Origin of the sequence: Haliea salexigens DSM 19537, assembly GCF_000423125.1 — a bacterium.
Classification (GTDB): domain Bacteria; phylum Pseudomonadota; class Gammaproteobacteria; order Pseudomonadales; family Halieaceae; genus Haliea; species Haliea salexigens.
The window spans coordinates 1-56,516 of the sequence record NZ_AUHJ01000004.1 but is presented as its reverse complement, the minus strand read 5'-3'; the positions used below and the strand labels follow the sequence as shown (position 1 = coordinate 56,516).

Sequence of the window (56,516 nt, the reverse complement as noted above, 5' to 3'; positions counted from 1 at the left end):
GGTGTGGTCAGGGCGAAGGCTGCTGAATTCACCGTGCGCAGCACATCCGCGGCCAACGCGGGCTCGTTCTTCACGGCTTCCGTGATCTCATCAATGTCATCAAGCTCCCCGGTAACCTGCAGGAACATGGCATGTGGCTCGGGTATGGCCTCAACCAGGGTGTGGAATACGCTGGGCTCTTCTGCATCGCGGGCACTGTCGCGACGCATAAGCGTGAAGGACTGCAGGGCGGCGGGTGGGGCGCTGGCGGGGGGCGCTGCATCCACCGGGGCGACGTCCAGGGACTCGGTGTTGGCACCAAATGACTGGATCGCCGTGCGCACCCTGAGTGGGCCATCCGGTTTGGCCGCTGGCTGCATGTCGGGGCCGGCAGGCGGTCTCCGTCGCCACAGGAGCAGCCCTAAAACACACGCGCCTGCTATCGCGAGGAGAATGGTCGTCAACGTCGTCATGGAGGGATTCCGGCTGGTGGCTTATGTGTCACGCACCTTCACAAGGCACGAATTCTTTGAAGCCACATAGTAGCAAAAGGCAACAAATGTGTTACAAAAATATGCGGATTGAGCCGGATTCATCTACGCTGCCGTAAGCGCGTACACGCCCTTCCCCTGTGTGCGCCAGGTGCCCACCCAACGGAGTATCTGCACATGCATAGCCCTCTTCTCGTTCGTTTGCCCACCCAGGAGGAAGTCGATACCTTCTGGGATGACGGTGTTGTATGCCTGCGCGGGGCGCTGGACCCCGATGCGGTGCTGGCCATGGCACCCGCCGTGGAGCGGCTGTTGCAGGAATCGGTGGGTGAGACCATGCATGACATGTCTGCACTGGGTGCCGGCCTGGCGGCAGCGGGGGGCACCGTATTGACCGGGGGTGTCGCCGGCAAAGGGCGCTTTGTGTCTGGCACGGATCACTGGCGCGTTGACGCAGATTGCCGCGCCTTCGCCCTCGACCCGGGTCTCGGCGCGCTGGCCGGAACGTTGCTGCGCAGCCAGCAGGTCTATCTGTGGGAAGACAGTATTCTGGTCAAGGAGCCGGATACCGTCGAGCAGACGGCCTGGCATCAGGATATGGGCTACTTTCATGCCCGCGGTGAGCAGGTCTGCACGACCTGGATACCCCTGGACAGGGCAGATGCCGAAACCGGCGCAATGAGTTTTGTGCGCGGCTCGCATCGCGACGGCGCGCTCTACCGGCCCAACTGGTTTGTCTCACAGCAGAGCATGGAGGGCACCGAAGGCCTGGAGGTCCCTGATATTCCGGCCCTGGCGGCTGCACAGCGCGTTGAAGTGTTGCAGTACGCGCTTGGCCCCGGCGACCTCACCGTTCACCACGCCCGTACCCTGCACGCCGCCGGCGGTAACCTGAGCCAGCATCAGCGACGTCGGGCCATCAGCATTCGCTATTGCGGGGAGGATGTACGCTACCACTTTCGCCCCGGCGCGCCGCGCAAACCGCACCATGAACAGGTGCAGGAAGATGACCCGCTGGGTGGCCCTGACTGTCCCCGTGTGTGGGGTTAGCCCCTCAGGCCTCGCGGCTGGCTTGCCCCCCGCGAAACGCCAGGTGGGTCTGCAGTTGCAGGCTGACCGGCAGCGTTGCGCCTGCCGGTACCTCGATGTGCCCCGGAGCCAGACAGGGGACGCGCTGCCCGTCGGGTAACAGCAGCTCGTAGAGGTAGTGGGCGCCGCGAAAGGACCGTCGTGCAACGCGCAATCGTGTGGTGCTGCCCGCGTCGTAGGTAATGTCTCCGGGGCGCACCAGCAACTGACAGCGAGCGTCGGTCTCGCCAGGCTTCCCGGCGCCCGTGAAAGGCTCTGTGACCTCGCCGGCCCGGTTGATAGTCGCCGTGATGATTGCACCCTCGCCAATGAATGCGGCAACGAAAGGGTTGAGCGGATGGTGATAAAGATCGTAGGGTGAGGCGGTCTGCACGATCCGGCCCTGATTGAGCAGGGTAATCTGATCCGCCATGGCAAACGCCTCGTGCTGGTCGTGCGTCACCAGCAAAGCGGTAATGGCGCTACGCTTGAGCAGCTCGCGAACGTCAGCGGCGAGTGCCGTGCGCAACTCGGCATCCAGGTTGGAGAATGGCTCGTCCAGCAGCAGGATTTCCGGCTCCGGTGCCAGTGCACGGGCCAGGGCGACGCGCTGTTGTTGCCCACCGGACAGTTCGTGCGGCCAGGCATCGCCATGCTCGCTCAGTGCAACCAGTTGCAGCAGGCTTTCAACCCGGTCACGACGTGCTCTACTGGACAAGGCGGACAGGCCGAACGCGATGTTGCCACGCACGTTGAGGTGTGGAAACAGGGCAAAATCCTGAAACACCATGCCGACTTTACGCTGCTCCGGTGGTGTGCGCCGCTGCGGCGTGCTCAAGGTCTCGCCGCACAGTGCAATGCTGCCTGCGGTGAGCGGCTCGAAGCCGGCGATCGCGCGCAGCAGCGTTGTCTTGCCACAACCTGAAGGGCCGAGCAGACAGCCGATGTCTCCCGACTCCAGCGTCACTGAGGCATTTTCGACCGCCGTGGTCGCACCGTAGCGCACGCTGACCTGTTGCAGCTCAAGTTGCTGGCTCATGCCTCTGTGGGCTCCGTTGACATGCTGCGGGTGAGAAGAATAACAGGCAGCAGCCCGATCAGCACGATGGCAAGAGCTGGCAGTGCCGCTTCGGCCAGACGTTCGTCTGAAGCCAGTTCGTGGGCCCGCACGGCCAGCGTGTTGAAGTTGAAAGGGCGCAGGATAAGGGTTGTCGGCAGCTCCTTGAGTACGTCCACAAAAACCAGCAACAGGGCACTGAGCAGGCTGGTGCGCAACATGGGAAGGTGTATGCGACGCAGCACGCCCAGTGGTGTTTGTCCGAGTGAGCGTGCGGATTCATCGATGGCCGGCCGGATGCGGGTGAGGCCGGCCTCCACCGACTGCAGCGACACCGCGAGGAAGCGCACAACGTAGGCAAACACCAGTGCCCCGAGAGTGCCGCTGATGAGCAGTCCAGAGGAAACCCCCAGGGTTCGCTGTAGCCAGCCGTCCAGCGTATTGTCCATCCAGGCGAACGGGATCATCACGCCGACGGCAATCACGGTGCCGGGCACCGCGTAACCCATGCTCGCAAGGCGCGTGACGCCAGTTTCCAGACGGCCGGGGTAGGCGCGTTTGCCGTATCCCAGCAAGAGGGCCAGCAGCAGACAACCCAGAGAGGCGAGTGCGGCAAGAAGAAAGCTGTTGCCCAGCAGTGCGAGGAAAGCGGTACTGAACACGCTGCTGTAGTGCTGCGCGGCCCACACCCCAAGTTGCGCGGCGGGCAGCAGAAAACCAGCTGTGAGAATAAGCAGCGCGGTTGTCGAAGCTGCTGCCGCGCGCCATCCGCGCAGTTGCATGCGTGACGGGGGCCGGGCGCTGTGCATTTTATGGAAACGCAGGCGGGCCCTGGAGTGTCTTTCCAGCGCGAAAAGTACCAGCACAAAGATCAGCAGGAAGGCGGCCAGCTGCGCGGCGGTGTGCAGCTCTCCCAGGCCATACCAGGTGCGGAAGATGCCAGTGGTGAAGGCACTCACACCGAAGTACGCCACGGTGCCATAGTCTGCCAGGGTTTCCATCAGCGCCAGGCTTACGCCCGCGGCGAGCGCCGGCCGGGCGAGCGGCAAGGTCACGCGGAACAGCGTTTGCCATGCGGACCTGCCAAGGCTGCGGCTCGCTTCCACCAGCGCGGGTGATTGTTCCAGCAGGGCGATACGCGCCAGCAGGTAGACGTAGGGGTAGAGGACCAGAGATAACATGCAGATTGCGCCACCGAGCGAGCGTATCGGCGGAAACCAGTAGTCACCGTATTGCCAGCCAAAGGCTTCGCGCAGGGCGCTCTGCACCGGGCCTGCAAAGTCGAGCAGTCCGGTGTACGTGTAGGCAATGATGTAGGCAGGCATGGCCAGGGGCAGGAGCAATGCCCAGGAGAACACACGCCGCCCGGGGAATTCGCAGAGTGCCGTGAGCCACGCGCTACTCGCGCCCAACAGCAGCGTGCCAGCGCCGACGCCGAGCATCAGCAGCAGCGAATTGACGATGTAGTCGAGCAGCACGGTATCCAGTAGGTGCGTCCATGCCGTGCTGTAGGGCCCCAGCAGGCTGGCGGCAATCACCGCAACCGGCATCGCGACCAGGCCGGCGCTCAAGACCATGGCAATACGCCATAGCATTGCAGCGGTCACGACCGTGGGCTTCGTGGTGGCGACTACTTCCAACCTGCGCGATCCATCGCTTTCACGGCTTCCGCGTTGAGGCGTCCGAGCTCACTCACATTCAGCGCATCGGCCTTGAAGGACCCCCACGATTGCAACAGCGCCGAGGGCTCTACGTCTTCACGTACAGGAAACTCGTTGTTGACCTGGGCATACCAACGCTGGCTTTCCTCACGCAGCATGAATTCCATGAGTTGGCGTGCCGCTTCCGGTTTGCTTGCCGCCCGGGTGACGCCGGCACCGCTGATATTGATGTGCGTGCCGCGGCCTGCCTGGTTGGGCCAGAACAGGGTGACCTGCTCGGCGGCTTCGCGCTCCTCGAGGTTATCGGATTGCAGCATTCCCCCCAGGTAGTAGCTGTTGACCAGGGCGACATCGCATTGCCCGGCGGCCACCGCCTTGATCTGGTCGCGGTCGCCGCCCTGGGGCGTGCGCGCGAAGTTCGCAACAAACCCGTCGAGCCAGGTTGCTGTAGCTGCGGGGCCATCGGTGGCAAGCATGCCTGCGACCAGAGACTGGTTATAAATGTTGCCCGACGAGCGAACGCAGATGCGACCGCGCCAGACAGGGTCGGCCAGCGATGTATAGTCGCTGAGGTCCGCGGCATCCACGCGTTCAGCGGCGTATACCAGTACCCGGGCCCGCACTGACAGACCATACCAGTAGTTCTCGTCGCTGCGCAGGTGGGCGGGGGCGCCGGCCTGCAGTGCCGGGGATGTTACGGGTTGCAGCAGGTTCTCCGCCTGCGCGCGGTAAAGATTGCCGGCGTCGCTGGTCAGGAACAGGTCGGCGGGTGAGTTGTCGCCTTCGTTTTCAAGACGGGCCAGCAGCGCATCGCCGTTCCCGGTCACCAGGTTGACGGGAATTCCGGTTTCTGCCGTGAACTTCTCCAGCAGGGGTTGGATAAGCGCCTCCTGGCGGGCCGAGTACACGTTCACCGCATCCGGTGCGCCGCAGGCAGTGAGCCCGCTCAGTGCCAGCAGGGTGAGCAGCAGGGTGGCCCGGCGGATGCGGGTGTGGAGACGTACCATGGGAACCTCGCGAGTGGAATAATGTGAAAACGCTAATTATTCGCATTAAGTGCGGACAAGGCAAGTCTGCGTGCTGGCGCATTTGGTGCGTCGGCCCGGTTGGCTATAGCGACGCTGGTGTCGAGGCCTGCGCCGCAGCTCAACGCGCCTCTGGTGGGAATCGGAAAGGTGAGACCGTATAATCCCGCCCCTACATTGTTTCGTTCCGGAAGCCCCATGACTGTTCGCACACGTATCGCGCCTTCACCCACGGGTGACCCGCATGTCGGCACGGCGTACATCGCGCTGTTCAATTACTGCTTTGCGCGCGCGCACGGCGGGGAATTCATCCTGCGCATTGAAGACACGGACCAGGCCAGAAGCACCGCGGCTTCCGAACAGGCGATTCTGGATTCCCTGCGTTGGCTTGGCCTGGAGTGGGATGAAGGGCCCGACGTGGGCGGTGACTGTGGCCCCTACCGACAGAGCGAACGTATGGCGCTGTACGGCGAGTATGCTCTGCAACTGGTGCGTGAGGGTAAGGCGTTCCTGTGCTATCGCACGCCGGAGGAGCTGGATGCGCTGCGCGAGGCTCGACGGGCTGCGGGCAACAGTACGGCATTGAAACCGGCGGATCTTGTATTGCCGGAAGCGGAAGTGGCGCAGCGCGAGGCGGCCGGTATGCCCTATGTGGTGCGTATGCATGTGCCCGATGAAGACGGGGCCTGTGTCGTGCACGACCTGTTGCGGGGGGATATCGAACTCGACTGGAGCATGGTTGATGCCCAGATTCTGCTGAAGTCGGACGGCATGCCCACCTATCATCTGGCCAATGTTGTCGATGATCACCTGATGGGTATTACCCACGTGCTGCGCGGCGAGGAGTGGATCAATTCCGCCCCCAAACACAAGCTCCTCTATCAATACTTTGGCTGGGACATGCCAGTGCTCTGCCATTTGCCTCTACTGCGGAACCCGGATAAATCGAAGCTCAGCAAGCGCAAGAATCCCACCAGTATCCTCTACTACCAGCGCATGGGTTTTCTGCCGGAAGCCCTGTTGAACTATCTCGGGCGGATGGGCTGGTCGATGCCTGACGAGCGGGAAAAATTCTCGCTGGCAGACATGCAGGAACACTTTGACATCACGCGGGTATCCCTGGGCGGGCCCATTTTTGACCAGGAAAAGCTGCGCTGGTTGAATGGTCTGTGGATTCGTGAGGACCTGAGCGAGGCAGAGCTGGCCACGCGGCTGATCACATGGGCCTACAACGCGGAAAACCTGCGCAAGGTGCTGCCCCACGCCCAGAAGCGCATGGAAACCCTCAGTGATTTCGCCCCGCTCGCCGCCTTTCTGGTGTCCGGTACGCTGCCGATCAGCGAGGACTCCTTCGCCGGCATCAAAATGGAGCGTGAGGCGCTGGTCGCCAATCTGCAGTTCGCCCTGTGGCGCCTGGAGGCACTGAGTGACTGGGAACGCGACGCGGTCTGGAACGCGCTTAAAGCGCTGGCGGACGCACAGGGAGTGAAGATAAAGGATTTCCTGGCACCGATGTTCGTGGCGATTGCCGGTTCCAGTGCGTCATTCTCGGTGGTCGATTCCATGGCGTTGCTGGGCCCGGACATGAGCCGGGCGCGCCTGCGTCACGCCATTGAGGTGTTGGGCGGCGTGTCGAAGAAAGCGGCGAAGCGGCTTGAAAAAGCCTATGCCGAGCTGCAGCCCTCGGGCCACTGAAACGCCATGGCGCTCCCCGACGATACGCGTTTTCGTTTTCTCATTGTGGGGGCCGGGCGCTCGGGCACCAGCCTGCTCACCGCACTCCTTGACCAGCATTCGCAGTTGGAAGTGGGTTTTGAGGTCGGCAGCATTGCGTACTTGCGTGGCCGCGAACTGGATGACGAGCCACAGCGGCTGTTCGCGCAACGCACCGGGGCTTTTGTCGATTGTTGCCTGCAGGCCGCAGCGGACAGCGACGCGGCACTGTGGGGTAACAAGGTGACAACGGAGCAGCTGGCCGGGCTCAACAAGCATAACCTCTACCATGTGCCGGCACTGGATATTCTCGACGCATTCTTCAACGAGACGCTGGCAGGGCTGAAAGTCATCTATCTGTTGCGCGACGGTCGCGCCTGCGTCCAGTCGAAACTGTCGCGCACCGCGCAGAGCCTGGAGCAAGCCTGCGAGAGCTGGCGCTATGCGGTCGAGGTATACACGTTTCTGCAGACCCGCCCAAACACACTTTTTCTGCGTTTTGAGGAACTGGTGGCAGATCCACAGGCAGAGCTGGCGCGTGTACTCGATTTTCTCGGCCTCACTTTTGAGTCATCGATCGTTTCTGAGCACAGCACCATGCACCCCGGCATGCCGCCGGCCTATCGGCGTGCGGGTATCGATGCGGCACGTGGTCGCGACATCAACGTCAGCCATCCCTGCGTGCCTCTCATTGAGGACGCCCTGCAACGTGCGGGTTACGCCTAGCGCACAGCCTGTGCCCCTGCGCCTGAATACGTCTACACTCAACAGCGTGGAAGCTTACGGAGGTCGCGGGCGTGGCCATCAGCACATTTGATTTGTTCAAGGTAGGCATCGGCCCCTCCAGCTCACACACGGTTGGCCCGATGCATGCGGCAAAGCGTTTCGTCGACACACTGCAGAAGCAGGGCGCCCTGCAGCGCTGCGGGCGCATCACGGCCGAACTCTACGGCTCACTGGGTGCAACCGGAGCCGGCCACGGATCGCCCAAAGCGGTGATCCTCGGCCTCGCGGGGGAAGCGCCGGATACCGTTGTTGTGGAAGATATTCCCCAGCGTATTGCGGCGGTGCGCGAACATGGCGTACTGCAGTTGCTCGGTGAGCACGAGATACCCTTCAGTTACCGCGACGACTTGATCATGCACCGCAGCGAAACATTGCCACAGCACGCCAACGGCATGCGGTTTCGCGCGTTTGACCAGCAAGGCCATTGCTTCCAGGAGGCCGTGTATTACTCGGTGGGCGGCGGTTTTGTGGTGGACGAGGCGGCCGCCGAGGGGGGCGAACTGATTGTCGACGACCCGACCGCAGTGCCGTTCCCCTTCAGTACGGGGGAGGAGTTGCTGCGCCGCTGCGACGAAAGCGGTCTCTCCATCAGCAGCCTGATGTTGGAAAACGAAAAAGCGTGGCGTTCGCGGGAGGACATCCATGACGGTTTGCTACAGCTGTGGCGAGTGATGGATGCATCGATCACCCGCGGCTGCGAGGCCGAAGGCATTCTTCCCGGCGGACTCAAGGTCAAACGGCGCGCCGCGCAGCTCTACCGCCAGCTCAAGGGTCGCCAGGGGGGACTGGGAGACGACTCCCTCAACACCATGGACTGGGTCACCCTGTATGCGTTGGCGGTGAATGAGGAAAATGCGGTGGGCGGGCGCATTGTGACCGCACCAACCAACGGTGCGGCGGGCATCATTCCCGCGGTTCTCAAGTATTACCTCACACGTTGCCAGGGTGCAGTGGAAGAGGACGCAGTACGTTTTTTACTCACGGCTGCGGCGATTGGCACCCTGTACAAGATCAACGCGTCCATTTCCGGTGCGGAAGTCGGTTGCCAGGGGGAGGTGGGCTCGGCCTGTTCGATGGCTGCAGGCGCGCTGGCGGACGCCCTGGGTGGCACCCCGGAGCAGGTGGAGAACGCCGCCGAGATCGCCATGGAGCACAATCTGGGACTGACCTGCGACCCTATAGGAGGCCTGGTGCAGGTGCCCTGCATAGAGCGCAATGCGATGGGTGCGATCAAGGCCATCAGCGCGGCGCGCATGGCTTTGCGGGGCAGCGGAGAACACTACGTGTCACTCGATCAGGTGATCAAGACGATGCGCGATACCGGCCGCGATATGCAGGACAAGTACAAGGAAACGGCACGCGGCGGGCTGGCAGTCAACGTGTTGGAGGTTCCGGTCAACTTTGTCGACTGCTAGAGACACTTTCACCCCCGCCACTGCTTGACAGGGTTATCCCGCCTCTCTAGAATTCGCGTCCTCAGAGTTTACGGGGCTATAGCTCAGCTGGGAGAGCGCTTGCATGGCATGCAAGAGGTCGACGGTTCGATCCCGTCTAGCTCCACCAAACAAACCCTCTGCACCGTGCTGGCGCAGAGGGTTTTTTTTGCTTTAGAGAGTGGCGCCATTGATGCTGGCGTTGAGCAGCACAGTGCTGTCGCCGTCGGCAGTCGATTTCAGCAGCATGCCATTGCCCACCCCGAACCACTCCTCATTGGTCTGCGTGCCCGCGCTTCCGGTTTCACGTGTTTGAAAACGGCAGGCCTGGAACTGGCCAGCAGGCACGGTGACAGGTTCGATACCGACAAAAGTTGTGCGCCGGTCCACGGTGTTGCTCTCGTTGATGGTGAAGCCGCGCACGCGCGTGCGCAGGTTGACCGTGTAGCGTTGCTCGTATGACTGGCCTGCACTGAGGTCGTAGCGCTCCAGCTGCTGTGGGGCAAAGACCACCCGGCTGTCGGACGATTCAGGCGTGAACGATTCGACCTCAACACCGTATTCGAGCACCCGGAACTGGCTGCTCTGGGGCTGGAAGTAGGCCTCGGCTTTTGAGGTAGAGGGAGCGGCACCCCTGGCCCGGGTGTTGGTGGTCGCCTTCAGGGTGCTTTTGCCTTCGAAGGTCGCACCACCGGTAATCACCTGGTCGTAGTCGAAAGGCACCACGGCACCGCTGGCGTCCGTGCTGCGGTAGCTGGCGACAACGGTGGTGTTGACCGCCATCAGTGTGCTGTTGAAGCAGCGGCGGGCATCACCACTGCCACCGGCGCTGCGGATAAACACCGGCTCCAGGTAAAACACTTCATTGGGTCGGGCGAGGAAACCCAGGAGGTCGTCATTGCCGGCGAATCCGGAGGTAAACAGCCTGCAATCCTTGGTGCTGCCACCGCAGAGGCCACGCTGGCGTTTTTTCCAGCCGGCGAATTCGTAACCCGCTGCAGGGCGGGCAATGAAGGTTTCGTCGAAGAAGATGTCGTTGACGTTGATTGCCGGACACGCGGCGTTGGCGGCGCAAGCATAGTTGCCGGAGGCGGTCGTGATGGAGCCGCCGGCTGGACTGGAAAGCTGCACCTTGCAGCCGGCCAGCGTCATAGAGGACAGGAGTAGGGCAATACCAATAATCTTGTACATGGCGGGGTTGACGCTCTCGGGGTAAGGTAACAGAGCGTAACAGTGTAGTCTGGCGCGTGCGTGCCACGAATCACGGCGCACAGGAAGTGTGCGCCAGTTCACAGTGGTCGGGCCTGCTAGAACAGGTAGTAGGCGAAGACGTAGATCATCAGTAGCAGCACGATCCACAGCGCGGTGGTGCCGATTTCCCAGGAACGCCCCAGAGGGCCTGTGTGGCCCATGGTGTGGCGCGCCGATGCGGTGAGCAGATCAACACCGTGCTGGAGCCGGCGTCGCGCGGCCACCACTGGCGGCTTCCCGATCCGCGCCACGAATTGCACAAGCACCGGCATGCCCCGACGCCAGAGCCAGTCCACGTCGAGCGAAATGGTGAGTGTGCGTTTCATCCACGGCAACAGCAGGAAGAACGCGAGCCCGGAGAACAGCAGCAGCTGCAGGTAGAACAACACCTTGCCTGGCTTGTAGGGATGGTAGTCCACGGCATAGGGCAGCAGCGGATAAAGCAACTGCGGGTAGACGCCGATCAGAATACAGAGGAACGCGAAGAACAGCATGGCGATACGCATGTTCCAGGGGGCATCGTCGGGGCGCAGGCCCGAATCCTTCTGGAAGAAAACGAACCAGGGAAACTTGATCCCGGCATGCAGGAATACGCCAGCCGAGGCGGCCGCCAGCAGGAAGTACACCGTTACCAGTCCTTCATCCACTGCGGCCTGGGAAATCAGGGTTTTGGTGGTGAAGCCAGAGGTAAGCGGAAAGCTTGAGATCGCGAGGGCGCCAATCACACCGCACCACATGGTCACCGGCATGGTGCGAAACAGGCCGCCAACATCGGTGCACAAGTGCTTGCCCGTGCGCATCACCACAACGCCCGCACTCATGAACAGCAGTGCCTTGTAGATGATGTGGGCGAACGCGTGAGCCGAAGCGCCGTTGATTGCCGTTTCTGTGCCTATGCCCACAGCGACGACCATGAACCCCACCTGGTTGACGATGGAGAACGCCAGAATGCGGCGAATATCATTTTCCAGCAGCGCGTAGAAAATGCCGTAAAACACCATGAACAGGCCGATACCTACCAGTATCGATTCGCCGGGGAACAGCAGTATCAAGGCCAGAATCGCGGTCTTGGTGGTAAAGGCCGAGAGGAATACGGAACCGGTCGGGCTGGCCGTCGGGTAGGCATCTGACAGCCACGACGATAGCGGTGGCGCTGCCGCATTGATCAATATGCCTATGAGGATCATCCAGGTGCTGAAGTCCTCAGCGGCCAGAGGGCGAATGTCCAGCGAGCCGGTGGTGACCAACAAGCCTTCAATGCCTACCTTCAGGATGACGCCACCCAGCAGGTGCATGATGGCATAGCGCACGCCGGCGGCGCGGGCATTTTCTGTGCCCCCACACCACACCACGACGGTGGAGAACAGCGCCATGATTTCCCAGAATACAAACAGCGTCAGCAGGTCGCCGGCAAAGGATACGCCCACCGCGCCCGCCGCGTAGAGCTGTGCCGCGACCAGTTCCGTGCGCCGCGCGTGATTGAACGCGAACACGGCGCCGGTGGCGGACATGATGGCAAATATAGTTGCGAACAGGCGTCGTACCGGGCCGCCTTCCACCAGTTCCAGCGGGTAGCCCAGGAACTCTCCGCGCAGGACGACGCCGTCGGGGACCTGCCAGATCAAGTACAGGCAGATCAGCGGTGCGACGATGACCACCACCGCGCGCAACTGGCGCGAGCTGATCAGTGCCGTGAGCAGGGCTCCGCCAATGAGCGCAAGGGCGGGGGGAAGCATCTCAAACATCGTAGTAGTCTTCCGGCCGTTTCAGCAGCTTGCCGATGAATTTCGCGCCGAACACCATCAGCACACAGCTGAGGAAGCCAAACAGGGCACCAAAGCCGAACCAGCTGTCTACACCGAAATAGCCCTTGATGGGAATCAGCAACTGCAGGAGCACAGTCATAGCCAGCACGCTGTAGCCGATAATCCACAACCAGCGAATGGTGGTGGGGCGGGTCAGCCAGTGATTGTCGGGTTGCGTCATAACGGCAGGCTCTCCACCAACTGACTCTCGAGGTCCAGCAGTGGCTGGTTGAAGAAGAAAAACACAATGGTGAGCGTGGCCGTTACCGACAGCGCCAGCAAAATTGCTTTCGGCGCCTCGCCATGGTTCATATCCACGCCGTCTGCTGGCGGTGCCAGCCAGGCAAAATAGATGATGGGCAGGAAATACATGGCGTTGAGTACCGTGCTGCCGATAATCGTGAAAATGGCGATGTAGTTTTCCGCCTGGAAGGCTCCTGCCAATATAAACCACTTGGACACGAAGCCCGCGGTTGGTGGTACGCCAATCATGCTCAGCGCGCCGATAGTGAACGCGGCCATGGTGATGGGCATACGGCGACCGATGCCGGCGAGCTGCCACAGCTCGGTCTTGTGCGCTGCGGTGTAGATTGCCCCGGCAGCGAAAAACAGCGTGATCTTGCCGAAGGCGTGCGCCGCAATATGTACCGCGGCGCCCACCTCTGCCAGCGGCTTGAGAATCACCGTAGCCATGATCACATAGGAGAGTTGGCCGATGGTCGAGTAGGCCAGCATACGTTTCAGGTTGGTCTGGTAGAGCGCGATGATACTCGCCGTGATGATGGTGAACGCAGCCGCGAACTGCAGCCACTGGGCACTGGGCTCGTTGAACAGGAAATCAACGCCGAAGATGTAAATGATGATCTTGGTGATGCTGAACACGCCCGCCTTGACCACCGCTACCGCGTGCAGCAGGGCACTGACTGGTGTGGGTGCCACCATGGCCGCGGGCAGCCAGCGGTGTACGGGCATGACCGCGGCCTTGCCGATGCCGAATACAAACAGCCCCAGCAGCAGCCCGACTGCGGGCCCTGCAAGCTTGCCCTCGATAATACCGCCCAGGGTGAAGGTGGTGGTGCCCGTTGCAACCCAGGTCCAGATGATGGCGGGCAAGAGCAAGCCGATGGAAGTGGCGAGCAACACGCCGAGGTAGACCCGCGCCGAGGCGATGGTTTTGGCGTCGCCCTTGTGTGCCACCAGTGGATAGGTGGAGAGCGTGAGCAGTTCGTAGAACAGGAACAGGGTGAACAGGTTGTCGGCCAGGGCAATCCCCATGGCGGCGGCAATGGCAAGCGCAAAACAGATGTAGAAGCGGGTCTGGTGCTTTTCGTTGTTGCCGCGCATGTAGCCAATCGAGTAGATGGTGTTGATGATCCACAGGAAAGAGGCAATACAGGCAAACATCATCCCCAGCGGTTCCAGTGAAAGCGCCAGTACCAGGCCGGGAAGTGGCTCGGAGAGCAGGAAGCGCGGACGTGCACCGTCGCTAACCTCGGGGAACCAGGAGAATACCAGCACGGCGAGTGTCACCGCGGTCAGCAGGCTGATCGCTTCCCGCAGGTTGGGCCAGCGCCCGGTAAAGGCAATGCCGATGGCACCCAACAAGGGCAATGCCAGGATGATTGGCAGAGTTGATGTGGCCATCATCACAGCAGCCCCCCGAGCAGTGTGCCGGTGCCACTTTCAGCCAGTGCGATCGGCAGTTGTGGTGCGAGACCGAAGTAGATGTTGGCGAGCGCGGCAAACCAGATCAGGGCACGCAGTGGCAAGGGCACCTCCATCGCCGAAACATCACCGTCGGGCGGGGTGCCGTAATAGGCTGTTTCCACAAATTTCCACAGGTAAACAACCGCGAGCAGCGAGCTGATAACGATGGCGATGACCAAGGGTATGCCCCATCCGGGAACACTCATCACGGCCACAACCAAATACCATTTGCTGACAAAGCCCGCGGTGCCGGGTACGCCAATCAGGCTGAGCCCGGCAATCACGAAGGCGCCCATCGTCCAGGGCATGCGTCGACCGATACCGGCGAGGTTGCTGATGCGGGTGCTGCGGGAGGTCAGAACAAAGGCGGAGACGCAGAGAAACAGCGTACCTTTCGCCAGTGCATGGTTGAACATGTGCAATTGCGCGGCCATCAGCCCAGCCTGAGTGGCCAGTCCGGCGGCGAGCGCGATGTAGCCGATCTGCGCTACCGACGAAAATGCCAACAGCTTCTTGATATTGCCCTGATAGATAGCGATGGCCGACGCCAGCAGGATGCCGGACAACGCCAGGGGCACGATAAAGACGCTGAACAGGTCGGAATGTCCGAGCAGATTGCCATGGAACACACCGTAGTTGAAGCGCAGCAAGACGTAGATCGATACCTTGGTGGAACAGGCGGCGATGAAAACGGTTACGGCGTTCGGTGCGTAGGTGTAGGCGCGGGGCAGCCATATGTGCAGCGGGAATATCGCCGCCTTCAGCGCGAGGCCGATAGTGATGAAGCCGGCGGCTATGATCACCGGACGTGTTTCAATCACCTCGCCAAGACGCAGCGCCATGTCCTCAAAATTGAGGGTGCCCGTCATCATGTAGATGAAGCCGACCCCGATCAGGTAGAACGTCGCCCCGATCGTGCCGATGATGAGGTACTTGAAGACCGCCGACAGCGCCCGGCGGTCGCGCCCGGCAGCGATCAGTATATACGTTGCCAGGGACGAGATTTCCATGAAGACGAAGACGTTGAATGCGTCGCCAGCCACGGCAATACCACACAGCCCAGCCAGTGCGATAAGCCAGGCGCCATAGAACATGGGCGCGCGGCGGTTGTCGATGTCGCGGCGCAGGGAAAGACGTCCCCCCGCCAGGCCCAGGCTCGATGCTCCGGTGACCAGCAACAGCATGAGCGCGCTCAGTCCGTCGATGTTCAGGCTGATACCGAAGGGGGGTTGCCAGCCGCCGACGGCATACTCCGGTACGCCACCGGCGAGCACCGCCTGCGTCAGCAGAATGGCGAGGCCGAACGATGCCAGGCTGGCGACCAGTGCGGCGAGCCAGGCGAGGAAGCCGTTGCGCAGGAGAATGACCAGCGGCGCGGTGAGAAGCGGCAGTGCAACCTGCAGTGCCGGGAGATGATCCGCCAGATTCATGACTCGCGGTCCATCGCCAGTATTTCGTTGTCTTCTACCGTGCCGTACTCTTCATAGAGCCGCACGACAATGGCGAGACCCAGCGCCGTGGTGGAGATGCCGACGACGATAGCTGTGAGAATCAGCACCTGGGGCAGCGGGTTGGAGAAAATCTGCCCGGAGACGCCCGCCTGGATAATGGGCGCGGTACCGCCGTCTACCCGGCTCATGGTAATGAAAAACAGGAACACGGCTGACTGGAAAATGGCCAGCGCCATGATCTTCTTCACCAGGTTCTGTTTGCTGATCAGGGCGTACAGGCCGATCATCAGGAGCACGGCAAAAACCCAGTAATTGAAAAGACCAAGAAGCTTCATGCAGGATCAGTCCCGGGCAGCGAAGGCGTGGAAAATGGAGAGCAGCACGCCGGTGACGGTCAGGCCCACGCCCAGCTCGATCACAATAATACCGATATGCTGGCCGGTAACCGGATTGTCCGCGAGCACGGAATACTCCAGGAACTGGCCACCCATGAGAATTCCGGCGAGCCCGACAGAGCCGTAAAGCAGCGCGCCTCCCGCACTCATCCAGAGCAGCACCCGGGGCGGAATGACGGACAGGGCAAGCCCCTCACCCCGTACCAGGGAGTAGAGAATAATGCCGGCAACGAAGATGGCACCCGCCTGAAACCCCCCTCCCGGGCTGTATTCGCCATGGAACTGGATAAACAGCGCGAACAGCAGAATGAAGGGAATGAGCAAGCGCGCCATGACCTTGGGGATCAAGTGACCGCTGAGACCTTCTTCAACCCGGCTGTCGAGGCGGGAAAATGGCTTTCCACGTCCACCGCCAAGCAGGAACATCACGCCAATACCGGCGGTCAACACCACGAACACCTCACCCAGCGTGTCATAGCCGCGAAAACTGCTGAGCACGGCTGTGACGATGTTGGGTATGTCGATCAGCTCCGGTGTCTTCTCGATGTACCACTGGGCCACATGCTGTTGCGCAGGCGCATTCGGGTCACCTAATGTGGGTTGGCCGAAGGAGGCGTAAATCATCAGCAGGGTGGTCGCCGCGATGACCGCAACGGACAGCTTGCGCAGCGAGCGCCCCCTGGCTTCCGTCGGCGGTGTGAGCTTCAGGCCGGCCAGCAAGAGTACGGTGGCAACCCCGGCGCCCACGGCAGCCTCGGTCAGCGCAACGTCTGCGGCGTCAAGCAGGAAGAAGTTCAGAGCCATCAGCAGGCTGAAGATGCCGCTCAACATTACCGCCGAGAACAGGTCCTCAGAGCGCACAATGGCGACCGCCGTGATGACCAGCAGGGACAGCAGGAATATGCCAATCAGCAGCGTCGTCACGCGGGAGTCTCCGGGTCTGTTGATGTTTTCTCCACGCCCTCGGGCCGGAGCCCGGACAGCAACGCGGCGTTGGCCAGCGCGTAGGTGGCGGTGGGGGAGGTCACCAGCAAAAACAGCATGACGGCGGCCAGTTTCACTGCAATCAGGGACAAGCCGGCATAGATCATCAGGCCACCGAGCACCAGCACCGGGCCCAGGGAGTCGGTCAGGCTGGCCCCGTGAATGCGGGTGTAGAAGTCGGGCATGCGCAGCGCGCCAATGCCGCCGGCAAGCACGAACACGCTGCCTGCCACCACCAGCAGGCCGGCGATCAGGTCGAGAATCTCATTCATTCGATAGTGTTCTCCGCGGGCGCTTCTGACGTGCTCTGCGACCGCTGGCGTCGACGGCTTTCCTGCACAAACCAGAGTACAGCCATAACCCCGATGAAGTTGATCAGTGCGTAGGCCAGTGCGAGATCCAGGAAATCAGTGCGGCCCATGATGAACGCCATGACGGCAATGAGCAGCACGGTCTTGGTGCCGAACATGTTGACCGCCAGCACACGGTCATAGACGCTTGGACCCAGCAGGGCGCGGGTCAAGGCTAACGCCATGGTCACCAGAATGCCGATAGCAGCAACCAGCAACATCAGTCAGGGTCCACGGCGGCGACGCGGCGGCTCATGGCGCCACCGCGCAGGTCTTCAGCGGCGGCGCGTGTCAGGCAGTGAGTGGTGATGCGGGTGTCGTCGATGTTGATGGTGAGAGTCCCCGGGGTCAGTGTGATTGAATTGCCCAGCAGTGTGAGGGCGAACTTGCTGGAAGCGGCAGCGTCGATGTCCACGATGGTGGGGGACAGCGCCGACTTCGGACCCAGCACAAGGCGCAGGACCTGTATATTGGTGACCACCATTTCCCAGAGCAACCAGAGCCAGTAGCGGGGCACCCGGTACAGCAGCGCGAAACGGTGTTCCTGCTGATCGGGCAGTGCCATGCGGTGGGTAAGCCAGGCGACCAGTGCACAGGAGGCAATGCCCAGCTGCAGCACGGGTGTTTTGTATAACCCCCCCCACAACAACCAGACTGCGAACAGGGCGATAATTGCGAGCAGGTACCGCATCAGGGGCATATTCAGAGTGGCTCTTCAGGACTTGGGCCGAATCATACCTTAACGCTGCGCGGAATTGCCACAGCCCGCTTTCGCGCGATGAGGATCGCATGGCGCGCCGGTGTTTCATGCTAGACTGCCGGGAAAGTTTGCGCTGGATATCATCCTATGAAAGTACCGCCTCGCCTGCAGCCCCTGGTAGAGGACGGCCTGATCGACGAGGTTCTGTTTCCGCTGATGAGCGGGAAAGAGGCCGACATATTCGTGGTTCGTAGCGGCACCAGCACACGCTGTGCAAAGGTGTACAAAGAGGCGTACAAGCGCAGCTTCAAAAAGGCAGCCGCCTACACTGAAGGGCGCAAGGTGCGCAACACCCGGCGTGCCCGCGCGATGGAGAAAGGCTCGCGCTACGGGCGCAAACAGCAGGAAGAGACCTGGCAGAACGCGGAAGTGGATGCGCTCTATCGCCTCGACCGCGCCGATGTGCGAGTGCCCGAGCCCTACGGGTGTTATGACGGCGTCCTCCTCATGGAACTCGTGACCGACGAGACAGGTGATGTGGCGCCGCGCCTCGCGGATGTGCTCATGTCCGAGGAACAGGCCCTCGAGGATCACGCCCAGGTGCTGCGTTATATCGTGCGTATGCTCTGTGCAGGGCTGGTGCACGGCGACCTCTCCGAATTTAATATCCTGGTTGATCCGGATGGGCCGGTCATCATTGATCTGCCACAGGCAGTCGACGCATCCGCGAACAACAACGCGCGTGCCATGCTGCTGCGCGACGTGGAGCGCGTTACCGACTACTACGGGTTGTTTGCGCCCGAGGTGTTGGAAACACGCTACGGCGAGGAAATCTGGCAGTTGTTCGAGGACGGCGAGCTGACGCCGGAGCATGCCCTGACTGGCCTCTTTGCGGAAGCCGCGGACCCCGCCGATGTTGACAGCGTGATGCTCGAAATTCGCGCCGTTTTGCGTGAAGAGGAAGAGCGTCGCGAGCGCATGCGCGACGCAGAGGACGACTGATACGTGGCACCGAGCGGCCCCCAGGCATTTCCGGACCGGATCTACGGTCTGTTGGTTGAGGACGAAGATGCCCGCGTGTGCCGCGACATCCCCGATTCTGCCTGTAAGGAGCAGCCGCGAGCTTTCCTGCTGCAATGGCTGGCGCAAACACTCACCAAAATAGGCGATACCCTCACCAGCAGTCGATTGGTACTGGCCTGGATGCTTGCCGCGTTGGGCGCACCGCCTTTTTTCGTCGCGTTGCTGGTGCCCGTTCGCGAGTCACTGTCCCTGCTGCCACAGCTGTTTGTCGCCCAGTGGGTGCGCGAGCATGCGCTGCGCAAGTTCTTCTGGGTGTGGGGCAGTGTCGCGCAGGGGATGGCACTGCTGGGCATGATGGTCGCCGTATTGCTGCTGGAGGGTGCGTCACTGGGTTGGGCTATTGTGGTTCTGCTGGCCTGCTTCAGTTTAGCCCGGGGTGTGTGCTCGATAGCCGCCAAGGACGTGCTGGGAAAAACGGTGTCCAAGGCGCGCCGGGGCCGGCTGACGGGGCTGGCAGCCGCTGCCGCGGGTGCGGTCGCGCTGCTTGTTGCACTGGCGCTGTTGTTTTTCCCGGACTACATCGAAAGTCAGGGCCATGCCGGAGCCGCACTGTTCGCCGGCATTCTGGCGGCCGCAGCCTGCCTGTGGTTTCTCGCTGCAGCCGTGTATGCCGGGGTGCCGGAGCTGCCAGGTGCCACCTCAGGTGGTGGCAACGCCTTCGCCGAGGCGCTGCGCAGCCTCACCCTGTTGTACACGGACGCGCAGTTGCGTCGTTTTGTGGTCGCCCGGGCGTTACTTGTCAGCACCGCATTCGCCATACCCTATCTCGTGGTACTGGTGCAGCGAGCGGCGGAGACGCAAATGCTCAGCTTTGCGGCCTTGCTGGTGGCGGAGGGCGCGGCGGGGTTGCTGTCTGCCGCGTTCTGGGGACGTTGGTCGGATAGCGGTGCCCACCACGTCATGGCGGCGGCTGCCGCCCTGGCAACTCTGGCGGTCGCCGTGGCCGTCATGTTGCAGGTGGTGAACCCGGTAATACTGGGCCACGGCCTGACGGGCGCGGTACTGGTTTTCACTGCCGCCGTTGCGCATCAGGGCGCAAGGGTAGGGCGTAAGACCTACCTCGTGGACATGGCCTCGGGCGAGAACCGGGCGCAGTACACCGCAGTCAGTAACACCGCCATGGGGGTACTGTTGTTTGCAGGTGCCGGCCTTGGCGTTATTGAAGCAGCCTACGGTATTGTGGCGGTTCTCGCCCTGCTGATGGTGGGGGGGATACTGGCCACCTACCGATGCCTGAGGTTACCCTCTGTTTCCGGATGAATCCTGTCCTGTTGACTGTCGCCCCTGTGAGGCCCCTGATGAATAGACTTTTCCTGCTGCTATGCTCGCTTGTGTTGTGCAGCTCCGCTGCCCTGGCTGAGGCCCTGCGTGTTGGCGTGGCGCCCGATCGGCCGCCGCTGGCCTTCTATGATGGCGAGCGTATTGTCGGTGTTGAAGCGGATAGTGCGAAAGCACTGGGTGAGATTGTCGGTCGCCCGGTGCAGTGGGTGCCCATGCCATTCGATGCGTTGCTGGAGGCGCTGCAGGCCGGGCGCATAGACGTCATCATGTCCGGCATGAGTGTTACCCCGGAACGTGAACAGCAGGTAAAGTTTATAGATCCTTATCTGAACGCCGGCCAGATGGCGATCATGCGTATCGACAGCGTGGCCCGGTTTGGCCAACCCTGGTCGGTTTATCGCGATGGAGTCCGGGTGGGTATAGAGGCGAGTACCACGGGCGAGGCCTGGGCAAACACTGAACTCCCCGACGCGCAGCTTACGCCATTTGCGGACGTGTCCGCGGGACTGGCCGCACTGCGCGCGGGTGCAATTGACCTGTTCGTGCACGATGCCCCAACCAGTTGGTTGCTGGCCACCTCTGACGACTATGGTGACCTGATTAGTCAGTACCACTTTCTCACTGAAGAACAGCTCGCCTGGGCAGTGCGCCGGGACGCGCCCGCGCTGGCCGCCGAGCTCAACCGTGCTCTGGCGACCATGCGCGGCAATGGCACCCTGGAGTACATTATCGACCGCTGGATACCGGTGACGGTCGAGGTGCCCTGAAACCCTAGCCGGGGAAGTTGTACTCGTGGCCCCAGTGGTCACCCTCGGTGCTGACCGTGGGTGTGTAGGTATCCCAGTCCACCAGCAGGCCATCGTAGCCGTACTCTACGGCGATACCGCCCGGCGCCACCACGTAGAATGAGCACATGTTGTCGTTCACGTGCCTGCCCAGGCTGGCGAGTATGGGGTAACCGCCGGCCTTGGCGCGATCCATGGCGCGGCCAACCTCGTCCAGGGAGCTCACTTCCACCATGATATGCACAACGTCGCCAGTGTAGGGGTGGTTGTACAGTGCCAGCGAGTGCTGGCGCGGATTGTCGGCATGCAGGAACAGGATGGTGGTTTCCGGTGCGCCTTCGGGCAGCGGCGGATGCAGCGTGTCACTCACGCCGAGGCCCAGCAGGTCGGTGTAAAAGCTGGCGGCTGTGTCGAGGTCGGGCGTTGGCAGTACCGCGTGGCCGAAGCCCATGTCGCCGGTGTACTCATCCCCCGTGATGAACTCCTTGACCCCGGTCGGTGAAATCAGCGGCGCGTAGTCCAGACGCCGGCCGTAGTAGATCTCCAGCGTGTTGCCGCAGGGGTCATCAACACTGACAAACGCCGTGACGCAGCGACGCGCGGCTTCGGCTGGCGTACCCTGCTGCAGTGTGTGGCCGTTGCTGTCCAGGCGGTTGCAGAGCTCTTCCCACTCGCTGCGGCCGCGGCATTCGAGGCCCGCCGCAATCAGCCCGTCGTGGTCGGCCGGCTCCAGCATAAAGCGGAACGGGTGATTGTCCATGCGCAGAAAGCGTGCGCCGGCAGAGTCCTCGCGTGCCGCGTCCATCAGGCCCAGTGTGCTGGTGCCGAACGTCATCCACGCGTCCGTATCGGTCGCGGCGATTCTCAGGTAGCCAATGGCGGCGATACTCATGTGCTGTTCTCCTCGGAGTGAAAGATGTACCTGTCACCATAGTAAGGGTGATTGGCCCACAGGCACAGGGTCGCCGCAGCAGACGGGGGTAACTGGTATAAGCAGGGAAACCCTCAGCTGGGGGCAGCGGTGATCAGAAATGTCACTCCTGGCTGCCGCATTGTGTCATTGAGATCAGGCCCCCGCTGTTGAATACTCAGCGCACGGTTCAGTCGGGAGCGTCTGCCAATGGCCATAACAGAAAAATTAAGCCAGGAATTTGAGCTCGGATTCACCTATACACGCTCTACGGGGCCGGTGGTAGGCAGATTCCTCACCGGCTTGCGCGACAGTCGGGTGCTCGGCATCCGCGGCAGCGACGGCCGCGTGCTGGTGCCGCCACCGGAGTATGACCCTGCCACGGCAGCCGCCCTGTCGGACTGGGTGGAAGTGGGCCAGGAGGGCACCGTGGTCAGCTGGTGCTGGGTGTCAGAGCCGCGAGCCTCGCATCCGCTGCAGCAGCCCTTCGCCTGGGTGATGGTGCGCCTCGACGGTGCCGACGTACCGATGATTCATTGCTTGCAAGCGTCCTCGGCCGAGGCGGTAAGCACCGGGGGGCGCGTGCGCGTGGCCTGGGTGGCAGAGCCGCGCGGGCATATCACGGATATTCGCTGCTTCGTACCCGTGCCGGGAGGTGCATCATGAGCGCAGCACGCCCGGATGTGACAGGCATCGAAGCTCCGGTTTACCTGCACTACCATTTTACCGCCGGAACGGCCCCCGCCCGGTTTCTTGCGCGCCTCAGGGAAGGGCTGCTCAGTGGCCAGCGCTGTCCGCGCTGTGGCAATGTCTATATTCCTGCTCGCGGCTCCTGCCCAGCCTGCGGCGTGCCCACAACGGAGGAAGTATTGCTGCCCGACCGGGGCACCGTGCAGTCGTTCACCATTGTGCACATCCCCATTCCGGGCAATCCCATTGAACCCCCGTACGTCGTGGCGAACATTGTGCTGGACGGGGCCAATATATCCTTTATTCACCTGCTCAGTGACTGTGTCAACGAGGCGGTGCGTATCGGGCAGCGGGTACAGGCGGTGTGGCGGCCGCCGGAGGAGTGGGATTACGCCATGGATAATATCCGTCATTTCCGGCCGCTCGATGAGCCCGATGTGCCGGTGGAGCGTATTGGCACGCTGCCGGTGTCCGGCCCGGGGGTGCCGCGATGAGGGAAATCGCGGTTGTTGCTTTCAGCCAGAGCGCCTGTGTCGCCGATATCGGCGCCGTCAATGAAGTCGAGCTTATCATGCCCCAGTTGCAGGCTGTGTACGCCCAGGTGGGGTTGAACAGCGCCCAGGATGTCGACTTTGTCTGTTCGGGCAGTTGCGACTATCTGCAGGGCGCCGCTTTCGCCTTCGTCGCGGGGGTCGATGCGCTGGGGGCCGTGCCCCCATTGAAAGAGTCGCATGTGGAAATGGACGCTGCCTGGGCGCTCTATGAAGCGGTGCTGAAGATTCGTACGGGGCATGCGGACTCCGCGTTGCTCTACGGTTTCGGTAAATCCTCGCCGGGCGAGTTACCTGCGGTGCTGTCGCAGCGGCTCGATCCTTATTACCTCGCGCCACTCTGGCTTGATACTGTATCGCTCGCGGCCTTGCAGGCGAGGATGCTGCTCGATAGTGGGTCGATCACTGAAAGCGATATGGCAGCGGTTGTGTCACGCTCGCGGCAGAATGCGCAGGCCAACCCCCTGGCACAGCTGGCGGGGGATGTCGGCGTGGCAGCGTTGTTGCAGGATGACTACCTGTTGGCGCCACTGCGCCGCGGCGACTGCGCGCCGGTATCGGATGGCGCGGCGGCGATGATTATCGCGACCGTCGAACAGGCGCGCCGCTGGGGTGTGCCCTATGTTCGGCTCACCGGCATTGACCAGCGTATCGAGAGCCACAACCCCTGTATGCGCGACCTCACCGACTCGGTATCGACACGCCAGGCTGCGGCGGCGGCCGGGGTGCACGAGGCAGCGCTTGACGTTGCGGAAATCTACGCCCCGTTCAGCCATCAGGAAATTATCCTGACCCGCGCACTCGGGCTGGATGAGGCCACCGTGGTCAACCCCAGCGGTGGCGTGCTTGCCGGAAACCTGATGATGGCCTCGGGCCTTGCCCGGGTGGGTGAAGTATTCCAGCGTATCGTCAACGGAGACGCGCGCCGCGGGGTGGCCCACGCCACGAGTGGCCCCTGTCTGCAACACAACCTTGTGGCGGTACTGGAGGGTGCGTAATGGCTGAATGGGCTGCGGTGGTTGGCATAGGCCAGACCCGATACAAGACCCGGCGCTCCGATGTGTCGATAGCCGGCCTGCTGCGGGAAGCGGTCGACAGGGCACTGGCGGACGCCGGTGTGGGCTTTGACGACATCGATGCCGTGGTGATTGGCAAAGCGCCGGACATGTTTGAGGGCGTGGTTATGCCCGAGAGCTATCTCGCCGATGCACTCGGGGCCAGCGGCAAGCCTATGCTGCGGGTGCACACTGCCGGGTCGGTGGGTGGTTCCACCGCCATCGTCGCCGCCTCGCACGTCCAGAGCGGTACGTTCAAACGGGTGCTCACCGTCACCTACGAAAAACAATCCGAGTCCAACGCCATGTGGGCGCTGTCGACACCGCAGCCTTTTTCCGTGCACCTGAACGCCGGCGCCGGGGGGTATTTCGCACCCATCATTCGCGAATACATACGCCGTACCAACGCACCCGAGGGTGTCGGCATACGCGTTGCGGTGAAGGATCGGCGCCACGGAGCCCGCAACCCGTTGGCACACCTGCAGCTACCCGACATTACCGAGCAGGAGGTGCGCGACTCGATGATGCTCTGGGATCCACTGCGCTTCCTCGAGGCCTGTCCCTCCTCTGATGGCGCCTGCGCGATGGTGATCGCCGCCGCTGACAGCATTAGCGGCAACAAGCCGCCCGCCTGGATTCGCGGGGTCGCCATGCGCTCCGAGCCCACCATGTACGCGGGGCGCGATGAAGTGAGCCCCCAGGCCGGTCGCGACTGCGCGGCCGACGTCTATGCGCAGGCCGGAGTCATGGACCCACGCCGCGATTTCGATTGTGCAGAGGTGTACGTACCGTTTAGCTGGTACGAACCCATGTGGCTGGAGAATCTGGGCTTTGCGCCGCCAGGGGAGGGCTGGAAGCTGACCCTGGACGGTGCCACGTCGCTCGACGATGGGGGCGATATCCCCTGGAACTGCTCCGGCGGTGTGCTCAGTTCCAATCCCATCGGAGCGTCCGGCATGATCCGTTTCGCGGAAGCCGCCCGTCAGGTGCGCGGTGATGCCGGCGCGCATCAGGTCGAGAATGCCCGTCTGGCCCTTGGCCACGCGTATGGCGGTGGCGCACAATTTTTTTCCATGTGGGTTGTCGGTGCCCACAAGAACTGAATCACGCTGAAACGGAGACACACCATGCCGCGACATTTCAACATCGCCGACCTGTTCGAACTGGTGGCCGACCGGGTGCCAGAGCGCACAGCGCTGGTGTGTGGTCAACAGCGCTCGACCTATGAGCAGCTGGAGCAGCGCGCCAACCGGCTTGCGCACTTTCTCGCTGCACGGGGCGTGCAAGCGGGCCAGCACGTGGGCTTGTACCTCTACAACTGTAACGAGTACCTGGAAGGTATGCTCGCGTGCTTCAAGTTGCGCGCGGTGCCCATCAACATCAACTACCGCTATGTGGAGGAGGAGCTGGCTTATATCCTCAGTAACGCGGATTTGGTGGCGTGTATTCATCACCGCGAGTTTGCGCCCCATATCGCCGCGGTCCATAGCACAGCGCCGGCACTGACCACATTTGTCTACGTCGAGGACGACAGTGGTGTGAACCCCGAGAGCATTGGCAGCATCGCCTATGAACAGGCGCTTGCGGGCGAGAGCGCAGCGCGGGATTTCGCCGAGCGCGCCGATGATGATCTGTTCATCCTGTACACCGGCGGCACTACCGGCATGCCCAAGGGGGTCATGTGGCCGCACAAACACGTGTTTTACGCGGCGATGGGCGGCGGGGGCTATTTTCACCCTGACGGCGTGATCACCGAACCGGAACAGATTGCCGAGCGCATTGGCGATTTCGCGATAGTTGGCATAGCGCTGGCGCCCCTGATGCACGGCGCCTGTTGGTGGTACGCCTGCATACAGCTGCTGTCGGGAAACGCGCTGGTGCTCAACCCGGCGCACCATCTGGTCGCCGAGGATGTGTGGGACATTGTTGAACGTGAGCGCGTTAACTCCTTGACCATCGTGGGCGATGCCATGGCGGTGCCACTGCTGGATGCGCTGCGGGCACATCCCGGGCGCTGGGACCTGAGCTCGGTGTTCGCCGTGGGTTCCGGAGGGGCCGTGTTTTCTGCCAGCAAGCAGGACGCGTTTCGTGAGCTTTTGCCGAATATCATGGTGCGTAACAGCTTCGGTTCATCTGAGTCTGGCGCAATGGGGGCAGATGGCGGCGGCAGGGCAGGCGAGGGGCTTGGCAATGTCACCCGCAGCGAGTTCATGTCGGTTCTCGCGCAGAATGCTGATGGCAGTTACCGCGAGGTCCGCCCCGGAGAAAAAGGCATTTTCGCACGCTGTGGCCACATTCCGGTCGGCTATTACAACGACCCCGAGAAGACTGCGAAGACCTTTGTGCCGGTTGAAGGCCAGGTCTGGTTGCTCACCGGAGATGAGGCCAAACTGGAGGATGACGACACGATTACCGTGTACGGCCGCGGGTCGAACTGCATCAACACGGGGGGCGAAAAGGTGTTCCCGGAGGAGGTTGAGCAGGCCTTGAAAAATCACCCGGCGGTATTTGACTGCCTGGTAGTGGGCACGCCAGATCAGCGGCTGGGTAGCCGGGTTACCGCGGTGGTGGCGGCGCGGGATGGGCAGTCCCTGTGCCTGGCATCGTTGCAGGATGAAGCACGCAAGCACATTGCCGGCTATAAAGTGCCGCGCGAGCTGCACCTGGTGACGGAGGTGCCGCGCGCACCCAGCGGCAAGCCAGCCTATCCCAAAGCACTCGATATCGCGTTGTCGGGTGCACACCGCGCAGAGTAGATGCTCGTAAGCACACAAGGAGCCACATCGTGCAAGAACTGGATATCAGCACCCCGAGTTGCCTGGTCGAGCAGGAGGAGGGCGTACTCTTCGTTACCCTGAATCGTCCGGAGGCGAAAAACGCCTTCAACCCGGCCATGCTGCTGGGCATGTATCGCGCATGGCGCCGGCTGGATGAGGACCCGGCGCTGCGTTGCGCCATTCTCACCGCGCGCGGCAACACCTTCTGCGCCGGCATGGATTTGAAAGCGGGCGCCGAGGGCGACCAGGGTGCCAGCGACGAGTTCATGGCCCTGATGGCAGAGGTGCCGAACCTGCACTGGCAAGCGCTGCTGCGTGACAACCGGCCGGCCAAACCATTGATCCTCGCGGTGGAGGGTTACGCGCTTGCGGGTGGTACCGAGATTCTGCAGGGCACCGATATTCGCGTCGCGGCTGAGGATGCCGTGTTTGGTGTGACCGAAGTGGCCCGCGGGCTCTATCCGATGGCGGGCTCCACCGTGCGCTTGCGACGTCAGATACCCTATTGCCTGGCCGCCGAAATGCTGCTCTGTGGCGAGCACATCAGTGCGCAGCAGGCGCTTGACTGGGGGCTGGTGAACAAGCTGGTAACACCGGGCTCAACCCTGCAGGCGGCACGGGAATACGCCGCGAGAATCTGCGCCAATGCGCCACTCGCCGTTGCCGCCGTCACGCGCTCGCTGCGCGAGCATCAGGAGTGTATGGCCGAGGAGGATGCCATGCTCGCCTCCGATGCGCTGGCAGGGCCGGTATTCGCATCGGCTGATGCCAGAGAAGGCATGCGTGCTTTCAAGGAAAAACGTCCCGCGCAGTTCCGCGGTGAGTAAGCCGTCGGTGCGTCGCTGTTGCCGCTGGCACGCCGGTGCTGGTGCCCACCAGCTTTGCCGCACTCGACGAATTTGTCGTATTCCACGAGGAGCCCTGAGCCGATGAATGACAACGTATTGCTGCAGGAGCAACTGGGCCGCGTGCGCTTGCTTACGCTTAATCGCCCCGCTAAGAAAAACGCTATCAATGACCCCCTGTGGATTGCGCTGCGTGAGGCGTTCCAGGCGGCAGCGCAGGATGACAGCGTCGCCTGCGTTGTGCTCACCGGCGCCGGTGACAGTTTTAGCGCGGGCGTCGATCTCGCCAGCTTTGCCGGCACGGAATCTGATGCCCCGCACCCGTTTGAAAGTGCCGCCCGTGCCGTGGCCGATTTCGACAAACCGCTGGTAGCAGCGGCCAGGGGTGCCGCCATCGGGGGTGGCGCTACCGTATTGTTTCATGCCGACATGGTGTATGCCGGCGAAACATTTCGCATGCGCTTGCCGTTCGCGGCGTTGGGCCTGGTTCCGGAGTGGGCGAGCAGTTACATGCTGCAGGCAAATATTGGCGCCCAGCGCGCCGCGGAGCTGTTCTATACGGCAGAGTGGATTGACGCGCCACGCGCACTGGAATTGGGAATCGTCGCGCAGGTTATACCTGACGAGCAGCTGCTGGCGCATGCCCTGCAACGCGCTGCGGCCGTAGCGCAATGGCCTGTGAGCGCCCTGCGTGAGATCAAGAGCTGTCTGCGCATGCACCACACGGCGGCCATCGATGCAGCGTTTGTGGCGGAGCAGGCGGGAATGGCCCGGCAGGCGGGCTCGCCCGATAACCTGGAAGCGCTCACCGCATTCTTTGAAAAGCGGGCGCCCAGGTTCGACTAAACGCCGTTCTGTGTCAGGGTTGCACGAACTCGGTCACTTCCAGGCTAAAGCCCGACAGCGCGTTGAAGCGTATCGGCGCCGACATCAGGCGCATCTTGCCCACCCCGAGGCGCTTGAGGATCTGCGCGCCGGTACCGATGACCCGGTAGTTACCGATACCGCCGTTTTTGCTGTTGGTGATGGCCGGGGCATTCGGGTATTGAATCACGTCGGCCAGCGCCTGTGTCGATGAGACTGGCTGGCCGATCAGTACCAGAGCGCCGAGGTTTTCCGCCGCTATGCGTTCCAGTGCACGGCGCGATGACCAGCCGGGTGTATCGTCACCGATCAGAGTGCCCACCACATCGCGCAGCAAATTCACCGTCTGTACACGCACGAGTGAGGCATTGTCTTCGCTCAGTTCACCGCGAGTCAGGGCAAAGTGCAGCGTGTCGTCTATGAGGTCGCTAAACGTGTAGAGCGTAAATTCGCCGAACTCCGTATTGACCGTTTTCGTGTCGCGCAGCTCGATTGACTGCTCATGCAGCGAGCGGTACTCGATGAGGTCGGCAATGGTACCCATGCGCAGCCCGTGGCGTTCGGCAAAAACCTCGAGTTGCGGGCGCCGTGCCATGGTGCCGTCTTCATTCATGATCTCCACGATCAGGGATGCGGGCTCAAAGCCGGCCATTCTCGCCAGATCGACGCCGGCCTCGGTGTGCCCGGCCCGGCGCAGCACGCCACCAGCCTTGGCAACCAAGGGGAAGATGTGGCCGGGCTGAATGATATCGCCGGGCTTGGCATTGGGGGCGACCGCCTGACGCACTGTATGTGCGCGCTGTATCGAACTGATGCCGGGGCCCAGTTTTTCGGCGGCATCTATTGATACCGTGAAATTGGTCTCATGCTGTGAGCGATTGTCTCTCACCATCAGGGGGAGTTGCAGGCGACGCGCGCGTTCCTCCGTGATGGGCATGCAGATCAGGCCGCAGGCTTCACTGGAAAAAAACGTGATGATTTCCGGTGTCACAGCCTCGGCGGCAACAATGAGATCGCCCTCGTTCTCACGGTCCTCGTCATCCATCAGGATGACCATCTTGCCCGCGCGAATGTCGTCGAGAATGTCTGGAATGCTGCTCAGTGCCATGTATTGCCTCGTGATGCGGTGGGCAGGACCCACCGTATCGGTATCAGATCATTTCAATGGCGACAGCGGTGGCCTCGCCGCCGCCGATGCACAGCGCGGCAACCCCGCGCTGTTTCCCCAGTTTCTGCAGCGCGTACATCAGGCTGACAATGATGCGTGAGCCGGTTGAGCCGATGGGGTGGCCCTGTGCGCAGGCGCCGCCGTGGATGTTCACTTTGCTGTGGTCGAGGCCGAGGTCAGTAATGGCGAGCATGGTGACCATTGCGAAGGCTTCGTTGATTTCAAACAGGTCAATATCGTCGATGCTCCAGCCCGTTTTTGCCAGCAGCTTTTCCATGGCACCGATAGGAGCAATGGTGAACTCGGAAGGATGCTGGCTGTGGCGGGCGTGCGCCACGATGCGGGCCATGGGCTTCAAGCCCTGGGCCTCTGCCGTACTCTCGTTCATGAGCACCAGGGCGCTGGCGCCGTCGGAAATCGAGCTGCTGTTGGCGGCGGTGATGGTGCCGTCGGCGGCAAAGGCCGGGCGCAGGTTGGGAATTTTGTCCAGCGCTGCTTTGTGTGGCTGCTCGTCGTCGCTTACCACGGTGTCGCCTTTGCGACCGGAGACGGTAACAGGCGCGGTTTCCGCCTGCAGTGATCCATCCTCAATGGCGCGCTTGGCGCGGGTGAGGGATTCAACGGCAAACGCGTCCATCTGTTCACGCGTGAGGCCCCGCTGGTTCGCTGTTTCCTGGGCGAAACTGCCCATGGCACGGCCCGTGTCGGCGTCTTCCAGTCCATCCACGAACATGTGATCCAGCAGTTTGGCGTGCCCTGTGCGCACACCGCCGCGGGCGCCCGGGATAAGGTGCGGGGCGTTGCTCATGCTTTCCATGCCGCCGCAGACCACGGCCTGGTTAGTGCCCGCGGCAATGCTGTCGAAGCCGAATATCGTGGCCTGCATGCCACTGCCGCAGAGTTTGTTCAGCGTCACCGCACCGGCCGCATCGGGGATGCCGGCGCCGCGCGCGGCCTGCCGGGCGGGGCCCTGCTTGAGGCCACCGGGCAGTACGCAACCCATGAAAATTTCGTCGATTGCGGATGCTTCGACGCCACTGCGCTCAAGTGCCGCGGCGATGGCGGTGCTGCCGAGTTGTGCGGCGGTCAGCGCAGCGAGGCTGCCCTGCAAACCACCCATTGGCGTGCGTGCACCGTTGACGATGACAACTGACTCTTTGCTCATGATGACATTCCCGACTGCTGTTTACTGCGGTGGACATGCCCGTGTGGTGTCGGGCGCGTGTTGAAGCGGGGGCGTATTAGGCCATACTCGTGGGCTGGACTCAAGGCGGCGCCGGCGCAGGCTTCCCGGGCGGATCAAACAGTTTGCCCCGCACAGCCTCGCGGTATTGCCCCGGTGTGACACCGTTGCTGCGCCGGAACAGTTGCGAGAAGTAGCTGGCGTCCTGGAGTCCGATCTGCCAGGCAATTTCGGCGATACTGAGGTTACTGCGGCGCAATAGCTCGCGCGCGGTATTCATGCGCAGCGCAGTCAGGTAGGCCTGCGGAGCCATTCCAGTGGCCTGGCGAAAGCGGCGATGCAGTGTCCGCGCACTGACGCCGAATGCGGGTCCCATGTCCTGCAGGGATACTGCGCAGTGCATGTGGTCCTGTAACCATTGCTGGGCCAACAACACGGTTTCATCGTGGTGACGGCGCTGTGGTGTGTCCTGCCAGGCCGCGCTCTGGAAGGGCTGGCGTATTTCCGGGGAAAACTGGTGCTCCACGGCCCGGGCGATGCCGCTGCCGTACCAGTCCTCCGCAAGGTGCACGCACAGGTCAGCGATCGAGTTCACGCTGCCGACGCAGTAGATATTGTCACTCTGGGTGATGAGATGGCGAGTTTTCAGGTGTACCTGTGGATAGCGACGGAGAAAACGCTCAAAGTAGTTCCAGTGTGTAGTGGCTGGTCGTCCGTCGAGCAGGCCTGCCTCAGCCAGCAGGCTGCTGGCCGTCCCCACACTGCAGATACGTGTTCCGGCGGCGGCTATCGCCTGCAGCTGCGGCAGCCAGGCCGCGCAGCGGCGCACGGTAGGCAAGGGTGTGCGCCAGATTGCGGGCAGTATGAGCAGGTCCAGAGCGGGCAGTTCCCACTGCGACACAGGGCATTCCAGCGTCAGCCCGTTATCCAGGGTGACCGCCCCCGCGGTTTCCGCCGCCAGCAGGAATCTCACCCCCGGCGCCGTGCGTCTCCGGCTGCGGGCAGTTTGCGCGGCGGCGGAGAGAATTTCCATGGGCAGTGTCACGCTGGTGGCCAGCGCATCGGGGTATATCAGGGCGGCAACGGTATACATGGGCAGCAGGGTCAGGGCTTTGTGGCCAAAATACCACGATTGATGGCGTAAAAAACATAATGTGCGGGCGCGTTCGCCGCCTACACTACGCCGCGTGCTAATGAACAAACAACGAGGAGCGAAGAATGGGGCAGGCGCGGTTGCCGGTGATAGTAGGGTTCGGTGGCATTAACGGTGCCGGGCGGGCGTCGTCGCACCATGCCTATCGACGGCTGGTGCATGATGCATTGCCGACGTCGACTCAAGCACGCACGCTCGCGGCCCTCGCCCGCCTGATGGGTGTCGAGCAGGTGCGTGGGCAGGAGGACTATCTGCTGGCGCACACGCTGATTCGGCGGGTGGAACCGCAGCATTTCAACCCTGACGCGGTCAGCTGGAACCAGCGCCTTCCGGCCCGTGCCGGGCAAAGCCCTCTTGTGATGCGGCTGCGCCGTCAACACCTGCCCGCCGTGATCCCCACCGGATGGGAAGTGAAACCGGTGAGTGCCGAGGATGTGGAAGTCAGTATTGCAGGTGGGCTGGATGTGCTGTTGCCCACGGTGCGGGATTTTGAGGTCAAGGCAGCGGGGCAGCTGCCCACGGGGTTTGAGCCCGGTATGCTCTACGCCTCGCGCAATCATCCGCGCGGCCTGCAAATGATGGTCTACGCCGCATCCGATGCCCTGCAAAGCCTGGGGATTCCCTGGGAACAGATACAGCAGCGGGTACCCGCAGACCAGGTGAGCGTCTACGCGGGCAGTGCCATGGGACAGCTGGATGCGGCTGGCGCGGGCGGCATGTTGCGTGCACGCCACAACGGGCAGCGCGTGACCTCGAAGTTCTGCCCCCTGTCGCTGGCGGAAATGCCGGCGGATTTTGTGAATGCCTACGTACTGGGCAGTCTGGGTGCGACCGGTGCCAGCCTCGGCGCTTGCGCCTCTTTCCTCTACAACTTGCGTCAGGGTATTGAAGATATCCGCAGCGGCCGGGCGCGCGTGGCCTTTATTGGTTCGGCAGAGGCGCCCGTCAACCCGGAGGTCATGGATGGCTATGCGGCGATGGGGGCGCTGGCGACGGACAAGGGCCTGCGCGACCTGGACGGAGTGGCCAATGCGGACCATCGGCGCGCCTGTCGCCCGTTCGCCGAGAACTGCGGCTTTACCATTGCCGAGTCGGCGCAAATGGTTGTGTTGTTTGACGATGCCCTGGCGCTTGAGCTGGGCGCGACCGTGTTCGGCGCAGCCACGGATGTTTTCGTCAATGCCGATGGCTATAAAAAGTCCATTTCGGGGCCGGGTGTGGGCAACTACATCACCATGGCCAAGGCCACCGCCGCAGCGCGTGCAATGCTCGGTGAACGTATGCTGCGCAATGGCGGGCTGGTGCAGGCACACGGCACGGGCACACCGCAGAACCGCACCAGCGAGTCGAGAATACTGTCAGAAACCGCGAAAGCCTTCGGTATTTCCGCCTGGCCGGTAGCGGCACTCAAGTGTTACCTGGGCCATTCCCTGGGTTCCGCGTCAGGGGATCAGGTCAATGCAACCCTCGGTATATGGGCGGAGGGTGTCATACCCGGCATCACCACGATAAATGCACTTGCCGACGATGTATGCCGCGACAACCTGAGCTTTGCCCTGCAGCACCAGGCGATCGATCCGTCCGCCCAGGGGTATGCCATCATCAACTCCAAGGGGTTTGGCGGCAATAACGCATCGGCCACACTGCTCAGCCCGACGGCAACGGCGAAAATGTTGCAAGCACGGCATGGCAGTCGCGCCTGGCAGGACTGGGAGCAGCGCAACGAGGCGGTGCTGGCAAAGCAGCGCGAGTATGACGATGACGCTATTGCCGGACGTGTTGCGCCCACCTACCGCTTCGACTTCGGTGTGCTCGGTGATGCGGATGTGCAGCATGCCCCGCAGTCCATGCGGGTGGGCGAGTACGAAATCGACCTGGACCTGGCCAATCCCTACAGTGATATGTGCCGCTGACGCAACAGCGAATCCCCACTGTCACGCGCATAAAAAAGGCGGCCCTGAGGCCGCCTTTCAGCGAGTACCGAAGGCCTACAGGTTGTAGGTGACTTCCAGGCCGATACGACGCCCTTTCGACAGGGGCGCTAACGTGCCACCCAAAGGAACGCCCAAGATATCATCAGGCAGCTGCGTGTCGTTGCCGTTCAGCACTTCGTCCAGCAGGTTGCGGCCGTACACCGAGAATACCCAGTGGCCGTCGTTGCTGTAGAAGTCCAGGCCGGCGTCAACGCGGTTCTGCTCGTTGATGAAGCCCAGGTTATTGTCGGTATAGGCCGACTCGTCGCGGTAAGAGTAGCTGATACGCGAGCCGAGGAAACCCCAGCTGCCCAGTTCCAGGTCGTGATTCAAGCCAACGGTGTAGGTCAGGTCCGCCGCACGCGGCAGGTCGAGATCCTTGTCTGCGCCGTCAATCACGCCATCGCCGTTGAGGTCCACCAGCACCTTGTCGTAGCTGGCGTCCAGCACCCCGATGGAAGCAATCGCAACCAGGTTGTCGGTCAGGCCCCAGGTGGCATCCACCTCGAGCCCCATGATGGTGGCTTCGGCGGTGTTGCGCACCAGCTGAATGACACCGATGGGGCCGGGGAGGTTGATTTCCCGCTGCATATCGTCGATCTGGTTGTAGAACACGGCAGCGTTGAGGATGCCACGCCCACCGAAGGAGGACTTGTAGCCCAGCTCGATGCTGTCCACCGTTTCCTGGTCAAAGGGCCCGGGGGTGTCAGCGGGGTCGAAGGACGTATTGCGCATATTGTAGCCACCCGAGCGGGTGCCCTGGCTGTAGTTGGCATAGACAAAGGCGTCGTCCGAGAGGGTGTAGGTCAAGCCGACTTTGGGTGAGAAGCTGCTCCAGCTGTCGTCGTCGACGAAGTCGAAGTCGCAGTCATTCATGGTCACGATGTTGCAGGGGCTGTTGATATTCTGGCTCAGCGAGGCGATTTCCGCTTCCTTGTCTTCTTCGGAGTAGCGCCCACCCAGACTCAAAACCAACTTCTCGTTCAGGTCGATGTCCACGGAGGCGAATACGGCCCAGGTTTCCGTCAGCAGGTTGCCGCCACCGTCGAACTGTGCGGCGGGTGCGACACCGCCGGTGAGAACGCCGGCGAGTTCTCTTCGCTCGTGGTAGTTAATCTCGCTGTCGAAGTAAAATACACCGGTAGTCACGTTATAGCGGTTGGCGAACAAGCCGTTATAGCGCAACTCGTTGCTGACCTGACGATAATCGATCCAGGACGGTGCGTGGAATAGCCACACCGGCTGAGAGTCAATGTCGCCGACACCCTTGCCGTGGTAGTCGCGCACACCGTAGATATTGGTGATGGTGCCCTCACCGAAGGCCACGTCGTAGTTTAATTCAATAGTGAGGGCGTTGGTTTCGTTGTCCTGCGAACCGGGTTCATCGATGGAGACATCGAAGCTTTCACGGTCGGCATTGAAGGGAGTGCCCGGTACGCCCGAGCCGTTGGTGTGGCTTTGGCCGACAGGCCCGTCACCGGTCACTTTGCCGTATTCATAGCGCATGATGAGTTCGAGTTCATCGGTGGGAGTCAGTACCACCACCGGGCGCACCATGGTTTGGCGAATCACGCCGATGTCTTCGCCATCGAACTGGTTTTCCACGAAGCCGTCATCGTCGTTGTGGTATGCCGTCAGGCGTGCCGCAACAATGTCGTTGATCGGGCCGCCCACGCTGGCCATGGCATAGCGGCTGGGGCCGCCCTCGGGCCCCTGGTCAATGGCGGCGCGCGCGCTGAACTCGAATTCGTCGCCCGGTTTTTTGCTGTTCAGCAACACGGCGCCACCGGTGACGTTGCGCCCGAACAGGGTGCCCTGCGGTCCGCGCAGTACTTCAACGCTTTCCAGGTCAAAGGTGTCAAACAGAATGCCGCTGTTCAGCCCGATGTAAACGCCGTCGACCACAACGCCCACGGTGGGGTCGATGCCGGGAATGGAGCTGTTCACACCCAGGCCGCGGATGGAGAAGTTTGCCGTACCACGCGCCGTACCCACGTCATCCAGCGCCACGTTGGGCAGCCGCACGGAGAGGTTGGTGAGGTCACGAATTTTCAATGCATCGAGCTGGTCTGCACCGAGAGCAGAGATCGACAGCGGTACTTCCTGTGAACCTTCTTCACGCTTGCGTGCGGTGACAACCACTTCTTCCAGCAGCGCCGAGGTGCTGCGTCGGGCTTCTTGCTGTGCCTGGGAAGCGGTGGAAAAGGAAGCCGCCATCACGGTGCCCAGCAGTGCTGACACGCCGATGGCGAGTGGGGTTTTTTTCATGCGGTGAGGTACGCTGTCGCGTTTCATGGTGGTGCTCCTTGTAATTATAAAAATGCAGGTCTTTCACTCATTGCGCGCATTTCCCCGTGCGTGCGCTGCGCTGTAGTTATGTTTGCTGAAGTGTCGTGCTTTCCTGAGCCGCTAACAACCAAATTATTACCGGTTTTTTGCTACCCTTCTGATCCAAGTTTACACCAGACACATCCGCCCGTTTATAGTACCGCCAGTCCGGGGAAAAAGCACCACCCCGCTGCAGCTTCCCACTTTTGTCAGAGGCTCCCTGATTGCTGTTATCATATATGCCTGCAAAAAGAGCTGCCCCGAGTTATCCCATGAGCGATGTGCTACACCATCTCCAGACCCGAAACTCTGCTCCCCGTCTTCAGGCGCCTGCGCCCAGTGCGGAGGAACTGGAGCAAATCTTCCAGGCAGGCTTGCGCGCGCCTGACCACGCCTGGCTGCGACCCTGGCGTTTCATCGTTATCGAAGGCGAACGTCGCGAGGACTTCGGCGAAGTGCTCGAGCGCTGCCTGCTCCAGCGCGACCCGGCAGCTCACAGCTCAGCCCGGGAGAAAGCCCGTGGTGCGCCGTTGCGTGCACCGTTGTTGCTGGTGGTGGTAGCGCGCCTGCAGGAACATCCGAAGGTGCCGCAATCCGAGCAGCGGCTGTCTGCGGGGTGCGCCGCACATGCCATCCTGCTGGCGGCGGAGGCCCTGGGCTACGCCGGTATATGGCGCACTGGCAATGCAGCGTTCGACCCCTTTGTCGGTGCGGCACTGGGCCTTGATCCGGGTGAAGAGGTGGTGTCATTTCTGTATCTCGGTACTCGGGATGGCAACCCGAAGACCTTACCCACCCTGAATACGGCTGATTTTGTCAATCGCTGGTGAAACCGGCGCATACTTTGAACAGGAGCGAAGTGCCCATGGCGATCCCTGAATTTGAAACACTGACCCTGAGCGTGGAGGAACAGGTGGCTACCGTTGCTCTGAATCGTCCAGACAAGGCCAACTCGATGAACGCGGTGATGTGGCCCGAGTTGCAGGCGTGTTTCGAGTGGCTCGATGCAGAGCCGGGCGTGCGGGCCGTGGTGCTGGCGGGCAACGGTAAGCACTTTTGCTCGGGTCTGGATCTCGCCATGTTCAGTGGTCTCGGTGGCGAGTCCGGTGATCCGGCTCGTCGGGCAGAAGCGTTTCGGCGCAATGTACTGCGCATGCAGGACAACCTGAGCGCGATTGAGCAGTGTCGCAAGCCGGTGCTGGCTGCTATTCACAACACCTGTATCGGTGGCGGAGTGGATCTGGTCTGCTGCTGCGACATGCGCTATGCCACGGAAGACGCCTGGTTCGCTATTCGGGAAATCGATATCGGCATGACCGCGGATGTCGGCACCTTACAGCGCATGCCGAAGCTGGTGGCGGACGGCATCGTGCGCGAGCTGGCCTACACGGGCCGGAATATGGATGCGAAAGAAGCCCGGGAACTCGGCTTCGTGAACCGTGTTTTTCCGGATCGGGAAACCCTGCTGCGCGAGGTGACCATTATTGCTCGCGGCATCGCCCGCAAGGCGCCACTGGCGGTGCGTGGCACCAAGGAGATGATCCTGTACGCGCGTGATCACAGCGTGCGTGACGGGCTCAACTACATCGCGACCTGGAACGCCGGCATGCTCAGCGAGGTCGACCTGATGGCGGGCGTTCAGGCCCAGGCGAGCAAACAGCAGGCGTCTTTCGAGGACTGAAGCGCCTGCCCGATGCCGTCAGGGGTTGCCGGGCCAGTCTTCCATTTCCACAAACGGATGCAGCGCGAGGGCGATGCCCTCGTTGACGAATGCGTCACTTTCCAGAATGTTGCGCCGGCGGACAAAGCGTCCGCCGGAAGAGCGTGCATCAATCGCATCGGTAACGTCGAGGCCGCCCACGCTGGCAAACAAGCGCTTGAGATCCATATCGTAAATGCTGATCTGCAGTGAGGCCACAGCGGCACCCTGATTCCAGTCGAAATCGGTGGAAACACCGCTGCCAGGCCCCTGCAGCGAGGGTTTCCGCGTGACTCCGTGCCAGCGCGCAACCCGATTCAGGCCGGACGAAAATGGCACCTCGGATTCCAGCAGGTCGGTGAAAATGACCGCGTCCACGTCAGTGTCTTCTCGCAACTGGTCGCGAACGCTCTGCATGATCTGCACGAAGGTGTTCATATTCATGCGCCCGGTGGTCGGGTCCACAGGGTCGCCGAAGGCGCGCACCGCCGTGTTCCAGTGCTGTGTGAAATCACGTTGCGGGAGTACTTTGTAGCCATTCTTCTTGAGATAGGTCGCCACCATGCCATCAATGCGCGGGGCTTCTTTTTCCAGATAGCTGCGCGACGGTGGCCCCAGATTGACGTGGGCAATGACGACGGTCTTCACCGTCGACTGGGCGAGGCGCTCCTGATCTACTTCGTAGGGGAACACCGTGGGGTTATAGGTGGTGCCGCTGCAGGCGGCAAGGCCGAGCACCAGTAGCAGCAGTGTGCTCACGCGGCTCACGCTCCGGAAATAACGCATACTGTCTCCACTTCGTTTATAGTGCGGGCATGTTAGCAAAATCTCGAGGGAGAGACAGCGACAATGGCAGCTGAAGTATTCGACTCGGTGGCAGGCGAGGGCCCCGATGTGGTGCTTTTGCACGGGTTGTTCGGCATGGGCAGTAACCTCGGGGGCGTTTCCCGGGCCCTTCAGGATCACTATCGGGTACACAGTCTTGATTTGCCCAATCACGGGCGCTCGGGCTGGACCACCCGCATGTCGTTGCCCGCTATGGCGCAGGCTGTGCAGCGCTGGATGGAGCACAGGCATCTGGAAACCGCGCACTTCGTTGGGCATTCGCTGGGGGGCAAGGTGGCAATGCAGTTGGCCCTGGACACCCCTTATCGTGTCGACGCTCTCGTCGTCGCCGATATCGCCCCGGTTGCTTATCCACCGTCTCATCAGGCGGTATTTGCTGCTGTTACCGCAGTGGCCGAGGCGGGCTGCGGAAGTCGCAGCGAAGCCGCGGAGGTGATGGCGCAGTACCTCAAGGAAGAGAACGTTATACAGTTCCTGCTGCTCAGCTTGCAGCGCGATGCCGCCGGCATCTATCGCTGGCGTTTCAATCATCCTGTATTGCAGGCGCAATACGATGCACTGCTCGCCGCCCCCGAACCGGTTGCACCCTTTGACGGTCGCACACGCTTCATTCGCGGTGAACTATCCGACTACGTGCATGACGACTACCGCCCGCAGATTGAGGCGCTGTTCCCGCAGGCGGACATCGTGACGCTCGCCGGGTGTGGCCACTGGTTGCACGCCGAGCAGCCAGCGCGTTTCAACCAGCAGGTGGTGGCCTTTCTCGATGGCTGAGTCGCCGCGTAGCGGCCTCCGCCGCAGGCACCGCTGACCATGGTCTTTACTTTGGGCGATGTGGTTGCATTGATGCTGCTCGGGTTGCTCTGCGGCTGGTTTCTGGCGTCCATTCGTGTACGTGAGCTTGCGGTTGCCGCGGTTGCTCGCGCGGGCAAGCGGGATGACTTTCAGCTGCTGGATCAGAACGTCCACTTGAACAGAATCTCCCTGAGCCGGGACGAGCAGCGGCGCTGGCGCGTCTGGCGCCAATACCGGTTTGACTACAGCTTCGACGGGGTAGAGCGTCACGAAGGATACGTCATCATGCTCGGGCAGCGCCTGCAGGCGGTCATTGTGCGCGAGCCCGAAACCACGCTGCATTAAAGGGCGACAAGCTGCCAGGCCGTGTGCAGTAACATGCCAGCGCCGAGGAGGGCGAGGGTTGTACTGAGCAGCCGATCAATCAGCCAGGCCCTGCTGCGCAGGCCTTGCAACCAGCGCGGTCGGCTGAGCAACATTGCCACGAGGCTGTACCAGCCGGCATCTGTACACACGATTGTTGCGACCATCAGCGTGTGTGTTCCCAGGTTCGCAGTCGCCGGCAGGAACTGGCTGAAGAGGGCGAGCATGAACAGCGCAATCTTCGGATTGAGGAATGCAATCAGAAAGCCCTCAGCCGCGTCGCGCGCCAGCGGCCCCGGCGGGAGAGTGTCGTCCAGCGTGGCCGTCACCCCGGGCACTGCTTCACGCAGGCCCCTGAGTCCCAGGTGCAGGAGCCAGGCGGCTCCCGCCAACTGCAGGGCGGTGAATAGTGCAGGTGACTCCCGCAGTGCCAGGGCCAGGCCACCCACCGTCAACAGGGCGTAGCAGCCCACGGCTATACCATGGGCAATGGCGGTCACCAGCCCGCCTGCCCGCCCATTGCGCACAGTATTGCGCAGAACCACGGCCAGGCTGGGGCCCGGTGCCATCGCGCCGAGCAGGCAGATGCCGGCGAGCGATAACCAGGTTACAAGGCTCATCTGCGCTCCGGTAGGGGGTAGGGTAACATCCCGTTTCTCTCATCTTTTTTCCACAGATTCTGTGGATAAGTCGGTGAACAATTTGTTTAGCGCCGTCCCAAAGCCAGTAGTCGGGGGGGGTGTTACAGATTGGTTAAAAAACAAACAAATCGTAAAAACCCTTTAAATACATTAAGTTAAGATTGACTCCTAATGCCATACATCGGGTTTGATCGCTAAGCGAGAGGGGGCCGTGTCTCGCGGTGTCGATGTGCATAACCTTTTCTTTTGTGCTACCGAACGTAACCCGGCAGGGCTGTTGGAAACAGCCCGCCCGGGTCGCTTTGGGTAACACCCCACAAACCCGAGGCAGAACCCTTTGCCGCTAGTCTCCAGACAAAGGCCACTCGAATTCTTACATGTTACCGGCTAGTAACGGTTTGGTGACACCCTGGGGGCCGCGGTAGATACAACCCGAGGTGCAGGTCTCGCGAATCTCGATCTGCGACAGGCTGGTTAGCTGTGGCTTCAGCTCGTCCCATATCCAGCGGGCAATGTTCTCGCTGGTCGGGTTTTCCAGTCCGGGGATGTCGTTGAGGTAATAGTGGTCCAGGCGGTCGAGTACCGGCTTGAACGCAGCCTTGATATCACCAAAATCCATTACCCAGCCGCTGGGCTCGCAGGCCTCGCCCGAAACGACAAGGCGCACCTGGAATGAGTGGCCGTGCAGGCGGGCACACTTATGGCCAGCCGGCACGTTGGGTAGCCGGTGCGCGGCTTCGAAGTGAAACTCCTTGAAGATCTCCATGGTCGCAGTGCCCGTTTGTTCTGTTGCGTGGCGAGTGACCGGTCTTGCCCACTGACGCGGCCACCGGATCGGGGAAACGCGAAATAGTACTACCAAACACGGGTTTTTTCAGCGTTGGAAAAAATCCGCGACTTTTTATTCCGGAACGTTTGACAGCCTTTTTTTTATCTCTATAATGCGCGTTCTCGGTCAGGGGGTGGTTAGCTCAGCTGGGAGAGCATCTGCCTTACAAGCAGAGGGTCGGCGGTTCGATCCCGTCACCACCCACCATTTATCGAGAAAGTTTTGGAGCGGTAGTTCAGTTGGTTAGAATACCGGCCTGTCACGCCGGGGGTCGCGGGTTCGAGTCCCGTCCGCTCCGCCACCTTTTTGTATTGTAGTGAAACATTGCGCAACACGCTGAAATAGCGCAATTACCTGCTAGTAAAGCCTCAAAACACGCGACATCTCACCTCGACTGTTTCATCCCGTTGCGCTACGCTTCGTTTGGAGTGGGGGGTAAATGGGGGGTAAGAGCGTGGCGCTGACACCGGCAGACTGTGACCGCATCACCCGTCGCGGGCGACATCTGGATGCTGAAGGACTGTACCTCCTGGTTGCCAGAGGCGGCAGCAAAAACTGGATCTATCGCTACCAACATGAAGGGCGTCGGCGAGAGCTTGGGTTAGGCGGCTATCCGGCGGTGAGTTTGGCCAAGGCGCGGATGCGCCGAGACGCAGCGCGGGATCAGCGCCAGCAAGGCCACGACCCGCTTGAGGTCCGCGATCGTCAGAGGGCCCAGCTACGCGCGCAGATGGCTGCTGAAACGGCAGAGCGAGAGCGTGCCGCCATGACCTTCCTGCGCGTCGCCGATGAGTTTATCGACAACAACGCGGCGGGTTGGACGAACCGGAAGCACGGGCAGCAGTGGCGCAATACGCTGAAGACGTATGCCTTTCCGATATTGGGTGTCGTGCCCGTAGGTGAAGTCACCACGGATCAGGTGCTGCAGGTGCTCACCCCCATCTGGACCGAGAAGACCGAAACCGCGAAACGGTTGCAGGGCCGCATCGAACGCGTTCTGGACTACGCGACGACAAAGGGCCATCGTGAGGGTGATAATCCTGCTCGCTGGCGGGGGCACCTCGACAACGTGCTGCCCAGGCCCGGCAAGGTTCACCGCGTGGAGCACCAGCGGGCGCTGCCATATCTAGAGGCCCCCGAGCTCGCGGCGAAACTCACGGATGTCGATACCGCCGCGGGTCGCGCTCTTCTGCTGACACTACTGTGTGCGACCCGGACCAGTGAAACCCTGGAAGCGACCTGGTCGGAAATCGACCTTGATCGGAAGGAATGGCGTATTCCCGCTGTGCGCATGAAAGCGGGCAAGGAGCACCGCATACCGCTCTGTGATGCAGCCGTTGCCGTGCTGAAGACCCAGTCAGTTCATCAGGGCGAGAGGGGAGACTGGGTCTTCCCCGGACAAAAGCGCGGTAAATGCCTGAGCAATATGGCCATGACGAATGTGCTGAAGCGTACGGACTGGCTGGAACGAACGAGTGTCCACGGCCTTCGAAGCACCTTTCGTGACTGGGTGGGTGAGAAGACACGCTACCCCGAACGCATGGCCGAGGTGGCGCTAGCGCATCAACTTACCGACAAAGTTCAGGCGGCCTATTTTCGCGCCGACCTTATGGAGCAGCGGCGAGAGATGATGAATGAGTGGGCCGCATTCCTCGGATGTGATTCAGTTGTTGCCTAGTGTCACGCCGTCAACCGACATGCTCGGCCTCTTTGGTTCTTTCGATGGTGACCGAGACGTGAGCTGCATGGCGCCGGCTACCGGATCGCGGTTGGGGCGGTAGCGATATGTCATCAGACATGGAGTCTCGGATCGAACAAGTGCCGGGCGTGTTGGTAGCAATGCGTCAGCGCGCGACCTAAGCGGCGTCATGTGAATACCTCAACTTAACTATTCGTGAGGTTCGCCCAGATCGGCTTGTCTCCCGCCGTTTTTGGACAAAGTTGCCCGATGACTTCCTCACCTGTCTAAAAGCCATTGCGTCGTCAAAAGCTGATCCGGATCTCACTGCATGATCTACAGCCCAGCCGAACATTGGCAGCCAAAAATGCGGAATACCTCAGGCGGCCCGTCACCGAGCCAGCGGCGGCAGGCGATACCAGAGCGCATAGAGCGCCGGCACGAACAGGAGGGTGATCGCCGTGCCCACGGCCAGACCGCCGATGAGCACATAGGCCATTGGACCCCAGAAGCCGTCGAGAGTCAGGGGGACGAAGGCGAAGACTGCTGCCAGTGCCGTCAGGATGACTGGCCGCGCCCGGCGCACCGTGGCCTCGATGACCGCCTCGGCGCCGTCCATGCCGTCGGCGCGGTTGTCTTCCACCTGCTGCGCCAGGATCAGCGTGTTGCGCATGAGGATCCCGGCGAGGCCGATGAGCCCGAGAAGCGCCACGAAGCCGAAGGGCTGGTTGAACAGGAGCAGTGCCGCGACGGCCCCGATCAGCCCCAGGGGCGCCGTTGCCACCACCATGAAGGTGCCGCGGAAGCTGCGCATCTGCAGCATCACGAAGATCAGCATGAGAGCGACCATCACCGGCTGGAGGGCCGATAGGGAGGCGTTCGCCTTGCCTGATTTCTCCACCGAGCCGCCGATATCTATCCGGTAGCCGGGAGGCAGCTCTTCGCGAAGTCCCGCGGCGGCCTCCCATACCTCGTCGGTGACGCTGTTCGGCTGCCCGCTGCGGATGTTCGCAACGACGGGCAGGAAGCGCTCGCGGTTATAACGCATGATCACTGGCTCCTCGTATTCCACTGCCAGCCGGCCGATCTGCGCAAGCGACACCTTGCCACCGTCTGCCGCACGTAACTCGTGCCGCGATGCGTCACCCGGTTCGAGCCCGCCGCGGTCTCGGCCGCGTAGCCAGATAGGGACCGTGCGGATTCCCTGGCGCAGCTCGCCGACAGCTTCACCGTGGAGGTTGACCTGAAGGGAGCGGGCCACTGAGGCCGGCGTAAGGCCGTAGCGGGCCAGTGCGTGCTCGTCGTAGATCAGCCGCTGTATCGGGATGCGTTCGTCCCACTCGAGGTGAGGGTCTTTGATGTGCGGGTTGGCGTTCATGAGGACCACCAGTTCACGGCCGATGTTCCGCAATACGACCGGGTCGGGGCCGACGATGCGGAAGGCCAGAGGCCACACCACCGGCGGTCCGTAAAGCAGCCGCGACACACGCACCCGCGCCTGTGCGAAGGCGCCGGCGGTCACCTGCTCGCGCACCGCAGCCATGATCGCGTCGCGGGCCCGCTTGTCACGGGCCACGGCAACCACTTTGCCGAAGGCCGGGGAGGGCTGCTCCGGATTGGAGGAGATGAAGAAGCGCGGCGCGCCGGCACCGACATAGCTGACTTGATTGACTACGCCCGGTTGCGCCTCGAGCAGAGCCTCGACGGCACGCACGGTTTCCCCGGTCTCAGCGATGGAGGTGCCTTGGGGGTGCCAAAGCGACACGATGACCTCGAGGCGGTCCGAACCTGGGAAGAACTGCTTCTGGACGAAGCCGTTCATGGCGACCCCGGCGAGCACCAGCAGGAGAACTGTGCCGGCCACCACAAGCACGCGATGACTGACGCAGGCGCGAACCAGGGCGCGCAGGCGTCGGTAGCGCGGTGTGTCATAGGGATCGCCCCCGTGCCCGGTACCGCCGGGCTCGCGCAGCAGACGCACGCCCAGGTAGGGTGTGAAGGTGACCGCAACCAGCCAGGAGATTATGAGGGCGTATGCCAGTACCCAGAAGATATTGCCGGCGTATTCGCCTACGCTGGAACGGGCGAAACCAATCGGCACGAACCCCGAGACTGTAACCAGCGTGCCGAAGAGCATCGGCGCGGCTGTGATGTGCCAGGCCTGGGCCGCAGCCTCGACCCGGGGCATTCCTGCCTCCATTTTCACCAGCATAATCTCGATCGCGATGATGGCGTCGTCCACTAGCAGCCCGAGGGCGATGATCAGGGCGCCGAGTGTGATACGGTCGAGGTTGATCCCCGACAGTTTCATGGCCAGGAAGGTGATTCCGAGGGTCAGCGGGATGCTGATGCCGACAACGATGCCGGCACGCAGACCGAGAGCGGCGAAGCTGACCAGCATCACGACGAGCACTGCCACCAGAAATTTGATCTGGAACAGGTTCACAGCGTCGGCGATGGCTTCCGCCTGATTGGTGTGGCGCAGGAGAGACATGCCAAGAGGCAGCCGTTCGCGTTCCTCGGCGAGGAAGGTGTCCAGCCGCTCGCCGAGGTCGAGGCCGTTGGCGCCCTGCGTCATGACCACGCCGAGCAGCAGAGCGTCTTCGCCCTGGGCGCGCACCACGTAGCCGGGCGGGTCCTCGTAGCCGGCGTAGACCTCGGCCAGCTGGTCCAGGCGCATCAGGTGGTTGCCAAGGCGTACGGGGATGGAGCGAAGGTTGTCGAGTTCCGCGTGGTTGTCGCCCACGCGCATGCGCAGCAACGGGCCGCTGGCCTGGCGCTCGCCGGCAGGCAGTAGGCGGACGTGCGTGTTTATGGCATCGATGAGTGCCTGGGAGGAGACCCCGAGGTTGTTCAGCAGAGCATTATCCACGTCAACGTAGATACGTTCCGGCCGCTCGCCCAGGATCAGCGCCTTGTGCACCCCGGGCACCAGCCGCAGCCGATCGCGGATCGCCTCGACCTCCCGGGTCAGGTCGCGCAGCGGCAGTCCCGGGGCGGTGAGGGCGAGCAGGCTGAAGAATACGTCCGAGTAATCGTCGTTGACGATCGGGCCGACCACGCCCTGCGGCAGCAGCGGCATCTCGTCAAGCATACGCTTGCGCACCTGATACTGCAGCTCGGGAATCTTCTCCGCCGGAGTGAAGTCCTCGAACTCGACGGTGATGTCGGCGCGCCCGGGGCGAGCCACCGTCTCCAGCCGGTACAGGTAGGCTACCTCCTGCAGGCGCTTTTCCAGCCGGTGCACCAGTTGCTGGTCCACCTCTTCAGCGCTGGCGCCGGGCCAGAGCACGGACACCACCAGGGAGCGGACCACAAAGGCCGGGTCTTCAGCGCGGCCCATGGACAGGAAGGCGCTAAGGCCGCCGAGGGCGGCCAGGATAATGAAAAATCGGGTGACGGAACGCTGTCTGACCGCCAGCGCAGACAGGTTGACGCCCATCATTGCCGCCGTTCCCTGACCCTCATGCCCGGGGACAGCAGATGCGTTCCCAAGGCTACGACGGCATCGCCCGCGCGGAGCTCCCCGCGTACCCGCGCCTGCTCCCGGTCCACGGCGACGACGGTTACCGGTGTCGGCTCGCTGCGGCCATCCACGACCCGCCAAAGCTGTGGCCCCTCGCCGCGTTCGTCGACGGCGGCCAAGGGCACGGTGAAGGTCGCGGCGTCGCCGGCGCCGGCGAAAGACAGGCTGGCGACGCTGCCCAGGGGCAGCTGCAGGTGTGGCGGCAAGCGGTAGCGCGTGCGCCAGCCGCGGCTTGTCGGATCAGCTACCCCGTCACGCTCGCCAAGCTCGACGGTGATGTCCTTACCGCCGTGCCACAGGGTCGCCATCGCCGGGGCCGCCGGGCTGCCGAGAAATACCTCCGCCTCCCGCGGGCCGTCCTCGGCGAAGAGCAGAGCCGGTGCCTCCTGACGCAGCACGGCGCCGACCTCGGTCTCGAGGCGCATGACGGTACCGGCGGTGGGGGCGCGTAGCTCCGTTTCCCCGAGGCCCAGGCGCGCAAGTCGCAGTTCGTTCTCGGCCACGGTGCGCCGCGCCGCGGTTGCCCTTTCCAGCAGCGCCGCCCTGTCCTGGGCCTGCCTGCTGGTCAACTCACGGGCCATGAGGTCACGCTGGCGCGCAAGCTCGGTCGCCGCATTCTCGGCCTCAGCGGTCGTCGCATCCAGCGCGGCCTCGGCGCGTGCCAGCTCAAGGCGTTCGCTGCGGTCATCGAGGCTGAACAGGAGCTGGTCTGCCGAGACAGTCTCGCCGGCGTCGACGTGCCGCGCGACGATGCGCCCTGCACGCGGGAAAGTGAGCGGTGCCTCGACCCGGGCGCGGATCACTGCCGAGAGGCGCAGCGCTTCCGGATCGTCTGGTGCCACGATTACTGTGCGTACCACCGGTGGTACCCGCGCGGGGGCCTGCTGGTCGCCTTTGGTGCAGCCGATCAGGCCCATCGTTATGGCAAAAAGCACCATAATGGATGAAAGAGAGAAACGGTCATTCCGACACGCGGAGCCATTGATGACATTGATCCAAAGTCTGCAAACCCCAACTTTGCGGGAGTGGCCAGGGTTTAGGCAGGGCGAGCGTACGTTTCCTGCCTTAATGATGAATACCAGGACGGCATAAATGACCGAATAGGCGGGTGTTGCTAACTCGACGGACGGCACCCACACCCCAGGACTACTCACTGCGATTCGCAGACTGTGATCGACATTTTTTGTCGCACGGTATCGCGAATCGCATCCGGGCGCTCCATAGGCAGGAAATGGGTTGTTCCGGCAACGACGGTTACTTCGGCGGCTGGTAGTAAGGCACTGAAACGCTCGCGCGCAGCTGGCGAGAAAGTTGACGCCTGTTCTGCGGCGAGCGCAACAACTTCACATTGCAACTGGCGAATACCGGACCAGGGTTTGTGTTCGGTATGGGCGAAGGTGGCGCTCTCCCACTCTGGCGAACAGGCCAGGCGCACATGATCCCCGTCAGATACAAAGGCGTGACGAACATAGGCTTCCAACCATGTTTCGGGCCAACTCTTGAAGCCACCGCGGCCGCGATAACTGTCCAGCGCATCGTCCCGTGAGTCGAATACCGCTCGCCGGCGCGCCGCGCCAGCGGCCAGAGGAATCCGGTGTGATTGGCGAAGCAACTTGCTCAGCCACAATTTCCGGCCCTGCCGGGGATCCATGATGACGGGCTCCGCCAGAATGAGACCCAGGACGTTGTCTGGCCGCCTGGCTGCGGCCATGACGCTGGTGGTAGCCCCAATGGAATGGCCGGCAAGCCAGACCGGCTCATCAAAGCTTTCCAGCAGGGCGGTCATGTCCCGATAGTAAGGTTCCCAGCCTCGTAATGCTGAGCTTTTCGCCGCACTGGCACTCGCCCCGTGACCCCGCATATCCCACGCCAGGACGTTGATATCGGTGGAAAGCGCGTCAAGAAGGGGTTGATACAGGCGGCCGTGGAATCCCGTGGCATGTGCCCAGTGAAGGGTGGGGCGGCCTTGCGCGTGCGGCCAGCGCCACAGTGCTATTTCCTGGCCGTCCGGGGCTTGAAATGTGTCGCGTTCGGGCATGTCGTACCCATCCTCAATGGCTGGATTGTCACGTGGCCACCGTGGCTGTGAACAGCAACTGAACACGTCCGCTGGTAACGGGTCGGTTCTTGTTCTCCTGCCAACAAGTGACCTCTATCAGGCTGGTACGCCCGCCTTGGCGAACAATACTCGCCTTGGCGAAGGTGGTTACTGCCCTCGCTGAACGAAGATAATTGATGTTGCTGTCGACAATGCGCGTGCAACGCGCATCTTCATCTGCGTTTTGCGCAGCCGCCCGCGCGGTGATCTCGATCACCGCGCCAAGAACGCCTCCATGCAGGGCTGGCAGCATAAAGTTGCCAATGAACGACTCGCGATAAGGCAAGGCAACCACCATGCCCTCATCGTGTTGCTGAGCCTGCAGTCCAAGGTGCCGGGCGTACGGAAAGCGGTCCAGAAGGGCCTGCCATGCGCAGCCTTTTCCCGGGTCTTCGCTCAAGTCGGGGCGTGATTGCACTGAATCGATCATATCGCTCATGTTTCCGGCCTTTTGCCTCCAGTTGCCTGGAACCGTGGGCCGTGGGTATTGCGCATGAAGGTGGCGCTTCCCGTTGCCACGGGCTCGCCCTCACCCTCGGAATGGATCTCGCATTCGATGAATGCGATGTCGTCCGTCAGATGGCGGCAGCTGGCAACCGCCAACAACGGCCGTTTGCCGTTGGCAGGCTGCAGGTAATCCAGACGCAAATCCAGCGTGGCGACAGGGCTCAATCTCTGTACCTCTGCGAAGACCGCCAGCCCACAGGTCGAATCTGCCAGCGAATACATGATGCTGGAACAGATTTCCTCTCCTCCGTCGTCGGCAAGCATCCACGGCTTTGGCGTCAGTCGCATACAAACACGCTTTCCCTTTACTGAGACGACCTCCATACCCAGATCCCGGCTATGGGGGACGTGTTCTATGAACTGCGACGCAGTCAACATGGCCAAACCGCCCTGCGACTTTGCGCGAGCGTAAGATTGAGCTGAACACCGGTGTTGCGCATAGGCGACTGCTAGGTTGTTGCACTTGATGTTCGCTATCCTATCGTATATTTGGTTGGTCGACCAACCAAATGAGTGTCGGTCACGTGAAAATGACGGCTATCGCTGTGATGGCGTACCATCAATGCCAGATAATCGGGTTATCGCCGAGGTGCTGAACAACGCACCGGCCATTGCGGGAGGTACTGAAAGGGTGGATCACAAGCAGGTTGTCCCCGGACGCAAGCTGGAAGACCGGGACAACGTTTTGTCCAACGCGGCGAGGCTTTTTCGTGAGAAGGGATTCGACAAGACTTCACTCAAGGAAATCGCCGAGGCTTGCGAAATGCTGCCCGGAAGTCTTCACTATCGATACAGCACGAAGGAAGCCCTCCTGGTTGAACTGATGCGACAGGGGGTCGGTCAGGTTACGGCAGAGGTCGAAACCGCGCGCGTGAGCTCGGACAATCCGGTAGAGCGGTTACGTCTGTGCATTGACGCGCATCTGCGCGCTCTGCTGGTTGATTCAGACACGGTTTACGTACTGCTGTTTGAATGGCGGGCTCTGACCCGCGAGGCGCGGGAGGAGATTATTGAGCTGCGTGATCGTTATGAGTCCCTTTGGGCCCATATACTCGCAGAGATGATTCAACAGGGTGTTATTCGGCGGGGTGTCGATGATCGTTTGCTTCGCCTGATCGGCCTGGGGGCGCTAAATTGGGTTGCAACGTGGTTTGATCCAGAGGGTGCCTATACACTCGACGACATCAGCGAATTTATCTGGCAGATCACTCTAGACGGCGTGATTGTTGAGGGGTGTGCAGGTTGAAGTTGAAATCCAGGTGCTCCAGCGCGGTAGACACCCTTTGCGATATCCCGAGAAAAACCGGCGCACTCTTCTCGGGGGCATTCTGACTCGCTGTCGGTGTCTCTCGTGTTGTGGCAAACCCAAGAGACATCACGCCCGGCCGGTGCACAAGTATCGTCGAACGTTTTACGTTCGAAGTCTCAGCACGCCGCGTGTCGACCTTGTGCGTAAACCGCCGGATCAGCGTGTCCCGGCCGGTCGGTCACGGACCACGGTGAAACAACACACGATGCTTGCAGAAAAATAACGGATACGCTGGCTGAGGGGTCCTCACCGCCAACCATCACGCAAATTGATCAGCACCGGGGGTAAATCCATCGGGGCGTTTGGTCACGTTCAGACGCGCAAGACCGGATTCGTGCCGAAAACATTAGACGCAACTTTCAGCGTGCATTGAGTTTCAACAGTCTGCCGCCGATCTGTTTGACCATCAGGCGCGCGTTCTGTATGTTTCCGGACTGACGAGTCCGTCCATATGGGAATCGGAGGTCCTTGCGTGAAAAAGAAGCGCACACACAAGCCGAGCGAGGAGCGCTCCGCCAACTTTTTTGCATCGTAGTGAAACATTGCGCAACACGCTAAGGTGGCGCAATTAGCTGCTAGTAAGGCCTCAAAACTCGTGACAACTCACCTCGACTGTTTCATCCTGTTGCGCTGTGCTTCTTTGGCGTGGGGGGTAAATGGGGGGGTAGGCTCGTGGCGCTGACACTGACAGCATGTGAGGCCGAATGTGATCGCAACACCGGTCGCGGGTGACATCTGGAGACGTGGGACGTTTTTCAGAGCGGTCCGTGAGCTGTAGTGGAGCCCATTGTTACCGCTTAATACGTGTATCGGCTTGTTTTCCTACACGGTGCTGGCATTCTCATATGCATGTTTGATTTTTTGCCCCTGCTGTTTCTGATCGGCGCCGCGCAGGGCGGATTTTTGGCATTCGCGCTGTTTACCAGCGCCGGTGGAAACCGCAAAGCCAACTACTATCTTGCCTGTTACCTGCTGGTATTTGTACTGGCCCTGATCGACTACTTCTTGGATGCCGCTGGCCTTACGGAGCGGTTGGTTTGGCTACGCACCCTGCTCTGGCCTAAGGAGTTTCTTTACGGTGTATTTCTTTTCCTCTATTGCCGAGAGCTAACGCAGCCTAACCGCCCCATACCACCATCCCTTGCGGTTCTGCTGTGGTTGCCGTTGGCAATTCACTGTTGCGCAAGCTGGCCCCTGCTCTGGCTCCCTGCAGAACTGCAGTACAAGATTCTACTAAACGAAAGTGGTCTTCCTCCGCTCTACAATGCCTGGCGGTTCATGCTCGGAGACTTTGAACTTGTTGTAACCATCGCTCACCTCAGCGTCTTTATCGTGATCTGCTTGCGATTGGTAACGCAGCACCGAAGGCGCTTGGAGAGTAGGTATTCAAATCTCGATCGCATCAGTCTGGACTGGCTCCGCAATCTGTTGATTGGCACGATGCTGGTGTATGCACTGTGGCTTGCTGAAGAGATTTTCAGTGCCGATCTGCTATCGGGACGCGAGTGGCTTGACGTTACGCTGGCCGTCAGCATGGTTGTTCTCATTTACACGATGGGGCTTTTGGGACTGCGACAGCCGGCTATCTTCAGCACCCGGTCTAGGGCCCCGGTAGTCGAGCGCGAGGCAGCGGCTGCCGACGTGTCTGGCGGCTCGGACGTAAACGCACACAGGCAACAGCCTCCTATCGAAAAAACGGTGGACCCGCCGCCGCAGAAGTACCAGCGCTCGGCCTTATCTCCCGAGCTTGCGTCGAGCCTCGTAGAGGAGCTTGAGGCGCTTATGGCGAACAAATCGCCGTTTCTCGATCCCAATCTTTCTCTGTCAAACCTTGCGCAAGCATTGTCCGTGTCTACCAACTACCTGTCGCAGGCGATCAACGACCAACTCAAGTTGAATTTCTTTGACTGTGTAAACGGCTACCGGGTACGCCATTCGTTGCCCTTGCTGGCACAGTCGTCGAAAACTGTGCTGGAGATTGCCATGGACTCCGGATTCAACAGCAAGTCAGCGTTTTACACCGCCTTTCGCAAGCATCAGGGTATGACACCCGGCACATACCGCAAGCAAGTGGCCTAGGCGGCACCTACGTTAGGGCGGATGCTCCCGCCCTACAGGACAGTACTCCCCGTATCGCCACATTCTCGCCTCCCGGTCCTTCCTGCAACCCGCTGTTCTCAATGGCTTTTTTTCTCCACTCCCCGATACATCACTCAGCCTTCGCGTTCTAACTTGCAGGTCGGGACGACCCGCCTCCAGCCATGCATAAAACTGGTTTCGTCATCACAACGGACGGACTGGAAATGTCATCACATTCCCGAACGGGGTCATTCCCGACTTCGCGTGAAGAGCTGCTGAGACTTGCTTGCACGTGTTGTTCTGCGCCAAGGCAGAAGTTTGTCTGCAACGACTTATCGCAATATCCAAAGGGCAAAAACACCATGAAAACCAATGTACCGACTTCTGTTCGCGCTCTCATCACAGCGGCCTCGGTGGGCTTATTGCTTTCGAGCCCCGTGCAATCGGAGGACTACGATTTTATTCAAGTTAACGCTGTGCAAGCGGAATACGCCGCTCACCCGATGTTCACCTTCCGTGGCGTAGAGCTGCGTGCCAGCAAAGGATGGAGAAATTTTTTCACGGAGCTGCGATATCGGGATTTGACTGATGACAGTCAGGGCCTTGATATGGAGGAAAAGCGCTGGAATGCCTCCCTTGGCTACGCCATACCCATTTCAGAGCGCACGAGGGTTGATGTTCGCGCCAACTTTGGTGATGTGGAACTAACGCTTTCGAAGAGTCAGCGGACGTTGCAACAATCCTCTGACTACAGCGGCGTTAGCACTTTCATACATCACGCTGTGTCTGCCCGTGTGGACCTCTTTGCTGGACTTGAATACCAGAGCTGGGACAAGGACTTTGACCAGAAAGCCTATCACCTGGGAAGTAACTATCGCTTTGATCGACTGACGCTGGGTGCTGAGTACACCAAATACTCAGATTCAGACGCCATTAATCTCGTCTTACGTTACAGCTTTTAACAACGTCATCTTCACCGGAAACAGGAGTCAGATGTGAAATCTCTATTCGTAGTAAGCGTAATGGCAGCGATGACAGGCTGCGCGTCTGTGAGCTCACTTCCAGATCAGGCCACGGCACCGTCGACGCCCGTGAAAATCTATAGGTCAGCACAGCTCCAGGGTAGCTTGACCAATACCTTTATTGGCTGGAACGGCGACTACTACCTGACCCTGGCGCCAAAACAAGGCACCACTGTCAATGTTCCTTCGGGGCTAACAACCTTCCGCATAAGAGCTCACGCGGACCTGCGGAATGAGCTCACCTTATCCCTGGATCCAGGCGAACCCGCCTGCCTGATGGCGGAGGTGAATCCGGACAATATCGTGGGTCTCAACTGGTTTGTTCCAGGTTATCAATTACGCCAGGTGCCGTGCTCGGAGGGTCCCGCAGGTACTGAGTACGATCTGGTTGCATCGCCACTAATGAAACCTGCGCGACCAATGCACTAGTTAGTTCAGCCGCGGCATGAGGCCGCCAGGCCTAGCGAGTCAACCTCACTCAGTGCTCGGCCCGATAAAACCCGCAAAGTGCCCCACCGGCCGTCTCATGACGAGCGGCCGATAGCGCCCTGCACGCTAAAACGACCATCAACACACCAAGGATTCCGGAGCCAAACATGACTACCAACTGTACGAAAACTCTCATCGCCCTAAGCCTCAGCATTAATCTGGTCGCCTGTAGCGGCGGCGGGGGTTCGGGGGACGGATCCGGCGCATCGCCTGCCCCCATCGGGACTGCCATCGCCGAGGAATTTCAGGGCACTTGGATTGCCGAAGCCTACGGGCAGGTCATCGAGATTGGCGCGAGCACTTTGCGGCTTCTTGACTACACAAGCGACTACTGCTTTCTCGTTGAAGAAGCCTCTGATCTTGACACTAGCGACGTTGAGAGGCTTTTTCGTGTCCGTGAAGAACGGTTGGATTGGTACTCCGCTTCGGGCACGGCATCCTTCGGCGCTCCGAGCACGCGATTTGATAGCGCTGAGACTGTGCCTGCAAGCTGTGCCGATGGTGTCGACCCCCAGCAGGGGCAAGCTGGTTATAGCGCGGACGCGCGGGCTGAGCTTCGTCTCTTCGCGCAGTTGTTAGAGGAGTATTCGATTTACCCGGCCCTTCGCGAGCTGCCCGTCACACCATTGGTTGAAGAGCAGCTGAGCCAGTTGAGCGCCTCAAGCGGCGACGAGGCGCTCGCAGAGGCGTTGTTTAACATCGCAACGGCCTACCGCGACATTCACACTACGGTGGAAACCAGTCTCGGGCTGGTGAAAGTCCTGAACAAACCGGTGTATTCAGATCGCCTTTTTATTGAGTGGCTCGATCAGAACGACATCACACCACCACTGACACCAGCGCAGACAGACAGCGCAAACACCTACATCGGTGAGCAGCTGGAACTCGAGCGCGCGATAACCCTTGGCTACGCCGACAACAGCTCGGATATCCAAAGCGCAGCGAATGACCTGCTCACATGGTATGCAGTGGATGGCATTGGTTATCTTGCTATCGATGCCATGCTCGGCTTTGGAGATGTTGAAGATAACGACGACGAACTAGCCAGCCTTGAAAGCGCACTCGATCAAGCAATGAGCGATCTACGCGATACGCAGGCGTTGATTGTCGATCTACGGCGCAATGGCGGCGGCAAGGACTTTTTGAGCCTGGCTATCGCCAGCCGTTTCGTCGCTAACGAGACGCAAGCCTATAGTAAGCAGGCACGACTGGGCAGTTCTCGCACGGCACTCATCGATGTTTTTCTGAGCCCGAGGGGCGCGTTTCAGTACCTCGCCCCCGTGTTTTTGCTAACCAGTAGTCAGACCGCCAGCGCCGCTGAGACTTTCACGCTCGCGATGCGTGCGCTGCCCCAGGTGACGATCATCGGGGAGGCCACCCAGGGTGGATTTTCAGACCAGCTCGACAAGCGGCTAAGTAATGGCTGGAGAGCATCACTGGCAAACGAGTTTTATCTGTCTTCCGAAGGCGAAGAGTTCGAGACCGAGGGCGTGCCCGTTGACGTCGAGGTACCACAGCTGCAGCGCGAAGCGCGTCTACTGGGTACAGACTCAGGCATCGATGCCGTAATCACCATGCTCGACCAATGATTGGAGGGAGTCACATCATGAAAGTAGATAAACGGGTGCGCGTGCTCAGTGTGCTATTGGTTTTATCAGGTATTGCGTTGTCGTCCCTCGTGCCAGGCGGGCCGATTGAAAACCGTGACTTTTCTCATATCGCTCCGGTAGTTCTGCTGGTTTTCAACATCTTTTTGACCGCGCTGGGCCTGGGAAGCTTCCTGCTGCGTATTCCAGACCAAGCCTGCCACTGATTCCACGCGAAGCCTGCCACCCATTCCACAGCAAAGCTGCCACTGATTCCAGACGAAGCCTGCCACCCCGGCAGGCAGTCTGAGGTCACCCAACGGAGCGCCCCGACGCGGGATAACTAACCGGTACTCTGAGCCTTTCCACACGGAGGGGAACAGATGCCAGCGAAGAGGTTATCCATGCGTAAAATCAAAGAGGTGCTGCGCCTCAAATGGGCCCAGGGCCTGAGCAACCGGCAGATTGCCACCGCCTGTGGCATTGGCCGCCCCACCGTCAGCGAGTATCTGCGTCGTGCCGCCGAGGCCGGTTTGGAATGGCCGCT

54 protein-coding genes and 3 tRNA genes (1 of these 57 running past the window's edge) are annotated in these 56,516 nt (G+C 61.3%); 30 read left to right on the top strand and 27 right to left on the bottom strand.

Translation table 11 applies throughout. The features are described 5' to 3' along the window. Positions 1-452: the start of an HDOD domain-containing protein gene (locus G533_RS20735; RefSeq protein WP_084638830.1), read on the bottom strand. The gene continues 703 nt to the left of window position 1, outside the view; 452 of the gene's 1,155 nt are visible here — the first part of the coding sequence; it begins with the start codon at positions 450-452; the stop codon falls past the left edge of the window. Between the two features lie 195 nt (positions 453-647). Between G533_RS20735 and G533_RS20730 the strand changes: the two genes are divergently transcribed. Further along, the gene (locus tag G533_RS20730; protein WP_084638829.1) at positions 648-1,520 is read left to right on the top strand and encodes a phytanoyl-CoA dioxygenase family protein; all 873 of its coding nucleotides are present in this window, start codon (positions 648-650) and stop codon (positions 1,518-1,520) included. A 4-nt stretch (positions 1,521-1,524) separates the two neighbouring features. Here the strand turns inward: G533_RS20730 and G533_RS0105900 are convergent, their stop codons facing one another. Genes G533_RS0105900 through G533_RS0105890 form a run of 3 tightly spaced genes read right to left on the bottom strand, consistent with a single transcriptional unit; the run spans position 1,525 to position 5,263 of the window. Beyond that, on the bottom strand, positions 1,525-2,577 hold the full coding sequence (locus G533_RS0105900) for an ABC transporter ATP-binding protein (RefSeq protein WP_027949166.1): 1,053 nt from the start codon (positions 2,575-2,577) through the stop codon (positions 1,525-1,527). Continuing rightward, the gene (locus G533_RS0105895) at positions 2,574-4,235 is read right to left on the bottom strand and encodes an ABC transporter permease (protein WP_205622561.1); all 1,662 of its coding nucleotides are present in this window, start codon (positions 4,233-4,235) and stop codon (positions 2,574-2,576) included. Before G533_RS0105895 ends, G533_RS0105900 begins: the two co-directional genes overlap by 4 nt. After that, positions 4,226-5,263 carry a Fe(3+) ABC transporter substrate-binding protein gene (locus G533_RS0105890; protein WP_035526748.1) on the bottom strand — a complete coding sequence of 346 codons (1,038 nt, stop codon included), beginning with the start codon at positions 5,261-5,263 and terminating at the stop codon, positions 4,226-4,228. The genes G533_RS0105895 and G533_RS0105890 overlap by 10 nt, the downstream gene beginning before the upstream one ends. A gap of 216 nt (positions 5,264-5,479) precedes the next feature. Here G533_RS0105890 and gltX point away from each other — a divergent pair, with 216 nt between their 5' ends. The 4 genes from gltX to G533_RS0105870 all read left to right on the top strand — a co-directional run bounded on the left by gltX (position 5,480) and on the right by G533_RS0105870 (position 9,343). Beyond that, positions 5,480-6,976, top strand: coding sequence for a glutamate--tRNA ligase (gene gltX / locus G533_RS0105885; protein WP_027949163.1), 1,497 nt, complete (start codon positions 5,480-5,482; stop codon positions 6,974-6,976). Positions 6,977-6,982: 6 nt separating this feature from the next. Further along, entirely contained in the window at positions 6,983-7,720 is a 738-nt protein-coding gene (locus tag G533_RS0105880) for a sulfotransferase family protein (RefSeq protein WP_027949162.1), read from the top strand. 71 nt (positions 7,721-7,791) lie between these two features. After that, on the top strand, positions 7,792-9,195 hold the full coding sequence (locus G533_RS0105875) for an L-serine ammonia-lyase (RefSeq protein WP_027949161.1): 1,404 nt from the start codon (positions 7,792-7,794) through the stop codon (positions 9,193-9,195). A gap of 72 nt (positions 9,196-9,267) precedes the next feature. Continuing rightward, positions 9,268-9,343: transfer RNA gene (locus G533_RS0105870), tRNA-Ala, on the top strand. Positions 9,344-9,387: 44 nt separating this feature from the next. Here the strand turns inward: G533_RS0105870 and G533_RS0105865 are convergent. The 10 genes from G533_RS0105865 to G533_RS20715 all read right to left on the bottom strand — a co-directional run bounded on the left by G533_RS0105865 (position 9,388) and on the right by G533_RS20715 (position 17,856). Continuing rightward, positions 9,388-10,404 (bottom strand): InlB B-repeat-containing protein, encoded by a 1,017-nt coding sequence (locus G533_RS0105865; RefSeq protein ID WP_027949160.1) that lies wholly within the window; start codon positions 10,402-10,404, stop codon positions 9,388-9,390. A 116-nt stretch (positions 10,405-10,520) separates the two neighbouring features. Then, complete coding sequence (locus G533_RS0105860; RefSeq protein ID WP_027949159.1) at positions 10,521-12,209, bottom strand: Na(+)/H(+) antiporter subunit D; 1,689 nt, start codon at positions 12,207-12,209, stop codon at positions 10,521-10,523. Continuing rightward, a complete protein-coding gene (locus tag G533_RS0105855; protein WP_027949158.1) occupies positions 12,202-12,450 on the bottom strand; it encodes a hypothetical protein in 249 nt (82 codons plus the stop codon). Before G533_RS0105855 ends, G533_RS0105860 begins: the two co-directional genes overlap by 8 nt. Next, positions 12,447-13,916 (bottom strand): proton-conducting transporter transmembrane domain-containing protein, encoded by a 1,470-nt coding sequence (locus tag G533_RS0105850; RefSeq protein ID WP_027949157.1) that lies wholly within the window; start codon positions 13,914-13,916, stop codon positions 12,447-12,449. Before G533_RS0105850 ends, G533_RS0105855 begins: the two co-directional genes overlap by 4 nt. Beyond that, on the bottom strand, positions 13,916-15,406 hold the full coding sequence (locus tag G533_RS0105845) for a monovalent cation/H+ antiporter subunit D family protein (RefSeq protein ID WP_027949156.1): 1,491 nt from the start codon (positions 15,404-15,406) through the stop codon (positions 13,916-13,918). Before G533_RS0105845 ends, G533_RS0105850 begins: the two co-directional genes overlap by 1 nt. Beyond that, positions 15,403-15,762: a cation:proton antiporter subunit C gene (locus tag G533_RS0105840; protein WP_027949155.1), complete on the bottom strand. Its 360-nt coding sequence runs from the start codon at positions 15,760-15,762 to the stop codon at positions 15,403-15,405. The genes G533_RS0105845 and G533_RS0105840 overlap by 4 nt, the downstream gene beginning before the upstream one ends. Before the next feature lie 6 nt (positions 15,763-15,768). Then, the gene (locus tag G533_RS0105835) at positions 15,769-16,746 is read right to left on the bottom strand and encodes a DUF4040 domain-containing protein (RefSeq protein ID WP_205622560.1); all 978 of its coding nucleotides are present in this window, start codon (positions 16,744-16,746) and stop codon (positions 15,769-15,771) included. Then, positions 16,743-17,078 (bottom strand): monovalent cation/H(+) antiporter subunit G, encoded by a 336-nt coding sequence (mnhG, locus tag G533_RS20725; RefSeq protein ID WP_035526742.1) that lies wholly within the window; start codon positions 17,076-17,078, stop codon positions 16,743-16,745. Before mnhG ends, G533_RS0105835 begins: the two co-directional genes overlap by 4 nt. Then, complete coding sequence (locus G533_RS20720; RefSeq protein ID WP_240472383.1) at positions 17,075-17,377, bottom strand: MrpF/PhaF family protein; 303 nt, start codon at positions 17,375-17,377, stop codon at positions 17,075-17,077. The genes mnhG and G533_RS20720 overlap by 4 nt, the downstream gene beginning before the upstream one ends. Then, entirely contained in the window at positions 17,377-17,856 is a 480-nt protein-coding gene (locus G533_RS20715; protein ID WP_051230020.1) for a Na+/H+ antiporter subunit E, read from the bottom strand. The genes G533_RS20720 and G533_RS20715 overlap by 1 nt, the downstream gene beginning before the upstream one ends. 147 nt (positions 17,857-18,003) lie before the next feature. Between G533_RS20715 and G533_RS0105815 the strand changes: the two genes are divergently transcribed. From G533_RS0105815 to G533_RS20710, 3 genes are read left to right on the top strand one after another with little or no spacing between them, the layout of a single operon-like run. Beyond that, positions 18,004-18,858 (top strand): PA4780 family RIO1-like protein kinase, encoded by an 855-nt coding sequence (locus tag G533_RS0105815; protein ID WP_027949152.1) that lies wholly within the window; start codon positions 18,004-18,006, stop codon positions 18,856-18,858. A gap of 3 nt (positions 18,859-18,861) precedes the next feature. After that, positions 18,862-20,199, top strand: coding sequence for an MFS transporter (locus G533_RS0105810; protein WP_027949151.1), 1,338 nt, complete (start codon positions 18,862-18,864; stop codon positions 20,197-20,199). Between the two features lie 38 nt (positions 20,200-20,237). Next, the gene (locus G533_RS20710; RefSeq protein WP_158413396.1) at positions 20,238-20,987 is read left to right on the top strand and encodes a transporter substrate-binding domain-containing protein; all 750 of its coding nucleotides are present in this window, start codon (positions 20,238-20,240) and stop codon (positions 20,985-20,987) included. Between the two features lie 4 nt (positions 20,988-20,991). Here G533_RS20710 and G533_RS0105800 read toward each other — a convergent pair whose 3' ends face one another. Further along, positions 20,992-21,897, bottom strand: coding sequence for a VOC family protein (locus G533_RS0105800; RefSeq protein WP_027949150.1), 906 nt, complete (start codon positions 21,895-21,897; stop codon positions 20,992-20,994). Between the two features lie 228 nt (positions 21,898-22,125). Here G533_RS0105800 and G533_RS24980 point away from each other — a divergent pair, with 228 nt between their 5' ends. The 7 genes from G533_RS24980 to G533_RS0105770 all read left to right on the top strand — a co-directional run bounded on the left by G533_RS24980 (position 22,126) and on the right by G533_RS0105770 (position 28,679). After that, entirely contained in the window at positions 22,126-22,581 is a 456-nt protein-coding gene (locus G533_RS24980) for a Zn-ribbon domain-containing OB-fold protein (RefSeq protein ID WP_240472382.1), read from the top strand. After that, the gene (locus G533_RS24975; RefSeq protein ID WP_205622559.1) at positions 22,578-23,099 is read left to right on the top strand and encodes a Zn-ribbon domain-containing OB-fold protein; all 522 of its coding nucleotides are present in this window, start codon (positions 22,578-22,580) and stop codon (positions 23,097-23,099) included. The genes G533_RS24980 and G533_RS24975 overlap by 4 nt, the downstream gene beginning before the upstream one ends. Further along, on the top strand, positions 23,096-24,154 hold the full coding sequence (locus G533_RS0105790) for a thiolase family protein (RefSeq protein ID WP_027949149.1): 1,059 nt from the start codon (positions 23,096-23,098) through the stop codon (positions 24,152-24,154). The genes G533_RS24975 and G533_RS0105790 overlap by 4 nt, the downstream gene beginning before the upstream one ends. Further along, entirely contained in the window at positions 24,154-25,314 is a 1,161-nt protein-coding gene (locus G533_RS0105785; RefSeq protein WP_027949148.1) for a thiolase family protein, read from the top strand. Before G533_RS0105790 ends, G533_RS0105785 begins: the two co-directional genes overlap by 1 nt. A 24-nt stretch (positions 25,315-25,338) precedes the next feature. After that, positions 25,339-26,967: an acyl-CoA synthetase gene (locus G533_RS0105780; RefSeq protein WP_027949147.1), complete on the top strand. Its 1,629-nt coding sequence runs from the start codon at positions 25,339-25,341 to the stop codon at positions 26,965-26,967. Between the two features lie 29 nt (positions 26,968-26,996). After that, positions 26,997-27,815, top strand: coding sequence for a crotonase/enoyl-CoA hydratase family protein (locus G533_RS0105775; RefSeq protein WP_027949146.1), 819 nt, complete (start codon positions 26,997-26,999; stop codon positions 27,813-27,815). A 102-nt stretch (positions 27,816-27,917) separates the two neighbouring features. Further along, complete coding sequence (locus tag G533_RS0105770; RefSeq protein WP_027949145.1) at positions 27,918-28,679, top strand: enoyl-CoA hydratase-related protein; 762 nt, start codon at positions 27,918-27,920, stop codon at positions 28,677-28,679. A 13-nt stretch (positions 28,680-28,692) separates the two neighbouring features. On the opposite strand, the gene ribB is transcribed toward G533_RS0105770, so the two are convergent. From ribB to G533_RS20700, 3 genes are all read right to left on the bottom strand, one after another. Continuing rightward, positions 28,693-29,805, bottom strand: coding sequence for a 3,4-dihydroxy-2-butanone-4-phosphate synthase (ribB, locus tag G533_RS0105765; RefSeq protein WP_027949144.1), 1,113 nt, complete (start codon positions 29,803-29,805; stop codon positions 28,693-28,695). Between the two features lie 43 nt (positions 29,806-29,848). Continuing rightward, positions 29,849-31,030 (bottom strand): acetyl-CoA C-acyltransferase, encoded by a 1,182-nt coding sequence (locus G533_RS0105760; protein WP_027949143.1) that lies wholly within the window; start codon positions 31,028-31,030, stop codon positions 29,849-29,851. A 100-nt stretch (positions 31,031-31,130) separates the two neighbouring features. After that, entirely contained in the window at positions 31,131-32,141 is a 1,011-nt protein-coding gene (locus G533_RS20700; protein ID WP_051230018.1) for a GlxA family transcriptional regulator, read from the bottom strand. A gap of 125 nt (positions 32,142-32,266) precedes the next feature. On the opposite strand from G533_RS20700, the gene G533_RS0105750 reads away from it, so the two are divergent. Beyond that, entirely contained in the window at positions 32,267-34,114 is a 1,848-nt protein-coding gene (locus tag G533_RS0105750) for a beta-ketoacyl synthase (RefSeq protein ID WP_027949142.1), read from the top strand. A gap of 75 nt (positions 34,115-34,189) precedes the next feature. Here G533_RS0105750 and G533_RS0105745 read toward each other — a convergent pair whose 3' ends face one another. Beyond that, entirely contained in the window at positions 34,190-36,469 is a 2,280-nt protein-coding gene (locus G533_RS0105745) for a TonB-dependent receptor (protein WP_027949141.1), read from the bottom strand. A gap of 305 nt (positions 36,470-36,774) precedes the next feature. Between G533_RS0105745 and G533_RS0105740 the strand changes: the two genes are divergently transcribed. Both G533_RS0105740 and G533_RS0105735 read left to right on the top strand, forming a co-directional pair. Further along, complete coding sequence (locus G533_RS0105740) at positions 36,775-37,332, top strand: nitroreductase family protein (RefSeq protein WP_027949140.1); 558 nt, start codon at positions 36,775-36,777, stop codon at positions 37,330-37,332. Between the two features lie 35 nt (positions 37,333-37,367). After that, positions 37,368-38,183: a crotonase/enoyl-CoA hydratase family protein gene (locus G533_RS0105735; protein WP_205622558.1), complete on the top strand. Its 816-nt coding sequence runs from the start codon at positions 37,368-37,370 to the stop codon at positions 38,181-38,183. A gap of 18 nt (positions 38,184-38,201) precedes the next feature. Here the strand turns inward: G533_RS0105735 and G533_RS0105730 are convergent, their stop codons facing one another. Next, a complete protein-coding gene (locus tag G533_RS0105730) occupies positions 38,202-38,960 on the bottom strand; it encodes a hypothetical protein (protein WP_240472381.1) in 759 nt (252 codons plus the stop codon). Positions 38,961-39,050: 90 nt separating this feature from the next. On the opposite strand from G533_RS0105730, the gene G533_RS0105725 reads away from it, so the two are divergent. Further along, the gene (locus G533_RS0105725) at positions 39,051-39,821 is read left to right on the top strand and encodes an alpha/beta fold hydrolase (RefSeq protein WP_027949137.1); all 771 of its coding nucleotides are present in this window, start codon (positions 39,051-39,053) and stop codon (positions 39,819-39,821) included. Between the two features lie 39 nt (positions 39,822-39,860). After that, positions 39,861-40,187 carry a DUF3301 domain-containing protein gene (locus G533_RS0105720; protein ID WP_027949136.1) on the top strand — a complete coding sequence of 109 codons (327 nt, stop codon included), beginning with the start codon at positions 39,861-39,863 and terminating at the stop codon, positions 40,185-40,187. On the opposite strand, the gene G533_RS0105715 is transcribed toward G533_RS0105720, so the two are convergent. Together G533_RS0105715 and queD are read right to left on the bottom strand one after the other, a co-directional pair. After that, on the bottom strand, positions 40,184-40,825 hold the full coding sequence (locus G533_RS0105715; RefSeq protein WP_027949135.1) for a LysE family translocator: 642 nt from the start codon (positions 40,823-40,825) through the stop codon (positions 40,184-40,186). The two genes, G533_RS0105720 and G533_RS0105715, sit on opposite strands and share 4 nt — an antisense overlap. 394 nt (positions 40,826-41,219) lie before the next feature. Continuing rightward, positions 41,220-41,612 carry a 6-carboxytetrahydropterin synthase QueD gene (queD, locus tag G533_RS20695; RefSeq protein ID WP_051230017.1) on the bottom strand — a complete coding sequence of 131 codons (393 nt, stop codon included), beginning with the start codon at positions 41,610-41,612 and terminating at the stop codon, positions 41,220-41,222. Positions 41,613-41,806: 194 nt separating this feature from the next. On the opposite strand from queD, the gene G533_RS0105705 reads away from it, so the two are divergent. The 3 genes from G533_RS0105705 (at position 41,807) to G533_RS0105695 (ending at position 43,353) form a co-directional block, all read left to right on the top strand. After that, positions 41,807-41,882: transfer RNA gene (locus G533_RS0105705), tRNA-Val, on the top strand. Positions 41,883-41,899: 17 nt separating this feature from the next. Further along, positions 41,900-41,976, top strand: a tRNA-Asp gene (locus G533_RS0105700). Between the two features lie 138 nt (positions 41,977-42,114). Beyond that, on the top strand, positions 42,115-43,353 hold the full coding sequence (locus tag G533_RS0105695) for a tyrosine-type recombinase/integrase (protein ID WP_008295263.1): 1,239 nt from the start codon (positions 42,115-42,117) through the stop codon (positions 43,351-43,353). Positions 43,354-43,744: 391 nt separating this feature from the next. On the opposite strand, the gene G533_RS0105690 is transcribed toward G533_RS0105695, so the two are convergent. The 5 genes from G533_RS0105690 to G533_RS0105670 are packed head-to-tail and all read right to left on the bottom strand — an operon-like array spanning position 43,745 to position 49,772. After that, on the bottom strand, positions 43,745-46,798 hold the full coding sequence (locus tag G533_RS0105690; RefSeq protein ID WP_008295264.1) for an efflux RND transporter permease subunit: 3,054 nt from the start codon (positions 46,796-46,798) through the stop codon (positions 43,745-43,747). Then, on the bottom strand, positions 46,795-48,012 hold the full coding sequence (locus tag G533_RS0105685) for an efflux RND transporter periplasmic adaptor subunit (protein WP_144079805.1): 1,218 nt from the start codon (positions 48,010-48,012) through the stop codon (positions 46,795-46,797). Before G533_RS0105685 ends, G533_RS0105690 begins: the two co-directional genes overlap by 4 nt. Positions 48,013-48,029: 17 nt before the next feature. Further along, a complete protein-coding gene (locus G533_RS0105680) occupies positions 48,030-48,917 on the bottom strand; it encodes an alpha/beta fold hydrolase (protein ID WP_008295266.1) in 888 nt (295 codons plus the stop codon). Between the two features lie 28 nt (positions 48,918-48,945). Next, positions 48,946-49,416 carry a PaaI family thioesterase gene (locus G533_RS0105675; RefSeq protein WP_008295267.1) on the bottom strand — a complete coding sequence of 157 codons (471 nt, stop codon included), beginning with the start codon at positions 49,414-49,416 and terminating at the stop codon, positions 48,946-48,948. Then, positions 49,413-49,772, bottom strand: a complete 360-nt coding sequence (locus G533_RS0105670) for a PaaI family thioesterase (protein WP_240472380.1) — start codon at positions 49,770-49,772, stop codon at positions 49,413-49,415. Before G533_RS0105670 ends, G533_RS0105675 begins: the two co-directional genes overlap by 4 nt. A gap of 178 nt (positions 49,773-49,950) precedes the next feature. On the opposite strand from G533_RS0105670, the gene G533_RS0105665 reads away from it, so the two are divergent. The 7 genes from G533_RS0105665 to G533_RS23875 all read left to right on the top strand — a co-directional run. Continuing rightward, positions 49,951-50,730 (top strand): TetR/AcrR family transcriptional regulator, encoded by a 780-nt coding sequence (locus G533_RS0105665; RefSeq protein ID WP_240472389.1) that lies wholly within the window; start codon positions 49,951-49,953, stop codon positions 50,728-50,730. A gap of 912 nt (positions 50,731-51,642) precedes the next feature. Continuing rightward, positions 51,643-52,872 (top strand): helix-turn-helix domain-containing protein, encoded by a 1,230-nt coding sequence (locus G533_RS23355; protein ID WP_027949129.1) that lies wholly within the window; start codon positions 51,643-51,645, stop codon positions 52,870-52,872. Between the two features lie 362 nt (positions 52,873-53,234). After that, positions 53,235-53,834 carry a hypothetical protein gene (locus tag G533_RS0105655; protein ID WP_027949128.1) on the top strand — a complete coding sequence of 200 codons (600 nt, stop codon included), beginning with the start codon at positions 53,235-53,237 and terminating at the stop codon, positions 53,832-53,834. Between the two features lie 33 nt (positions 53,835-53,867). Continuing rightward, a complete protein-coding gene (locus G533_RS24455; RefSeq protein ID WP_144079804.1) occupies positions 53,868-54,323 on the top strand; it encodes a hypothetical protein in 456 nt (151 codons plus the stop codon). Positions 54,324-54,490: 167 nt separating this feature from the next. Next, entirely contained in the window at positions 54,491-55,972 is a 1,482-nt protein-coding gene (locus G533_RS23350) for a S41 family peptidase (protein WP_051230016.1), read from the top strand. 17 nt (positions 55,973-55,989) lie between these two features. Then, a complete protein-coding gene (locus tag G533_RS20680) occupies positions 55,990-56,196 on the top strand; it encodes a DUF8051 family protein (RefSeq protein ID WP_035526735.1) in 207 nt (68 codons plus the stop codon). Positions 56,197-56,352: 156 nt separating this feature from the next. Continuing rightward, positions 56,353-56,516: helix-turn-helix domain-containing protein (locus G533_RS23875; protein ID WP_144079803.1), on the top strand; the 164-nt coding region annotated here is incomplete at its 3' end.

Bases quoted from the DNA above. Each gene is read 5' to 3' on its own strand.
- G533_RS20730 (WP_084638829.1), top strand. From the start codon at position 648: ATGCATAGCCCTCTTCTCGTTCGTTTGCCCACCCAGGAGGAAGTCGAT.
- G533_RS0105900 (WP_027949166.1), bottom strand. From the start codon at position 2,577: ATGAGCCAGCAACTTGAGCTGCAACAGGTCAGCGTGCGCTACGGTGCG.
- G533_RS0105890 (WP_035526748.1), bottom strand. From the start codon at position 5,263: ATGGTACGTCTCCACACCCGCATCCGCCGGGCCACCCTGCTGCTCACC.
- gltX (WP_027949163.1), top strand. From the start codon at position 5,480: ATGACTGTTCGCACACGTATCGCGCCTTCACCCACGGGTGACCCGCAT.
- G533_RS0105880 (WP_027949162.1), top strand. From the start codon at position 6,983: ATGGCGCTCCCCGACGATACGCGTTTTCGTTTTCTCATTGTGGGGGCC.
- G533_RS0105865 (WP_027949160.1), bottom strand. From the start codon at position 10,404: ATGTACAAGATTATTGGTATTGCCCTACTCCTGTCCTCTATGACGCTG.
- G533_RS0105860 (WP_027949159.1), bottom strand. From the start codon at position 12,209: ATGTTTGAGATGCTTCCCCCCGCCCTTGCGCTCATTGGCGGAGCCCTG.
- G533_RS0105855 (WP_027949158.1), bottom strand. From the start codon at position 12,450: ATGACGCAACCCGACAATCACTGGCTGACCCGCCCCACCACCATTCGC.
- G533_RS0105850 (WP_027949157.1), bottom strand. From the start codon at position 13,916: ATGATGGCCACATCAACTCTGCCAATCATCCTGGCATTGCCCTTGTTG.
- G533_RS0105845 (WP_027949156.1), bottom strand. From the start codon at position 15,406: ATGAATCTGGCGGATCATCTCCCGGCACTGCAGGTTGCACTGCCGCTT.
- G533_RS0105840 (WP_027949155.1), bottom strand. From the start codon at position 15,762: ATGAAGCTTCTTGGTCTTTTCAATTACTGGGTTTTTGCCGTGCTCCTG.
- mnhG (WP_035526742.1), bottom strand. From the start codon at position 17,078: ATGAATGAGATTCTCGACCTGATCGCCGGCCTGCTGGTGGTGGCAGGC.
- G533_RS20720 (WP_240472383.1), bottom strand. From the start codon at position 17,377: ATGTTGCTGGTTGCTGCTATCGGCATTCTGGTGACCATGGCGTTAGCC.
- G533_RS20715 (WP_051230020.1), bottom strand. From the start codon at position 17,856: ATGCCCCTGATGCGGTACCTGCTCGCAATTATCGCCCTGTTCGCAGTC.
- G533_RS0105815 (WP_027949152.1), top strand. From the start codon at position 18,004: ATGAAAGTACCGCCTCGCCTGCAGCCCCTGGTAGAGGACGGCCTGATC.
- G533_RS20710 (WP_158413396.1), top strand. From the start codon at position 20,238: ATGAATAGACTTTTCCTGCTGCTATGCTCGCTTGTGTTGTGCAGCTCC.
- G533_RS0105800 (WP_027949150.1), bottom strand. From the start codon at position 21,897: ATGAGTATCGCCGCCATTGGCTACCTGAGAATCGCCGCGACCGATACG.
- G533_RS24980 (WP_240472382.1), top strand. From the start codon at position 22,126: ATGGCCATAACAGAAAAATTAAGCCAGGAATTTGAGCTCGGATTCACC.
- G533_RS24975 (WP_205622559.1), top strand. From the start codon at position 22,578: ATGAGCGCAGCACGCCCGGATGTGACAGGCATCGAAGCTCCGGTTTAC.
- G533_RS0105790 (WP_027949149.1), top strand. From the start codon at position 23,096: ATGAGGGAAATCGCGGTTGTTGCTTTCAGCCAGAGCGCCTGTGTCGCC.
- G533_RS0105785 (WP_027949148.1), top strand. From the start codon at position 24,154: ATGGCTGAATGGGCTGCGGTGGTTGGCATAGGCCAGACCCGATACAAG.
- G533_RS0105780 (WP_027949147.1), top strand. From the start codon at position 25,339: ATGCCGCGACATTTCAACATCGCCGACCTGTTCGAACTGGTGGCCGAC.
- G533_RS0105770 (WP_027949145.1), top strand. From the start codon at position 27,918: ATGAATGACAACGTATTGCTGCAGGAGCAACTGGGCCGCGTGCGCTTG.
- ribB (WP_027949144.1), bottom strand. From the start codon at position 29,805: ATGGCACTGAGCAGCATTCCAGACATTCTCGACGACATTCGCGCGGGC.
- G533_RS0105760 (WP_027949143.1), bottom strand. From the start codon at position 31,030: ATGAGCAAAGAGTCAGTTGTCATCGTCAACGGTGCACGCACGCCAATG.
- G533_RS20700 (WP_051230018.1), bottom strand. From the start codon at position 32,141: ATGTATACCGTTGCCGCCCTGATATACCCCGATGCGCTGGCCACCAGC.
- G533_RS0105750 (WP_027949142.1), top strand. From the start codon at position 32,267: ATGGGGCAGGCGCGGTTGCCGGTGATAGTAGGGTTCGGTGGCATTAAC.
- G533_RS0105745 (WP_027949141.1), bottom strand. From the start codon at position 36,469: ATGAAACGCGACAGCGTACCTCACCGCATGAAAAAAACCCCACTCGCC.
- G533_RS0105740 (WP_027949140.1), top strand. From the start codon at position 36,775: ATGAGCGATGTGCTACACCATCTCCAGACCCGAAACTCTGCTCCCCGT.
- G533_RS0105735 (WP_205622558.1), top strand. From the start codon at position 37,368: ATGGCGATCCCTGAATTTGAAACACTGACCCTGAGCGTGGAGGAACAG.
- G533_RS0105725 (WP_027949137.1), top strand. From the start codon at position 39,051: ATGGCAGCTGAAGTATTCGACTCGGTGGCAGGCGAGGGCCCCGATGTG.
- G533_RS0105720 (WP_027949136.1), top strand. From the start codon at position 39,861: ATGGTCTTTACTTTGGGCGATGTGGTTGCATTGATGCTGCTCGGGTTG.
- G533_RS0105715 (WP_027949135.1), bottom strand. From the start codon at position 40,825: ATGAGCCTTGTAACCTGGTTATCGCTCGCCGGCATCTGCCTGCTCGGC.
- queD (WP_051230017.1), bottom strand. From the start codon at position 41,612: ATGGAGATCTTCAAGGAGTTTCACTTCGAAGCCGCGCACCGGCTACCC.
- G533_RS0105695 (WP_008295263.1), top strand. From the start codon at position 42,115: ATGGGGGGTAAGAGCGTGGCGCTGACACCGGCAGACTGTGACCGCATC.
- G533_RS0105690 (WP_008295264.1), bottom strand. From the start codon at position 46,798: ATGATGGGCGTCAACCTGTCTGCGCTGGCGGTCAGACAGCGTTCCGTC.
- G533_RS0105680 (WP_008295266.1), bottom strand. From the start codon at position 48,917: ATGCCCGAACGCGACACATTTCAAGCCCCGGACGGCCAGGAAATAGCA.
- G533_RS0105675 (WP_008295267.1), bottom strand. From the start codon at position 49,416: ATGAGCGATATGATCGATTCAGTGCAATCACGCCCCGACTTGAGCGAA.
- G533_RS0105670 (WP_240472380.1), bottom strand. From the start codon at position 49,772: ATGCGACTGACGCCAAAGCCGTGGATGCTTGCCGACGACGGAGGAGAG.
- G533_RS0105665 (WP_240472389.1), top strand. From the start codon at position 49,951: ATGTTCGCTATCCTATCGTATATTTGGTTGGTCGACCAACCAAATGAG.
- G533_RS23355 (WP_027949129.1), top strand. From the start codon at position 51,643: ATGTTTGATTTTTTGCCCCTGCTGTTTCTGATCGGCGCCGCGCAGGGC.
- G533_RS0105655 (WP_027949128.1), top strand. From the start codon at position 53,235: ATGAAAACCAATGTACCGACTTCTGTTCGCGCTCTCATCACAGCGGCC.
- G533_RS23350 (WP_051230016.1), top strand. From the start codon at position 54,491: ATGACTACCAACTGTACGAAAACTCTCATCGCCCTAAGCCTCAGCATT.
- G533_RS20680 (WP_035526735.1), top strand. From the start codon at position 55,990: ATGAAAGTAGATAAACGGGTGCGCGTGCTCAGTGTGCTATTGGTTTTA.